The 57,671-nt window shown below is 34.1% G+C and carries 48 protein-coding genes and 1 tRNA gene (2 of these 49 cut by a window edge); 19 read left to right on the top strand and 30 right to left on the bottom strand.

The window, feature by feature from the left end; translation table 11 throughout:
- The 12 genes from gndA to H7350_RS15270 form a co-directional block, all read right to left on the bottom strand.
- On the bottom strand, positions 1-1,011 hold the 5' portion of the coding sequence (gene gndA / locus H7350_RS15325) for an NADP-dependent phosphogluconate dehydrogenase (protein WP_235989369.1). It extends 882 nt beyond the left edge of the window; the window shows 1,011 of its 1,893 coding nt (coding positions 1-1,011); its start codon is at positions 1,009-1,011; the stop codon falls past the left edge of the window.
- 11 nt (positions 1,012-1,022) lie between these two features.
- Positions 1,023-2,045, bottom strand: coding sequence for a polysaccharide lyase family 7 protein (locus tag H7350_RS15320; protein ID WP_204346803.1), 1,023 nt, complete (start codon positions 2,043-2,045; stop codon positions 1,023-1,025).
- Between the two features lie 18 nt (positions 2,046-2,063).
- Positions 2,064-4,370, bottom strand: a complete 2,307-nt coding sequence (locus tag H7350_RS15315; RefSeq protein WP_204346802.1) for a chondroitinase-B domain-containing protein — start codon at positions 4,368-4,370, stop codon at positions 2,064-2,066.
- Between the two features lie 90 nt (positions 4,371-4,460).
- The gene (locus H7350_RS15310) at positions 4,461-6,293 is read right to left on the bottom strand and encodes a T9SS type A sorting domain-containing protein (RefSeq protein WP_204346801.1); all 1,833 of its coding nucleotides are present in this window, start codon (positions 6,291-6,293) and stop codon (positions 4,461-4,463) included.
- Positions 6,294-6,319: 26 nt separating this feature from the next.
- On the bottom strand, positions 6,320-7,252 hold the full coding sequence (locus H7350_RS15305) for a polysaccharide lyase family 7 protein (protein ID WP_204346800.1): 933 nt from the start codon (positions 7,250-7,252) through the stop codon (positions 6,320-6,322).
- A 312-nt stretch (positions 7,253-7,564) separates the two neighbouring features.
- Positions 7,565-7,637, bottom strand: a tRNA-Met gene (locus H7350_RS15300).
- A gap of 306 nt (positions 7,638-7,943) precedes the next feature.
- The gene (locus H7350_RS15295; protein ID WP_204346799.1) at positions 7,944-8,855 is read right to left on the bottom strand and encodes a leucine-rich repeat domain-containing protein; all 912 of its coding nucleotides are present in this window, start codon (positions 8,853-8,855) and stop codon (positions 7,944-7,946) included.
- A gap of 141 nt (positions 8,856-8,996) precedes the next feature.
- Complete coding sequence (locus H7350_RS15290) at positions 8,997-9,179, bottom strand: CPXCG motif-containing cysteine-rich protein (protein ID WP_204346798.1); 183 nt, start codon at positions 9,177-9,179, stop codon at positions 8,997-8,999.
- Positions 9,180-9,197: 18 nt separating this feature from the next.
- On the bottom strand, positions 9,198-10,523 hold the full coding sequence (locus H7350_RS15285) for a TolC family protein (RefSeq protein ID WP_204346797.1): 1,326 nt from the start codon (positions 10,521-10,523) through the stop codon (positions 9,198-9,200).
- A complete protein-coding gene (locus H7350_RS15280) occupies positions 10,504-13,701 on the bottom strand; it encodes an efflux RND transporter permease subunit (protein WP_204346796.1) in 3,198 nt (1,065 codons plus the stop codon). The genes H7350_RS15285 and H7350_RS15280 overlap by 20 nt, the downstream gene beginning before the upstream one ends.
- Positions 13,701-14,837 (bottom strand): efflux RND transporter periplasmic adaptor subunit, encoded by a 1,137-nt coding sequence (locus tag H7350_RS15275; protein ID WP_204346795.1) that lies wholly within the window; start codon positions 14,835-14,837, stop codon positions 13,701-13,703. The genes H7350_RS15280 and H7350_RS15275 overlap by 1 nt, the downstream gene beginning before the upstream one ends.
- A 120-nt stretch (positions 14,838-14,957) precedes the next feature.
- Positions 14,958-16,865, bottom strand: a complete 1,908-nt coding sequence (locus tag H7350_RS15270; RefSeq protein ID WP_204346794.1) for an ABC-F family ATP-binding cassette domain-containing protein — start codon at positions 16,863-16,865, stop codon at positions 14,958-14,960.
- 112 nt (positions 16,866-16,977) lie between these two features.
- On the opposite strand from H7350_RS15270, the gene H7350_RS15265 reads away from it, so the two are divergent.
- Positions 16,978-17,367, top strand: a complete 390-nt coding sequence (locus H7350_RS15265) for a DUF983 domain-containing protein (RefSeq protein WP_204346793.1) — start codon at positions 16,978-16,980, stop codon at positions 17,365-17,367.
- 9 nt (positions 17,368-17,376) lie between these two features.
- On the opposite strand, the gene H7350_RS15260 is transcribed toward H7350_RS15265, so the two are convergent.
- The 9 genes from H7350_RS15260 to H7350_RS15220 all read right to left on the bottom strand — a co-directional run bounded on the left by H7350_RS15260 (position 17,377) and on the right by H7350_RS15220 (position 28,846).
- Positions 17,377-18,432: an NAD(P)/FAD-dependent oxidoreductase gene (locus H7350_RS15260; protein ID WP_204346792.1), complete on the bottom strand. Its 1,056-nt coding sequence runs from the start codon at positions 18,430-18,432 to the stop codon at positions 17,377-17,379.
- Between the two features lie 72 nt (positions 18,433-18,504).
- Positions 18,505-19,404: a type IX secretion system ring subunit PorN/GldN gene (gene porN / locus H7350_RS15255; RefSeq protein ID WP_204346791.1), complete on the bottom strand. Its 900-nt coding sequence runs from the start codon at positions 19,402-19,404 to the stop codon at positions 18,505-18,507.
- Positions 19,405-19,447: 43 nt separating this feature from the next.
- Complete coding sequence (gene porM / locus H7350_RS15250; protein ID WP_204346790.1) at positions 19,448-21,010, bottom strand: type IX secretion system motor protein PorM/GldM; 1,563 nt, start codon at positions 21,008-21,010, stop codon at positions 19,448-19,450.
- 52 nt (positions 21,011-21,062) lie between these two features.
- Positions 21,063-21,698: a type IX secretion system motor protein PorL/GldL gene (gene porL, locus H7350_RS15245; RefSeq protein ID WP_204346789.1), complete on the bottom strand. Its 636-nt coding sequence runs from the start codon at positions 21,696-21,698 to the stop codon at positions 21,063-21,065.
- Positions 21,699-21,778: 80 nt separating this feature from the next.
- Positions 21,779-23,143 (bottom strand): T9SS ring complex lipoprotein PorK/GldK, encoded by a 1,365-nt coding sequence (porK, locus tag H7350_RS15240; protein ID WP_476705369.1) that lies wholly within the window; start codon positions 23,141-23,143, stop codon positions 21,779-21,781.
- A gap of 192 nt (positions 23,144-23,335) precedes the next feature.
- On the bottom strand, positions 23,336-24,502 hold the full coding sequence (locus tag H7350_RS15235) for a formimidoylglutamase (RefSeq protein WP_204346787.1): 1,167 nt from the start codon (positions 24,500-24,502) through the stop codon (positions 23,336-23,338).
- A gap of 6 nt (positions 24,503-24,508) precedes the next feature.
- Positions 24,509-27,013, bottom strand: a complete 2,505-nt coding sequence (gene topA / locus H7350_RS15230) for a type I DNA topoisomerase (protein ID WP_204346786.1) — start codon at positions 27,011-27,013, stop codon at positions 24,509-24,511.
- Between the two features lie 164 nt (positions 27,014-27,177).
- On the bottom strand, positions 27,178-28,392 hold the full coding sequence (locus H7350_RS15225; protein ID WP_204346785.1) for an LVIVD repeat-containing protein: 1,215 nt from the start codon (positions 28,390-28,392) through the stop codon (positions 27,178-27,180).
- Positions 28,393-28,408: 16 nt separating this feature from the next.
- Positions 28,409-28,846, bottom strand: coding sequence for a hypothetical protein (locus H7350_RS15220; protein WP_204346784.1), 438 nt, complete (start codon positions 28,844-28,846; stop codon positions 28,409-28,411).
- A gap of 182 nt (positions 28,847-29,028) precedes the next feature.
- Between H7350_RS15220 and miaB the strand changes: the two genes are divergently transcribed.
- The 9 genes from miaB to H7350_RS15175 all read left to right on the top strand — a co-directional run bounded on the left by miaB (position 29,029) and on the right by H7350_RS15175 (position 36,719).
- Positions 29,029-30,474, top strand: coding sequence for a tRNA (N6-isopentenyl adenosine(37)-C2)-methylthiotransferase MiaB (gene miaB, locus H7350_RS15215; RefSeq protein WP_204346783.1), 1,446 nt, complete (start codon positions 29,029-29,031; stop codon positions 30,472-30,474).
- A gap of 14 nt (positions 30,475-30,488) precedes the next feature.
- The gene (locus tag H7350_RS15210) at positions 30,489-31,754 is read left to right on the top strand and encodes a sigma-54 interaction domain-containing protein (protein ID WP_204346782.1); all 1,266 of its coding nucleotides are present in this window, start codon (positions 30,489-30,491) and stop codon (positions 31,752-31,754) included.
- Positions 31,755-31,763: 9 nt separating this feature from the next.
- The gene (locus H7350_RS15205) at positions 31,764-31,961 is read left to right on the top strand and encodes a hypothetical protein (RefSeq protein WP_204346781.1); all 198 of its coding nucleotides are present in this window, start codon (positions 31,764-31,766) and stop codon (positions 31,959-31,961) included.
- A 4-nt stretch (positions 31,962-31,965) separates the two neighbouring features.
- The gene (locus H7350_RS15200) at positions 31,966-32,472 is read left to right on the top strand and encodes an LptE family protein (protein ID WP_204346780.1); all 507 of its coding nucleotides are present in this window, start codon (positions 31,966-31,968) and stop codon (positions 32,470-32,472) included.
- A complete protein-coding gene (locus H7350_RS15195; protein WP_204346779.1) occupies positions 32,473-33,429 on the top strand; it encodes a hypothetical protein in 957 nt (318 codons plus the stop codon).
- Positions 33,429-33,785, top strand: a complete 357-nt coding sequence (secG, locus tag H7350_RS15190) for a preprotein translocase subunit SecG (protein ID WP_204346778.1) — start codon at positions 33,429-33,431, stop codon at positions 33,783-33,785. Before H7350_RS15195 ends, secG begins: the two co-directional genes overlap by 1 nt.
- 155 nt (positions 33,786-33,940) lie before the next feature.
- On the top strand, positions 33,941-34,216 hold the full coding sequence (gene groES / locus H7350_RS15185) for a co-chaperone GroES (protein ID WP_091423334.1): 276 nt from the start codon (positions 33,941-33,943) through the stop codon (positions 34,214-34,216).
- Positions 34,217-34,313: 97 nt separating this feature from the next.
- Positions 34,314-35,951, top strand: coding sequence for a chaperonin GroEL (gene groL / locus H7350_RS15180; RefSeq protein ID WP_204346777.1), 1,638 nt, complete (start codon positions 34,314-34,316; stop codon positions 35,949-35,951).
- A gap of 123 nt (positions 35,952-36,074) precedes the next feature.
- Positions 36,075-36,719 carry a DUF6090 family protein gene (locus H7350_RS15175; RefSeq protein WP_204346776.1) on the top strand — a complete coding sequence of 215 codons (645 nt, stop codon included), beginning with the start codon at positions 36,075-36,077 and terminating at the stop codon, positions 36,717-36,719.
- Here H7350_RS15175 and H7350_RS15170 read toward each other — a convergent pair.
- The 6 genes from H7350_RS15170 to xrtF all read right to left on the bottom strand — a co-directional run bounded on the left by H7350_RS15170 (position 36,716) and on the right by xrtF (position 41,618).
- Entirely contained in the window at positions 36,716-37,069 is a 354-nt protein-coding gene (locus H7350_RS15170) for a heavy-metal-associated domain-containing protein (RefSeq protein ID WP_204346775.1), read from the bottom strand. The genes H7350_RS15175 and H7350_RS15170 overlap by 4 nt on opposite strands.
- A 57-nt stretch (positions 37,070-37,126) precedes the next feature.
- Positions 37,127-39,367, bottom strand: coding sequence for a TonB-dependent receptor plug domain-containing protein (locus H7350_RS15165; RefSeq protein ID WP_204346774.1), 2,241 nt, complete (start codon positions 39,365-39,367; stop codon positions 37,127-37,129).
- Positions 39,368-40,099: a heavy-metal-associated domain-containing protein gene (locus tag H7350_RS15160; RefSeq protein WP_204346773.1), complete on the bottom strand. Its 732-nt coding sequence runs from the start codon at positions 40,097-40,099 to the stop codon at positions 39,368-39,370. It abuts the gene before it with no gap.
- A 72-nt stretch (positions 40,100-40,171) separates the two neighbouring features.
- On the bottom strand, positions 40,172-40,585 hold the full coding sequence (locus tag H7350_RS15155) for an HYC_CC_PP family protein (protein ID WP_235989367.1): 414 nt from the start codon (positions 40,583-40,585) through the stop codon (positions 40,172-40,174).
- 60 nt (positions 40,586-40,645) lie between these two features.
- A complete protein-coding gene (locus H7350_RS15150) occupies positions 40,646-41,074 on the bottom strand; it encodes an exosortase F system-associated membrane protein (protein ID WP_204346772.1) in 429 nt (142 codons plus the stop codon).
- Positions 41,067-41,618, bottom strand: coding sequence for an exosortase family protein XrtF (gene xrtF, locus H7350_RS15145; RefSeq protein WP_204346771.1), 552 nt, complete (start codon positions 41,616-41,618; stop codon positions 41,067-41,069). The genes H7350_RS15150 and xrtF overlap by 8 nt, the downstream gene beginning before the upstream one ends.
- Before the next feature lie 87 nt (positions 41,619-41,705).
- Here xrtF and H7350_RS15140 point away from each other — a divergent pair, with 87 nt between their 5' ends.
- Complete coding sequence (locus tag H7350_RS15140) at positions 41,706-42,158, top strand: GAF domain-containing protein (RefSeq protein WP_204346870.1); 453 nt, start codon at positions 41,706-41,708, stop codon at positions 42,156-42,158.
- 58 nt (positions 42,159-42,216) lie between these two features.
- Here the strand turns inward: H7350_RS15140 and H7350_RS15135 are convergent, their stop codons facing one another.
- Positions 42,217-43,467 (bottom strand): ABC transporter permease, encoded by a 1,251-nt coding sequence (locus H7350_RS15135; protein ID WP_204346770.1) that lies wholly within the window; start codon positions 43,465-43,467, stop codon positions 42,217-42,219.
- 188 nt (positions 43,468-43,655) lie between these two features.
- On the opposite strand from H7350_RS15135, the gene purH reads away from it, so the two are divergent.
- From purH to rodA, 5 genes are all read left to right on the top strand, one after another.
- Entirely contained in the window at positions 43,656-45,188 is a 1,533-nt protein-coding gene (gene purH, locus H7350_RS15130) for a bifunctional phosphoribosylaminoimidazolecarboxamide formyltransferase/IMP cyclohydrolase (RefSeq protein WP_204346769.1), read from the top strand.
- Between the two features lie 66 nt (positions 45,189-45,254).
- Positions 45,255-46,283 (top strand): rod shape-determining protein, encoded by a 1,029-nt coding sequence (locus tag H7350_RS15125; RefSeq protein ID WP_033960946.1) that lies wholly within the window; start codon positions 45,255-45,257, stop codon positions 46,281-46,283.
- A gap of 21 nt (positions 46,284-46,304) precedes the next feature.
- The gene (mreC, locus tag H7350_RS15120) at positions 46,305-47,132 is read left to right on the top strand and encodes a rod shape-determining protein MreC (RefSeq protein ID WP_204346768.1); all 828 of its coding nucleotides are present in this window, start codon (positions 46,305-46,307) and stop codon (positions 47,130-47,132) included.
- Positions 47,133-47,627: 495 nt separating this feature from the next.
- Positions 47,628-49,589: a penicillin-binding protein 2 gene (gene mrdA, locus H7350_RS15115; protein ID WP_204346767.1), complete on the top strand. Its 1,962-nt coding sequence runs from the start codon at positions 47,628-47,630 to the stop codon at positions 49,587-49,589.
- A 2-nt stretch (positions 49,590-49,591) separates the two neighbouring features.
- Positions 49,592-50,875 carry a rod shape-determining protein RodA gene (gene rodA, locus H7350_RS15110; RefSeq protein ID WP_204346766.1) on the top strand — a complete coding sequence of 428 codons (1,284 nt, stop codon included), beginning with the start codon at positions 49,592-49,594 and terminating at the stop codon, positions 50,873-50,875.
- Positions 50,876-50,929: 54 nt separating this feature from the next.
- On the opposite strand, the gene H7350_RS15105 is transcribed toward rodA, so the two are convergent.
- Positions 50,930-53,560 carry a valine--tRNA ligase gene (locus H7350_RS15105; RefSeq protein WP_204346765.1) on the bottom strand — a complete coding sequence of 877 codons (2,631 nt, stop codon included), beginning with the start codon at positions 53,558-53,560 and terminating at the stop codon, positions 50,930-50,932.
- A gap of 185 nt (positions 53,561-53,745) precedes the next feature.
- Here H7350_RS15105 and H7350_RS15100 point away from each other — a divergent pair, with 185 nt between their 5' ends.
- Complete coding sequence (locus tag H7350_RS15100) at positions 53,746-54,171, top strand: DUF1573 domain-containing protein (protein ID WP_204346764.1); 426 nt, start codon at positions 53,746-53,748, stop codon at positions 54,169-54,171.
- 39 nt (positions 54,172-54,210) lie between these two features.
- On the opposite strand, the gene H7350_RS15095 is transcribed toward H7350_RS15100, so the two are convergent.
- Positions 54,211-55,566, bottom strand: a complete 1,356-nt coding sequence (locus tag H7350_RS15095; RefSeq protein WP_204346763.1) for an aspartyl protease family protein — start codon at positions 55,564-55,566, stop codon at positions 54,211-54,213.
- 109 nt (positions 55,567-55,675) lie between these two features.
- On the opposite strand from H7350_RS15095, the gene H7350_RS15090 reads away from it, so the two are divergent.
- A complete protein-coding gene (locus H7350_RS15090; protein WP_204346762.1) occupies positions 55,676-56,866 on the top strand; it encodes a pyridoxal phosphate-dependent aminotransferase in 1,191 nt (396 codons plus the stop codon).
- Positions 56,866-57,671: the 5' portion of a UDP-N-acetylmuramate dehydrogenase gene (murB, locus tag H7350_RS15085; protein WP_204346761.1), read on the top strand. 208 nt of this gene lie beyond the right edge of the window; only the first 806 of its 1,014 coding nucleotides appear in the window; the start codon lies at positions 56,866-56,868; its stop codon lies off the right edge, out of view. The genes H7350_RS15090 and murB overlap by 1 nt, the downstream gene beginning before the upstream one ends.

Raw genomic sequence — 57,671 nt, 5'->3', positions numbered from 1 at the left:
GCAACACGGTAAGTTATTTTGGTCTTTTGCAGAAATTTTTTCCAGAAAAGGCTTCACATTGTTATACGCTTCTTGATCTCCACTTGGCATAATAGATGGTCCTTTTAGAGCACCTTCTTCACCACCAGAAACACCTGTTCCTATAAAATGAATGCCTTTAGATTTTAAATACTCGAAGCGTTCTTTTGTTTTTTTATAGTTGGAATTTCCACCATCAATTAAAATATCACCAACAGATAAATGAGGTAGCAAATCTTCAATGACGTAATCGATTGTTTTACCTGCATTCACCATGAGCATAATTTTTCTTGGTGTTTCTAAGGCATTTACAAATGCTGAAATATTATCAAAAGCAGCAGCTTCAGATAATTCGGGATGCTCAGCTTTAAAGTTTTTAGCCACATCAACTTCAACACCATCAACATGCCTGTTGAACATAGCAATTTTAAAACTGTTCTTAGCTAAGTTTCGGCACAGGCTTTTTCCCATAACACCTAAGCCAAACAATCCAAATTCTGAAGTATTCATTAATTTGCTTTTTATCCTTTTTACAATGTTTTCTGGTGTTACTTCAATATTAATCTTTAAGGCACCTTCGGGTTCTTCTAAAATATCAAACTGTGATTGTAATAATTCCGAAGGCATAAAATGATCTTTCCTAGCATTTGCCCTTATAAAAATCTCATTAAAAGACCCAGACAAAAACACCCATTTTGTTCTGGATTTAATATCTAAACTTAATATATCACGATACTTTTGTTTTAATGCAGAACATACAATAACGCAACTGTTTTTAGCTAGTTGCTGTGTCGCTAATGTATTTAATGTCTCCAGCCAACCTTGTCTATCCTCATCATTCAAAGGCTGACCACTTGCCATTTTTTTTATATTTTCCTTAGGATGAAAATCGTCACCATCAAAAAAAGGAATCTTTAATTCTTCAGCAAGTAATGTTCCGATGGTACTTTTACCACAACCAGAAACACCCATTATAAATATGACTTTATTCAATGTTCCTTATTTCATTTATTGGGGTCAGTAGATGGACCAACCGTCGCCTCTTTAAACCAAACCTCAGCATAACTTCCATTTTCATACTGCTTTGCAATATCGCCTCCATAGGTTTCAGACTTGGTACTCTTTCCGTTAGCCTGATTATAAGCACCTTGTTTGAAATAATTAATCTCACCAGCATAAGCAATTTCTCGTTCTACACCTGGTGTTCTTCTGGAAGCATACACATCAATAATCTGTTGTGGAATTGCTTCTTGTGTAGAAAAATCTGATTTGATTAAACTTTTAGTAAACGTTTTTGTGTCATGACCTTCACTTGTAAACGTTAAATACATGATTCCTTTATGAACATTTACTTCATAACTAAACGCTTCACCTAAAGCAATGCCATCTTTTGGCTCTTCAGGATTAGTAGTTTCATCTGGTCCTTTAACCGAAAAGTCATAACCCCAAACTGCGGTAGAATAATCCCATCGTCCTGAATTATCACCTTCAGTATTGATTTCGTAATTCCAAAACACAGAGCCTTTTGTATGGCCTGGGAATTTTTTATAGAAGATTTTAAGCGGTTCATTTTCATGACCTTCGTCACTATGAATTTGCCCAATAACTACTGAAAAAGAGGATGAAACATTGGCATGTCCTGTAGTGGACACGTGCTGCACTTTGAGTGTTCCCGTTAGCTTTCCGCCTTCTTCTGGAATCCAATGTGCTTTTTCACCTAACTCAGTTCTTGTATTACTAGAGGTTCTAGAAGTGACTCCAGAATTTGGCGTTTTGTAGACAACCCAATCGGTTTGACCGTCGTTTTCAACATAAAAGAAATCGTCTTTTTGATAGTTGACTAAGCTGTCTACATAAGTCCCATCACCCAAAAGTATTTTCCATTTGTCCATAAACGGAATAACGTCACTTGGATATTTTACAGTTGTTTCAGTTTCAACTTCAGTGTTAGTTTCAGTTTTTTTTGCTTCGTCCTTACAAGACAATATTGTTAAAAGAATAAGGAAAATAAATAGCGATTTCTTCATTTGTTTATAGCCTTAAGATTAATACATCAATGTCATAACTAAATTTTCTTCGGTCTTAATTTCACCTGAATTAATGACTGTATTATTTGATTCTACATTATTTTTTGCGCCCCAAAGAATAGAGACAAATTTTACTTTATTGTTTTTGAAGGTGTTGTTATTGATGTTCACATTTACAATTCCGTTGTGGTTAAATAACCTTTTGTTTTTTTCATTTTCTCCGCAATTTGTAAAGGTGCTGTTGGTTATTAAAAGATTTCCTCCAATGGTAGACTCGTCATAACCACCTCGATAATAATCGATGACATTTTGTTTGACATTATTGAAATTACAATTATCTATGGTAAGATACTCGGTGTTATAATCGCCTCTGTCGTTGGTTTCTTCAGATAATTCAATCCCATTTTCACAGTCGGAAATAGACGTGTTTTTGAATGTGATTTCTTCAGAAAAGGCTTGTTTATAAACCCTTAATGCATAATTAAAATTACTGATTTCAGCATCAAAAACTTCTAAACCAAAATGATTAGACATATTCTTTTTTAAACTCGCAAAGGCATAATTAGTATTATTCCCTTTTAACTTGATGTTTTTAACTGTTAATTTTCCGTAAGGTTGTAATGAAAATGCTGGTGTATTTGCTGCACCTTCATATTTAATTTCTGAATTCCCATTGGATTGAAAAGTGATCGTTTTGTCAATGACTAAGGATTCTGAAATCTTAAAAACACCATCATTTAAAGCTATAATATCACCACTTTCGGCTTCTTTAAGTTTAGCCACTAATTCTGAAGCATTTGAAACAGTATGCGTTTTAGGGTCTTTAGCTTCAACTTCATTTGAATACCAATCTGCACCATATTTTGATTTATCTAAGAGGTCTAAATTGATGTTGTCTCCTTTTAAAATCGCTCCAATTTGATTGGATTTACTTCTTGAGTTTCCTAGTAAGTCTTCCGTGATCGTTTCAAAATCAAAACCGTTATACACTTCAACATCACTATATCCTGAAATAGGCACACGTAGATCTGAGCCTATATCTGTCAGCGTTAATTCCAAAGCTGTTAAACCTTCACGTTTTTCGAATGGCACACCATTGTTATCAATAATATTACTCGCAAAGGTGACACCATCAGCTTTATCATGCTCAATTATTGGGTTTGGATCACCTTCAGAATTATAAATAATGTTATTGACGACTTCAGTTCTTAAAGCTCTTGCTGAGCGAATTTCAGACTCTGGCAATACATCTGCCTGTGATATATTTGTACCAACACCAAATTGCCATGGCGAATCGGAATCTACAAAGGTATTGTAAGCCACAACAACATCAGTCACTTGGTTGTATCTATTTAAAGGCGATTTTGGAATGCCGTTCATAATTGCAATCGGACTTCTAAAATTCTTGCCTTTTATTTTGTAAAACAGGTTATTCGTCACCCAGTGACCAGTATTGATAATTCTAATGCCACCATACTGATCGTTTTCACCATTGCCAATAAAATAGTTGCCATCAACAGCAACATAGTTACCATGTCTTGTAACTACGGAGCCTTCACTTTTGTAAAACACATTGTTTTTAATGATATTGAAATTGGTTTTACTTGAAATGATTTCAACTTCGCCGTTACATTCCTCAAATAAATTATTTGCGATTAATGTGTTACTCGGACTCATAGACGTGAAACTACTTCCTAACTGAATGGTTTCACCTCTTGCACCACCTTTTCGTGGTCTAGGACCAAAGTGATTATTAATTATTTTGTGATAATTTCTTATACTTTGGTTTCCTTTTAAATCCACTCTTACTGTTGGTCCGCCATTGGTCTTACCAGCAATATAACAGTTACTTAATTCGTTATGCTTTCCGTAAAGCTGCACCCAAAGATTGTCTTGATCGCGCTCTAAATTGTTGAAATCTAAAATCACACAATTGGTTACTTTAGAATGGTTAGCGACGTCTTTTTGACTGGTTCTAAACGCAATAACATTATCTTTTGGCGAATGTCCGTTTCTAAAAAACAAACCATTAACTTCTAAGTAATTTCCGCTAATTTCTAAACTTGATTCTCCTTCAATAAACACTTTTCCAGCAGTTTCTGCTTTTAAGGTAATTGACTTGTCTTTAGTGCCTTCACCAGTAAATTTAATTTCTACATCTTTCCAAACGCCATTACTTAAAATAATTTCATCTCCTGCTTTACAATTTGTTATCGCCTGATTTAATTCTTCTGCATCATGAACTACAATAGAATTTTTATTTGACTTTTCTTCACAGCCTAACCAAAGGAGTGTTATAAAACATAGATAAATGATTTTTTTCATAACTAATTATTTGGTATTTAAAACATTAAGATACAAAAACAGAAAACTTTTTTTTCAAAAGTTTCCTGTTTAGCATCAATTTAAACTTACTTACTCTATGATAAGTTTTTTTGTAATACTGTTTCCGTTAGATTGAATCTTTAAAAAATACATCCCATTATTTAAGTCAGACACATCAATACGGTTATTTGTTAATTTATCTTGGGAAAGTACCTTTTTTCCTAATACATCGTACATCACTATCGAAGTTATTTCTAAAGTATTAGCTTCAATTATAACATACTCTTTTGCAGGATTAGGATACATTCTAAAATCAGTAATATCAGTCTCAGCTAAGCCTAAAGTTGCATCAGAAACCACGATTTCACCAGAATAGTTAAATGCTTTATCAACAGCATAAATCTTATAATAATTACCTGCAGAATACGTCTCTGTAAAGTTAGTATCAGTCCCAATATACACGACTGTTCCTGTAAGACCATCGGTACCGTTTGTAGTTGTACTTCCAAATTGATAAATGCCATTTTGATTCGGATCATTATCAGCATTTGGCATTGTAGTATATTTAAAAACAACATAGCCGCCGCCATCAACACCGCCTGCAGGTGCAGTCCATCCAATTGTGGCTGTACCCGAATTATTTGCATAAGTACCACTAGTTGGGTCACTTGGAGCACTATCGTCATAAGCACCTGAATACACTACAAAATCATCTATACGTACTGTATCTGTATATCCATTATCGTCGCCATCAAGACGTGCAACAGCCCAATTTGATGCATTAAACACAGAGCCCGTTGTTATAGTTCTATAGGCTTTAGTATAGGTGTTTGCAGCAAATGGTGTGACATCCGTTGTGTTTCCAGCAACACCACTAGACGTATTATTTAAATAAATACCTGCATCTAAATCATTACCAGGATCTGTTGGTGCTGAGTAAAAGTATTGAACAGTATATTCTGTATCTGTTTGAATTGTAGGATTTGTCGGTGAAGGCGACTGCATACGAACATTATTAGAACCTGGATTAACAGCCCATGCAGCTGAAAACGTACCCGTTCTTGCCAATGATGCATCATCTGTCATTTCTCTTACGGCTGAGTTTCCTGTTGAAGACACCGTCCATTCCGTTTGAGCAGTATCAATTTGACAACTTCCGGCAGAACTCATGGTATCATCAGCTGTTTGCATTTCCATACCACCATCCATCTCAGGAAACTCTCCAATTACTTGACCAACTGCTGGAGGTGTAGTACCACCTGTATATACAATTTGCGTATTTACACGTTCTGCTTTTCTTTGGTTTAATGTACTTGGTGCTGATGATGAACCAGCTCTGTAATTTAGAGATTGGTTTGCTGTGGGGCTCCAATGCCAATTTAATGAACCGTTATCAGAAAACAACAGATTAGGCTGTCCTGGATCTGCAGGAATCAAATTAGAGCAATCCCAATCTACAGCGATTTCTAAAGCGCCTCCTGTATAGTTAAAACCTGAAGATAAAACAAAGCTCATAAAGCCTTCTGCACCAGGAAAATTGTTAGTTGTATTAAATGTATATGTCCCAACAATAGTAGCACCAGCTATAGCATCATCCCATGAACTATCTAAAGCAACGACTTCTGTTGCACTAGAATTTTTCATATAAACTGTCATGGTAGCATCACCTGAAGCTGTGATAATATTTGTTGAACCTAAATCAAAATTTATTTGAGATATGGTTGCTGAAGATGGCAACGAAGCCAATTCAGTAGCTGAATACAACATACTTGCACGAGAATACACTGAACTCGATGAGCTGCTAGAACGTTGAAAAGGACCTCTAGTAGCAGAAGAAGACGTCTCTGTACCTAAGGTAAGTGTTGTTTGCGAATAAGCAAAACTTGAAAAAAGTATTGCTATTAAAAGTAATTTTGTTTTCATAAACGTGCTGTTTTGTTTGTTATATATTAGTGGGTGATACTCAAATTATAATATTTCACATATGAAAATGCATCAGCATTAGTGGAGGTTAAATAATTTCCTGCTTTAAAATAATTTTCAAAAGGCCATTTTTCTAAACTAATATCTTCATATATATAAGGCTCGTCTTCATTTAATTGCACTTCTATTCGGGCATCAGAAGCTGTTATTCTAAAATTAAATGGTTCAAAACCAACGTATCCTAAATTCACTTTTATATCAGCCCAAGTTCCATTATAAACATCATATAAATCATCTCCTGAAGTCGATTCATCAACAAGCGATTTTTTGTGACACCAAACATGTCCATCTTTCCAGTAAATCTTAATTAAAGGTGGCCCGTTATTCGATGAAAAACCATGAGTATTCATATCATCTTCTGAAATAATACCATGAATTTGCATTACTATGACTTTGTGATAGTCATCACTAGACTCGTTATTTTCTGAGACCGCATCAACTTTAAGTCTTCCTGTCATTTCTCCTCCTTCTAAAAGCGTCCAATTTTCTCTTGAATTACTCGGATTTATAAGCTCTCTCAATTCGGTTCTAGAATACGAACTATTGGTTGTAGACACATCAGGAAATGTATAAAACACTAATGAACTATCAGAAATATCATCATACATATATGGCTGAACTGGCTCTAAGGTTTGGTAACCATAATTAATCAATACGTTTGGCTGGTATTCATCAGGACTCCCATTATTATTTTCATCAACAGGGAGTGTCACTTTCCAATTTGAAAAGTCAACTTCTGCATAAACAGGACTCTCTTCCTCTTCTTCCTCCTCCTCAATAACTTCATCAATAATCTGTGGATCACCTTCATTATCAGTATCGCTAGAGCATCCAAAATTTGGAAAAAAAAACAAACTTATGAAGAGTACTGTAAGATTAAATTTTAGTGTGTTTTTCATTATAATCAAAATTGGTTTACCAATCTGGTTTACCAAATATAATCATATTTATTAATTGTGCAAAAAATTGCGTGTAAAGTTTAGAAATCCTCAAATATCAATTACTCAAATTGGTTATTATAAAACTATTGTTAAAATCATGAAAAAATAGTAAGTCTTAACAATTACACACATATGATATCATTGTTGATTGCCTAAGAAAAAGTGACGGAAATATGACATCTACCAAAAGGGCTCAGATGGTCAGTTAGTAAATTTTTTAAACATGAAGCTTTAAAAAAAAAGCCAAACACTTTCGTGTTTGGCTTGTTGTAGCGGGAACTGGACTCGAACCAGTGACCTTCGGGTTATGAGCCCGACGAGCTACCTACTGCTCTATCCCGCGATTTAATCAAAAAATGATTTGAACTTAGCTTTAAACTTTCGGCTCATAATACCGACTCTATCATTTTAGGACTGCAAATATAATAGCTTTTTTAGAGAATACCAATTTAATCTCTAAATATCACATCTATAATTTTGATGTTTTTCTATCATGCTTTAAAGAGGAGAACAATCAGCACATCTATACTATACAGTGACAATGAGTTAACACAAGAATCATTTAATAACAAATTTTTATTGTCTCATAAAAAAATAACTCTCAACACCTAGATATTGAGAGTTATTCTAACTAATTTAAAACTATATGTTAATTATCATCTTCTTCATCAAGAGTCACTATAACACCTTCTGAATTCATATTTACGAAGTCAAACTGAACTAATTCCGGAAGTTGTTCTTTAAGTTGAACCAACTCTCCTTTAAAATCATTGTTACCTAAAAGCAATACTTTTAAATTGACAAGATTAGCCATAGCGTTAGGTAATTTTCCGTAGAAAGCATTATCAGAAATTACTAATTCTTCAAGCTGGGTTAAACTACAAATTGAGTTTGGCAATGTTCCGAAAAAATTATTATCAAAAACACTAAGCTTTTTTAGTTCTTTAGCATTTGCTATAGTTGATGGAAGTTTCCCTGAAAGTTTATTACTACTTAATAACATTTCTTTTAAGTTCACTAATTCACCAACTGATGAAGGTAATTCACCTGTCAACTGATTGTTATATAATTCTAATGAATTAAGATTTGTAAGTTGTCCGATAGATGATGGGATTTCTCCATTAATCGTATTCATAAACAACTTTAATTTTCTCAAGGACTTCAATTCACCTATTTCATTTGGCAATGCTGAGCTCAGCATATTAAAAGAAATATTTAATGTTTCTAATGATTTTAAATTTGATATGGTTGCTGGTATACCTCCACTAATTTTATTTCTAAAAAAATTGATGTGCTTTAGATACACTAAATCACCAATAGCATCTGGAAGTGTGCCTCTTAAATTGTTGAATTCTAAGTTAAGCTCTATCACTTTGTCATCTTTCACAACAACGCCATGCCAGTCTTGAACAGGCTTGTTAAAATCCCATGATGTTCTCCAGAGATCTCCATTTGTTGATGTGTATAAAGCCTTTAGTGCTTCTTTTTCCTTTGTAGAAACGTTACCATAGGACAATAAGGTAACTAAGCAAAGTAATAATGTAATTTTAGCGGTTTTCATAATAGTAGATTGTTTTTGGGACAACAATTTCTGTTACGAAAATAGCGCAACAACAGATGAAATACAATTATTTTCGACGAAATACACTTTTCTTTAACATTAAAATATATAAATACCTGTAAATTAGGCACTTAAACAATTTTACTGTTCGATATCTAAAGCCTCAAAACCCGTAATTTCTTGTTTATCAGTACTTATTCGGAGTTGAATTGGGTTACAACAGACTTCGCAATCTTCAATATACAGCTGATTAGATTGTGAAATATCAATGAGCATCGAAATGGTTTCCCAGCAATAAGGGCATTGAAAAAAGTGCTCTAACATTAGTCGTTGTTATAAAGTTTAAAGTTCAGTATTTAATAAATCACCACTTAATTGAAGGACAGTTAATTCGGCTAGTTTAGCATCATATTTTGCTTGATTACGACTTAACTCAGCATTTAATAGATTGAGTTGGGCTTGTCTAAATTCGATTGAAGTAACTTGTCCTATTTTAAATTTTTCCTGGGTTCGATCAAAGTTATTTTGAGACGTTTTGATATTATCCTCTTGCACCTGATATATAACCAATTTATTCTCATAATCATCCCAGGCATTATTAAAATTTCGTTCTATATCTATACGCAACTGTTCTTTTTGTAGTTTTTGATTTTCTAAACTGATTTTTGCATTTTGAACACTTGTGATTGTGCTTCCTCCATCAAATATATTCCAGGTTAAATTTAAACCTCCCGAAAGTCCGGAATTAGTAGAAACTGCAACAAAGGATGCAGCATTGTTATTATTTTTATTCCAGCCATAAGTCCCAGTTAAACCAATTGTTGGTAAAAACTGAGCTTTATTTGTTTTTATATCATACTGACTAATAGCTATATTCTTTTCTGCTTGTAGTAAGGACACATTATTAGCTATTGTTTTTTCATACAGTTCTTGTTTATTTAACTGAAGTAAAAAACTCACATCTGTATCAACATCAAATATATCACTGAGCTTATTTCCCATTACCACATTTAAATCACGCTTTGTATTTTTTAATTGTTGCTTGATATTAATTAAATTAATACTATCATTATTGATGTCTACTTCGGCATTTAACACATCTAATTTAGTGGTTTGTCCATAATCAAACTGGTAACCAGCTCGGGTTAATCTATCTCTTGATATGGCTATAGTTTGCTCAAGAGCTTCAGAGTTTTCTGATAGTTGTGCTACAGTATAATAAATTGAAAACAACTGAAGCACTGTAGTTTCAATAGTTTCACGAGCTTCAAGTTCAGACAATTGATATTCTTCCTTGAGACGTTTGTAATTATATCTTCGGCCAAGACCATCAAAAAGTGTGTAATTTAAATTTATGGAAGCATTATACCGATTACTTTCAGCGCCATTTAATGTCGTCGATTCTCCATTAGAAAATTCTGCTTCAGTATTGTCTAAATTGTAAGTAGCTCCAGCATTACCTGTAAGCGTTGGCAGAAATCCTGTATTGAGAATTCCTGTATTATTGTCAGCAATTTCAACCGAATTATTAGCTATTTTAATTCCGTAATTATGTTCTAAAGCTAAAGCAACAGCTTGCTCCTTAGTTAGCACGTCTTGTGCTTGTGTGCTTAGGCAACACAATACAAACAGGACTATGATTTTGTTACTAATGCTCATTACCTTCATTTTGTTCTTTAATTGCACGTTCTACTTCTTCTTTCGTGATATCTTTTCCTGTTGCCAACCACTTACTATTCTTTTTAATACTATTACTAAAAGATAGGAACAATGGTAACACCAGTAATGTTAACACAGTAGCATATCCAATACCAAATGAAATTGAAATGGCCATAGGCTTTAAAAACTGAGCCTGTCTGCTTTTTTCTAATAACAATGGTGCTAAACCAGCAATAGTGGTGAGTGAGGTTAGAAAAATAGCTCTAAATCGTGATTTACCGGCTTCAGACAGCGCCAAATCAAAATTCATCCCTTCTCTTAGGTTGGTATTAAATTTTCCTATTAACACCAAACCATCATTCACCATAATACCAATTAAAGCAATGATTCCTAATAAGGATAAAACATTAACTTGAAAATCCAGCAACCAGTGACCCCAAGCTACAGCAGTAAGGCTAAATGGAATAAGCAATATGAGTAATAGTGGTTGAGAATAACTTCTAAATGTAAAAGCAATAGTGATATATATGAGTAATAATATAATTGGACCAGCTACTGCCAGAGAACTGGTTAGTTTACCTGCTTCTCTATTTTGACCTTCATAAGATGCGTTGATTGTTGGATACTTAGATTGCAACTGTGGAATAAACGTTGTTTTAATATCATCAATAATATCTGTAGCACTGGTACTAGGATCTTTTAAATCGGCATACACTTGTATTTCTCGTTTTCCTTCTAAATGGTTAATAGCGACATCGCCTCTTGCAATACTATAGCTTGCTATATCTTTTAAAGTCACGCGCTCTCCTGATGGAGTCACTATTCGCATATCATCTAAATCATTGATAGAACTTCTGTTGTTCTTATCATAACGTACCCAAACTCTAATTTCATCTTGTCCACGCTGAAAACGTTGCGCCTGTGCTCCAAAAAAACCTGAACGGACCTGAGCCATAACTGTTCTCAAATCTAAGCCTAATAAGTAGGCACTTTCTTTAAGCTCAAGCCTAATTTCTTTAATTCCAGCCGGATCATTGTCACCAATATCTTTAAGCAATGGGTTTGACTCCATATAAGTTTTTAATTCTTCCTTAGATGCTTTTAGCTCTTCAATATTATTACTTAATAAGGATACTGAAACAGGATTTCCTCCAAAATTTCCGCCAGAACCATAGATAAGACGCTCTGTACCAAGTACTGGACCGACTAATTCTTCGAGGCGATTAGTTACCAAAAAGGATTGTATCGCATCTGGACGCTCCTCACCAGGTAAAAGGTTAATTCGTAGTCTGGCACTTGAACTACTGGTGATATCGACAATTGTATTTTCAAACAATTGTTTTCCGGTACCTTTTAAGTACTTATCTGTAAGTTCTTTATTCACAATGAAAGATTTCTCTTCAATCATCGAAATTATAGAATCTGTAATTTTTACATTCGTACCTGCTGGCATCACCAACTCAATGTTTGCTGCATCACTTGCTATTCTTGGAAATAATGTAACTCCAATAATTCCGCCACCAAGAGAACCAAACGTAAGTACCAATAACATCACAAAAATTCCTAAAGCAAATAATTTAAATTTCAATACAAAGTTCAAAATTGGCGTGTAGACTTTATCTCTAAGAAAAGCCATAAAATTGTCACCCGTTTTATTAATACCACGCATTACCGCAAAAAATCCTTTTGATTTCTTAGCATATAAATCTTCTTTTTTTATGCGCAATGCCTTAGAATGGGCTAAATGGGCTGGTAAAATTATAAGCGCTTCAAATAAGGAAACGGCTAAGGTTAGAATCACAATTACGGCGACTTCACTAAAAAACTCACCTATTCTGCTGTCTAAAAAGAAAAATAAGGAGAAGGCTAAAATTGTCGTGATGATTGCAGATACGACAGGTGGAATAACCTCAAGAGTACCATCAATTGCAGCTTGTATTGGTTTTTTCCCTTTTTCATAATGCTGATAGATATTTTCTGCTATTACAATTCCGTCATCTACCAGAATACCAATTACGATAATCATTCCGAAAAGTGATAATACATTAATGGTAACATCAAACTGACCAGCAAACATAAACATGCCCAAGAATGATATCGGCAAACCAAAGGCCACCCATAATGCGAGTCTTGTATTTAAGAAGATAGATAGGAATAATAATACCAAAATCATACCCACTACCGCATTTTCAGTTAATAACTGAGTACGTTGTTTTAGTGTAATCGACCTATCATTGACCACATCAATTTTAATATTATCATACTTTTGATTGTAAGTTTCAATAAACTCTACAACTTTATCAGCCGACGTAATTAAATCTTCATTATTGGTACTTGTAATAGATATATTGACTGCCAGTTCCTGATTGAAATAGGTAGAATTTGGTGTTTCAGAGAAGCGGTCTCTAATAATTGCCACATCTTTCAGTCTGATTACTTTTCCGTCGGAAGTAGCTCTTACAATAATATTTGATAACTCACTACCATAATATTCTCTGTTATTTGCTCTAATTAGATATTCTTCGGCTTCTGTTTTTACATTTCCACCTGTAACCAAAATATTTGAACTGCTTACTGCTTCAGCTACTTCATTGAAGGTTAAATTATAGGCTAACAAATCGGTTTCGTTAACTGCTATTTCAATTTCTTCTTCAGGAAACCCTGAAATTTCAATTTGAGAAATCCCATCAATAGCACGTAAATCGGTTTCTACCTGACGTGCTAATTGCTTTAACGTAACTAACGGAATATTTTTACCACTAATTGCAAATGATATCGTTTCTCTTACAGCTTCTTGTTTTGAAACTACCAGAGGCTCCATTCCTGTTGGAAATGAAGGCACTCTATCAACAGCATTTTTCACCTCAAGCAACATAAAGTCTAAACTTTCACCTTTTTCTATTTCTACAGTGATACTTCCACTGTTTTCACGAGATGTAGAGGTGACTCTATCGATTCCTTTTAACCCTTTTAAATTATCTTCAATTTGAAGTACAATCCCTTCTTCAATTTCCTGAGGTGAGGCTCCAGGATATGTGATTGTGACATTTATTATTTTAGACTCCGTTAGTGGAAAAAACGAGGATTTTAATGATAATGCACCAATAATTCCGAAAATAAAAAACGCGATAATTACCACATTGACCGCAACATGATATCTAATAAAATATTCAATTACTTTTCTCATTATTGAATAGAATCATTAGTTGACGAATTAATTTCGGCGACCTTAACCTGCATGCCTGCATAAGCTCCTGGCACAGGTTTTCTCAAAATTATCGATCCATTTGGTACATTTTGTAAAACAACCTTTTCATTTGAAAAATGTGCAGGCTTAACAGAAATAACATCAAGCAAACTATCTCTAACGACATATATTTCTTCACTATCCAATAACAAGTTCCTGTCTATTTCTATGGCGTTTTCAACCTTTTCGGCATTCAGGTTTGCTTCTAAATACATGCCTTCTTTAAGATCTGGGTGTTGTACTTCAACATAAGCCGTTATGGTTTGTGTTGTGGCATCAATACTTCCATTAACTCTGGACACGATTCCGTTATAATTTTTAGTTTTTTCCAGATTGGTTAAACTCACCTTTTCACCTTCCTTTAAGACATCAGCAAATGATTTACTAATGGCTACTTCCATTTCGTAAACTGACGGATTGATAAACTCTCCTAGTTTTTGTCCGCTTCTTACTAATGTTCCTTCAGTAACTAAAGCTTCGGTTAAAATTCCTGTAAAAGGTGCTGAAATTCTATACTTTGAAAGCCGTTGCTCTAAATTTTTTACATTATAATAAGCACTTACTATGCCTCGACCTGTGATAAAATAATTTTCTTTCTCATCTGATATTTCAGGCAATTGCGGTGTGCTTTTATTTAAATCGAAATTGTTTAAATAGTTTTGCCATTTCTGAAACACATTAGGAAAGTCTAATCGTAAATCGGGCATAATTGCCGCAATATTATTGTATAAATCACTTTTTGCAGATTGAACACTTGCATAATACTCCGAAGCATCCAAACGAATTAGGGTTTCACCTTTATTAAATTTTTGACCTGGTTTAAAAAGCTTACTTCCTGTTTTAAAAACGCCTTGTACTTCAGAATACAATTCGACACGTTGTTTTGCATTGAGGTTACCATTTGCTGAAATCACAATAGGCACCAAGCTATTTTGAACTGTATCTACAAGTACGGTTTTAACGACTTTAGGGACAACTGGTTTCGGTTTGTTTTTGTTATCAATTAAATATTTAGCAAAAAAGAATGAGCCAATAATTAAGATAATTCCAAGTATGGAAAGAATAATATTACGCATAAGTATAAAGATGGTTAGGCATTACTTTAGTTTTCTCTTTGAAACTTAAGTTAATGCAGAACAAAAATATTTAAATACTAAATGGTATGGAGTTAAAAAAAACTTAAAACAAAATATAAATTAAGACAACTCCTCTAATTGGTACTGGATGGTTTCCCAATCTTCCATGAGTTGTTTTAATTGTTCTTTTTTGGATTGATATCGATCAAAAAATGTAGTATCAGCAACAGTAGCATCATAATTTGTAGCCAATTCGACATCATCTTGCTTGATATCTTTTTCAAGCTGACTTATTTTTGACTCAATGTTGCTTAATTTATTATTTAAGGATTTTAATTTCTTCTGATCTTCGTAAGACTGCTTATTATTGGCCTTTGGTTCTTCTTTAATAACAGTACGTCGCTCAACTTCTCTAAGATTTTCAACATTTCTTTGCTCTAGGTAATAATCGATATCACCTAAATATTCTTTTATGTTCTGGTCTTTAAATTCGTAAACAATATTTGAAAGCCCTTGAAGAAAATCTCTATCATGAGACACGAGAATGAGTGTCCCTTCAAACTTTTTCAGAGCTTCTTTTAGCACGTTTTTAGATTTAATATCCAAGTGATTTGTCGGCTCATCCATCACTAAAACATTAAGTGGTTTTAGCATGAGCTTTGCTAAAGCTAATCGGTTACGTTCACCTCCTGATAATACACGTACATACTTTTCTACTTCTTCACCTCTAAATAAAAATGACCCAAGAATATCACGAACCTTACTTCTATTGGTTTCGTTTGCAGCATCAATCATTGTATCTAGTACTGTTTTACTTCCATCAAGGTATTCGGCTTGATTTTGTGCAAAATATCCTATTTGAACATTATGACCGAGTTTTAACTGTCCTTTATGTTTGAGTTCACCAACGATTATCTTTGCCAGCGTTGATTTACCTTGTCCGTTCTGTCCTACAAATGCTGTTTTACTATCGCGTTCAATCATCAAACTAACATCAGATAACACTTGATTATCATCATAGCTTTTAGACACATTTTCGGCTTCTATAACCACTTTTCCAGGAATTACTGAAACAGGAAAGTTAAGCGTCATCACACTGTTATCATCTTCATCAACTTCAATGCGATCCATGCGATCTAACTTCTTAATGAGTGATTGAGCCATTGTGGCTTTACTTGCTTTGGCTCTAAACTTTTCAATAAGCTTTTCGGTTTGTTCTATTTGCTTCTGTTGATTTTTTTGTGATGCCAATTGTTGTGCCTTAATCTCGTTTCTCAGAATAAGAAATTTAGAGTACGGTTTAGGATAATCATAAATCCTTCCGAGAGAAATTTCGATAGTACGGTTGGTAACATTATCTAAAAACATTTTATCGTGAGATACAATAACAACTGCTCCCGAATAATTTTTTAAAAAACTTTCTAACCAAATAATAGATTCAATATCCAGATGGTTGGTTGGCTCATCGAGTAGTAAAATATCATTGTTTTGCAAAAGCAGTTTTGCCAATTCTATACGCATTCGCCATCCTCCTGAAAACGTATCTGTAAGTTTATCGAAGTCCTCTCGTTTAAACCCGAGACCCTGTAATATTTTTTCAGTTTCACCTTGATAGTTATAACCACCTATGATTTCATATTGGTGCTGAATATCATTGAGGTCAATCATTAATTGATTATAACTTTCAGTTTCATAATCGGTACGCTCAGCTAATTGCGTATTTACAAACTCCATTTTAGCTTCGAGTTCTTTAATCTCGCTAAAAGCTTCATACGATTCTTCTAGAACTGTTCTTCCGAAGACAAAATCAATATCTTGTTTTAAAAACCCAAAACTTAAATTTTTATCAGCAGCAATTTGACCTGAATCTGGCTCTAATTCTTTAGATAAAATTTTGAGCATCGTTGATTTTCCAGCGCCATTTTTTCCAATTAAGCCAATACGATCACCTGGACTAAGTTTAAAAGTGATATCTTCAAATAGATATTCACCTTGAAATGAGATAGAAAGATTATGTATATTAAGCATAGTTTTTTCAAATATTACAATTGCAATAAACAGTACAATTTTCTACAATCGTATGCGCAAAAAAATTAATTTTGTAATCCGTAAAAGCAACAAAAGTAAACAAATTTAACTCATGTTAAAAGGCACAAAAATTTACAGCATTTTCACAGGCGCTTGTCCTAAATGTCATCAAGAATCAATGTATCAAAACAAAAACCCATATGTTTTGAGTGATGTTTTAAAAATTAATGATAATTGCTCACACTGCGGAACACGTTACCGTTTGGAGCCATCTTTTTTCTATGGATCTATGTACGTGAGTTACGGTGTTGGTATTGCATTTGCTGTTGCTGCTTTTATTATCAGTTATTTATTTATAGGAACTACATTGCTAACATCATTTATCGTTATTGTACTTACAATGCTTCTTTTTGGTCCGATAATCATGAGGTTATCGCGAAATATATGGATTAACTTATTTATGAGTTATGACAAAACATTAGTTAAAAAAGCTAATCAATAAACTATATAATTAGTATGGTTTTGATTCAAATCTTTTAATATCAATTTCAGGATCTAAAGGATTTCCATTTTCGATGTAGTTAAATAATTGTTCTGCCACAAACGGAGAGATCATAACACCTCGCGTTCCTAAGCCGTTTAAAACATGTATGTTTTTATATTCTGAATGCGAACCAACCAATGGTCGTCTATCTCTTGTAGTAGGACGAATTCCGGCAACCTGATCTACAATTTCAAAATCGCAGGTGATGAATTGTTTTAGTTTATTAATAAGGTCTTCTTTAGCAGATTCAGTAACCTCATATGTTTTATCATGGTGTTCATAGGTTGCCCCAACCCAATACAAATCTTTTTCTAAAGGCACTATAAACACAGCTGATTTTAAGATAAAATCAATATTCAAATCTGGAGCTTTTATAGTTAGCATTTCCCCTTTTGTTCCCTGTAAAGGCAAATGTTTAAAAAAAGGATTTTTTGTTAACCCAAATCCCTCAGCAAAAACAACATGCTTAGCTTTGATTTTCTTATAATTAATCGTTTCAGAATTAATTTGTAATGATAAAAACTGAAATTCTTCAGAAATTAATCTATCGCAATTTTGAAGGTAATCCCGATAAGATGTAACAAGTTGAGTTGTATTAACTCTTCCGGAATGCATCACTTCACCAAATCCAAATTGTGCATCAATAAACGCATTTGTATTACTAACAATGTTAGGAGACATAAAGTCGCTTAAAACCGGTTTTTCAGAAGCGATATACCATTCATTTTGCTCTTCTACAGACGTAAATTTCCTATAGACAGGCAATTTACAATCCAACTTCACATCGAGCAATGCCTCAAGCGCTTTATATTTTGGAGCAGCTAATTCTAATTGGGACTTCGCATTCCAAACTTGTGTAAATCGTTTTAATATGACAGGATTATATAATCCTGCTGCTACTTTAGACGACTGTTGTGATTGGTTATCAAATACGACAAAGCTTTTTTGATGAGTTCGTAATTGCTCACAAAAAGCAATACCAGCTAATCCACAACCAACAATAATATAATCAACATCTGTCATATATGTAAAAGTAAAGCAAATAAAAACGCTCACTTGTTTTAGTGAGCGTTTTTTATTAGGATTGGGTTTAACTTAGTAAGCCCACATATCTTGTTCGAAATTACGAATCTTATCTTTGATACGATCAGATTCTAACAATTGCATTAAAGCGTTATCAGCTATATATTCTTTAACTTCTCTGTCTCCATATACATTTTCTTCTTTGTACATGTATCCATTAAAACGTCTAGAATTTAATAAATGATCAAAAGTCAAAGGCATGGCGCTATTTTTATTATTAAACGCTTTTCCTTCGTGTAATGCTTGTCTTGCTTCTGGAAAGAACACCCAGAATAAAGCATTAGGCACTTTATTAGCTTCGTCTTCAGAATCAATAAAGTTAATGTCTGGTGCAGCAGGAGCTATACCAAGTACTCTATACTTTAATTCTCCGTGACGTTTGTCAAAATACCAAAGTCCTTTGATTAGATAAGCACTAATATCGAATGCTTCAATGTTTCTTGTTCTAACATATTCAGGATCTACATAACCATCAGCATTTAACTGGTCGTAACCAATATCTAAAGTATCTGTTTTAGTTGTGATGTCTTTAAGTTCCTTCATTGAACGTTTTTCAGTGAAATAAGAATCATTATAAACATTTTTAATTCGTCCATCTTTAACTGCAGATATCAATGTATGATATAGTGAGCGTCTTTCTTTACCGATATTATTAGTATCTACTGGAAAGTATAATGGAAAATTTACACGTTCGTCTAAAACTACTTTTTCCCAAGTCATTTTAGAAAACAGTATGTCTCTATCATCAACATAACCATATTCTAAAGGCTTGTCATTATCTAATGCCAACTGAGCTTCAGTTTTAACACCAATTTCTTCTGGTGCTTTAGCATTTAAAAGATTTGCCTGAGCGTACATACTAGATGTAAATCCAACTGCGGCAATGATTGATAATAAAAATTTATAATTCATCTTAATTTAATTTTAATTTGGGTTAATCACTATATAAAGTTGATTAGTTTGCTAATTCAATAACCGCTGGTGTAGCAGGCTTAATTGCTGGACCGTTACTTCTTGATTTGATATCAAAAATTTGAACTGTCGCACCACGCTTTGCTTTACGTAAAGCTGCTTTGGCTGCTCCACTTAGTCGGTTACCTGAACATGTTACAGATGGTTGACCTGGCACTTTAAATTTAAAGCTAGTAACTGTTAAAGGTAAATCGAAATCAAAGTCTTCTAATTCAGCAGAAACTTTACCAATTTCAACATTGTTTCTTGGTAACTTTCCATCACTTTGTCCAACAATTTTCCCTGTTGGCTTAGGAATATCTTTAATTCTGAATACCGCTTTATCACTTACTTTAGAACCATCGTCTAATGTTGCAGTAACATTAATTGTTACTTCTCTACCAGATGTAGGAACCATATTATATTTACCCATACCAGAAGCTCTTTTTAGTCCAGCTCCAGAAGCTGAAACCTTATTATCAGGAACACCAGCAAAAGAAATAGTCATTGGGTTAACAACACCACGATATACTACATTCATTTTATCAGCAGAAATTGTAGCTGAATTTGGACGAGGTACTACCACATAGTTTCCTTTAATTGGAATTTCTAATGGCTTACCATCTTCCATGAACGTAAAAGTTCCGTCAATTTCATGCTCACCAACACCACCAACGTTAAAATCTAAACGTGCAGCACCAGTAGAATCTATAGCTTCATTTAAGTCGATAGATTGCCCTCCAATACTTAATCCAGTAGGAGGCACTTTAGCATACTTACCGATTACAACTTTTCCTTGAAATTTCTCTCCAGCAAAAAACGCTGATTTATCAGCAAGAATAATTGCTTTGTATTTATCAAGTGATACCGCATCGGTTAATACATTACCTAAGTAATAGTTAATGATATTAGCCTCGGTTACTTCTACATCATTTTGGAAAGCTGTTAATTTAGTATAAGATGCAATTGCAGGGAATCCCTGGAAATGGTAATCTAACCAATCAATTTTCTTCCCGTCTTTATTTTCAACTTTTTCAGTGCTAAATGTTTTTTCGAAGTTTGCTAAAACTTTTTGAGCTTTAACATCTTTACCAAGGATATCTCTAATTTCAGTTTTATAACCTTCAATTTTAGACATCACTTCTTCACCTTTTTTAGTTAATCTGTCTCCAGTAAACCAAGCTTCATCAAGAATATCTGTTTTATCCATTGCTTCAAAAGGTAATTTTCCTGTTTCAGGGTCAATAGAATATTTCCCTTCTCTAAGAAGATCTGCTTTTAAAGTTTCGATATAGTTATAGAATTTTGCTGATGCTAAACTCACTTGCTTTGCTTTTGCCGCCGGAACCATAAATTCCTCTGGCTTTTCAGTTGATTTCTTTTCGAGATCAGCAAGTAATGCTTCGTTACGCTCGCCTGTTAATTCATTTGAGTCTGCGAACTTAGCTTCCATTAAACCGAAAGCCGATAATACTTCTTTCGACATGTTCATAGCCATCATTGCAATGAAGACTAAGTACATTAAGTTAATCATTTTCTGCCTTGCAGATAATTTTCCTCCTGCCATGTTAATTAGTTTTTAGTAGTTAATTAATATTAATTATAGTTCAAAAAACTAATTAGTTTTTGTTCATTGCAGATAACATTCCACCATAAACACCATTTAATGATGATAAGTTAGATGCTAAAGATTGCATTTGCTCTTTTAACTTTTCTGCATTGGCAACAGATTCTTCATTAATTGCCGCCTGACGGTTAGCACTTTCCATTTGTACTTTATAAAGGCTGTTTAATGATTCCATTTGAGCTGCAGCTAAAGACATTTCTTCGCTGTATTTCTTTTGAGCAGCCATAGCATCAACTGTTGGGCTAATTCCTTTTGCAGCACCTTCAAAGTTTTTGATACTTGATCCTAAGCTAGCCATTAATTCTCCATCAATTTTAGCTTCTTTTAATAAGTTATCTAATTTTTTAGATAATAATCCTTCAGCATCTTTAGGCTCTTCTTTCTTTAATTTCTTAGCAGAAGATGCTCCTCCAGCTAATTCTGGATATACTAATGACCAATCAAGTTCAGATTGTTGTCTTTCAAATGCTGAATATGTAAATACTAAGGCTTCTACAATCATACCAACAGTTAAAATCTCTGAACCAAAAGGCCAGTGTTGAATTTTAAATAAAGCTCCAACAATTACGATTGCTGCTCCTAGTCCGTAGACCATGTTTGTGATTGTGATGTTTCCTTTCTGTGCCATAATTTTAATTTTTAGTTTTTAAGTCAATAGTAAACTTAAGTAGATTAATATTTATTTAGTTGAGTTAATTATTTAATTGTTTAGTTGGTTGCAGCGTTTTTAGTAACTTCTGTTCCCATGTAATCTTGTACAGTTCTGAAACCGATATAGCTTCTCGCTGAATCAGCATATTCATAATCCCTTGAACTCACTTGTAAGAAGTAAGCAACATCTTTCCATGAACCTCCACGAACTACTTTACGCTCGTTATCTGGATCATTTACTGTAGGATTAAATGATGCCATATATTCATATGATGATGCTTCATAAGATCCTTGAACCCATTCTGAAACATTTCCTGCCATGTTGTAAAGATTAAAGTCATTAGGCTCATAAGCATCTGCTTCTACAGTATACAATGCTTGATCTGCAGCATAATCTCCACGTAAAGGTTTAAAGTTTGCCATAAAACAACCTCTGTCATTTTTAGCATATGGTCCACCCCAAGGAAATGTCGCTCCTTGCAAACCACCTCTCGCAGCATATTCCCATTCTGCTTCCGAAGGTAATCTATAAGAATTTACAAAATGTCTTCCTTTTGATTTTCTGTAGCTATTGTGATATAAGGTTCTCCATTGACAAAATGCATTAGCTTGCTTCCAAGACACACCTACAACTGGATAATCGCCATAAGCATCATGCCAGAAATAGTCATTGTGCATTGGTTCGTTATACGAGTAAGAAAAATCTCTAATCCAAGCTGTTGTATCAGGGTAAACTTTAACCTCCTCAGTTACTAGCACATCTTTACGTCTTAAGCTTCTATCCTTAGCCGCTTTTTTGATGTCCATATATGTATATTGGAATTTAAATTTATCAACATCCCAAGTACGCTGACCATTATATGATTCTTCTATTGGTAAATACATGGTATCCATAACTTCAGCGTAGTATTCATCTGGATAATCAGCAGTATCGAAAATTAAATCAACATCCTTGTTTAGTTTTCTACCTTCATAACCAGTTGGTCCAAGACCACTGTAATTATTGTACATGTATTTTTCGTAAACCGACATATTTTCTGGATCTGCATCACTAAATGCAAATTCACCAATACCTCCGTTTCCTGGAGTTTCTCCTATTTCATCAGCAAGAATTGCTAATTTTGTTCTAAGCGTAGAATCTCTTACCCATTCTACAAATTGACGATACTCACTATTGGTGATTTCTGTTTCGTCCATGTAAAAGGCTCTTACTGTGACAGTACGTGTTGGAGCATCTTGTACTCCAGCTAGATCATCATCAGACTTTCCCATAATAAATGCTCCACCAGGAACAAGTACCATACCATAGGGTTTTTCGGGATGCCATTTCTTTCCTTTAACGCCTACAAGTTGTCCTCTGTCACCAGAGTTACATCCAACCATTAGGGCTAAAACAGCTGTTAATAAAGCAAACTTCTTAATATTCATAGAAACTCGAGGTTAAATTATTTAGTTGTAATTATGTATTAAATACCGTCTTGATTTTTTTCAAGGCAGTAAACATATATATATATTTAGTAAAAAACAATTTTTTTTACATCTTTTTTGCACTTAAACCCAAAAAGTTAACATTTCGTCGATTAAAAAAGTGTTAAATGTTTTTAGCCAAATTGGCTAAAAACTGTTCTTTCTGTAAGCTTTATACCATCTTTCTGGTATTTTCCCTTGGCTTGCCTCAATATAATCGTCATGCGTGCATGGTAATAACGTATGCTTTTTTAATTTATTATTAACATTTGGCAAAAAAGGTATTTCAATCCACCATCGCCCGGTTTTAATACTCTTATAGAATATAAGTTCTTCATCTTCAATCAATACATTATACTTTTGATAGTGATCATCGTTGGTAAAATCATCATCGTTAATCCGACAATTAACACCTTCAATAAAATACCATATAATTTGAGAAATCAACATTGGTGTCGCATCCAATTCATGTGTCGATTTAAATTCATAAATCCCAAAAGAGGATACTTTATTACTTATACCTGCATATCTTGAGATTGTACAAATCTCTTTTCCGTTAAAACCATTTGGCGAAAACTTTTGCTTTGCACCTACCTCAGCTGCTCTGACAGATTTTAAATCCATAGTCACAATATGAGCATCTCTCATCACAGGTTCAACTTTATTGATATTATGAGTGACATCTCCTAATCGGTAAGCTTCAAAATAAAGCTTTTCCATCAAATCAATTTCTTCCTGTGAATTAAAATAGGTTTGATATCCAATTGCCGAGTAGTTAAATAAATTATATGGTTGTTCGAGAATGATTTTTCCGAGGAAACTATTGTTTTTCATTTCAACAGATGCATCACCTAAATCAAAATTACTATCTACATTAACGATATTAACCATTGGAGCCATCGTATCATAAGCACGATAATTGGCATAGGTTAAATCTTGACTTCCACCTATGATAATAGGAATGATTTTTTTTTCAATTAAAACTGAAATTATCGTCCGTAAAGCATAATAGGTATCCTCTATAGATGAACCTGCAGGAATATCACCCAAATCGGCAATTGCGGTATGCCAATTTCCTGGAAATAATGAATATAATGCTGTTCTAATGGTATCAAAGCTTAAGGCTTCACCCATATAGTTGACATCATTTCGATTTTCTTTTACACCAATGATTGCTAATTTGACCTTATCTAAATCTGGAATACCAAGTTGAGAAGAATGAATTTTTATTTTTTTACCAAGTGCTTGTTCTGACAATAACTCGTTATGAGCTAAAACGGCATCAGAGACTGGAGACAAAAAATTAAAATTCATTTGGTGTTATTTTTTTGTAGCGGTTTTCTTTTTAGTGGTCTTCTTTTTGGCAGCAGCTTTTTTCTTAGGTGCTTTTGTTTCGATATGGGCCTTTGCTTCTTCTAAAGTCATTTCAGAAACATCAACAGTTTTAGGTAGTTCAACTTTCACTTTACCTTTAATAACATTGTGTCTTCCCCATCTTGCTTTTTCTACACGAATGCCTTCTTCTTCCCAGTGGTGAATAAGTTTATCTTTTTCTTTCTGAATTTTATCTTCAATCAATTCTACAATATCAGAATCAGAAAGATTGTCCCAATCGTATTTTTTATTAACGTTTATAAACATATTGTTCCATTTAATAAATGGTCCAAAACGTCCTTTACCTTTTTGAACTGGCAACTCTTTATATGTATATATAGGAGCATCTGCTTTTTGCTTCTCTTTGATAAGCTCAACAGCCTGGTCCATTTCAACGTCTGTTGGATTAGTCCCTTTTGGAAGAGATATGTATTTCTTACCAAATTTCACATAAGGTCCAAAACGTCCGTTATTCACTTCTATAGTTTCTCCTTCATAAGTTCCCAATTGCTTTGGAAGCTTAAAAAGTTCCATAGCTTCCTCATAGGTAATTGTCGTTAATTGCTGATCTGGAGACAAGCTGGCAAATTGAGGTTTCTCTTCATCATCAACAGTCCCTATTTGCACCATAGGTCCGAATTTACCTAAACGTACACTTACTTGCTTTCCTGTTTTTGGATCGGTTCCTAAAACACGTTCGCCAGATTCACGATCTGCATTTTCCTGAACATCTTCTACTCTTGGATGAAAGCTCTTGTAAAACTCTTTCATCATTTTTGTCCAATCCTCTTTACCTTCAGCGATCTCATCAAAATCGGCTTCTACTTTAGCCGTAAAGTTATAGTCCAGAATATTTCCGAAGTGATTCACTAAAAAATCAGTAACAATCATACCAATATCTGTTGGCACTAATTTCCCTTTGTCACTATTTACTTTTTCAGACAATTGTTTATCGGTAACTTTTCCTTCCTGAAGGAGTAATTGAGAGTACTCACGTACTTCACCTTCGTTAGAACCTTTTTCTACGTAATTTCTATTTTGAATTGTAGAAATAGTTGGCGCATAAGTAGATGGTCTACCAATACCTAATTCTTCTAATTGTTTTACTAAAGAGGCTTCTGTATATCTATATGGAGCACGAGAAAAACGCTCTGTCGCCGTAATGTAACTATTGAGCAAGGTCTCATTAACTTTCATTGCAGGAAGCATTCCTTCTTGCTCTGTATCTTCATCATCGGTACCTTCGAGGTATACTTTTAAAAAACCTTCAAAAGTAATCACTTCACCATTTGCTGAAAAGGTCTCGTTATGTGTTGATGCTTCAATTTTAACATTGGTACGCTCTAACTGAGCATCACTCATTTGCGATGCAATAGCTCGTTTCCAGATTAAATCATATAAGCGTGCTTGATCTCTTTCAACATCAGCAGTATGTAATTTAAAATCTGTTGGTCGTATAGCTTCGTGAGCTTCTTGTGCACCTTTAGATTTCCCTTTATAATTTCTTGGTTTACTAAATTTTGAACCGTAAGCATCTTCAATTTCTGCCTGAGCACCTTTTCGGGCTTCATCAGATAAGTTGACACTATCTGTTCTCATATAAGTAATCAAACCTGCTTCATATAATCGTTGTGCATTACTCATTGTTCTACTTACGGAAAACCCTAATTTTCTAGAAGCTTCCTGTTGTAAAGTAGAAGTTGTAAATGGTGCCGCTGGCGATTTTTTAGCTGGTTTTTTTTCTAAATCTGAAACTTTAAAACTTGCTTTAGCGTTAGTTTCCAAAAACTGATAAGCTTCTTCTTTAGTAGCAAAATTTTTCGGAAGTTTTGCCTTAAAAGTTTGTCCGTCTTCATTAGAAAATTCAGCATCAATTCTATATGAAGCTTGAGGTGTAAAATCTATAATCTCGCGTTCACGCTCAACAATCAACCTCACAGAGACCGATTGCACACGTCCTGCTGATAAACCTCCTTTTACTTTTCTCCATAGTACTGGAGATAATTCGTAACCTACAATACGATCTAAAACACGACGAGCCTGCTGTGCATCAACTAAATCATAATCTATACCTCTTGGGTTTTCAATAGCTTTATTAATTGCAGACTTTGTAATTTCATGAAATACAATTCGTTTGGTTTTAGCTTTATCTAAACCAAGGGTTTCAGCCAAGTGCCATGCAATAGCTTCTCCTTCTCGATCCTCATCACTCGCCAGCCATACAGTTTCTGCTTTTTTTGCAAGTTCCTTAAGTTTTTTAACTACGTCTTTTTTATCTTTTGAAACTTGATATTTTGGTTTAAAATCACCCTCTACATCAACTCCTAATTCTTTTGAAGGCAAGTCGGCAATATGTCCAAAACTAGATTCCACTTTAAAATCTTTTCCTAGAAATTTCTCTATGGTTTTGGCTTTAGCTGGTGACTCTACAATGACTAAATTCTTCGGCATATATGATTTTTTGAGGCTACAAATGTATGTGAAAAAAAAGTTATCTTCCTAATTTTAGTCAATTTCGATTGCATTTTAACTTAAAAAAAGTAGATTTCGTCTAGTGAATTTCAATAAAAAAAGCCTGAAAAATTTCAGGCTTATATTTTAAATGATTTGTTTTTTTAATTCAAAATAAAAGTACTTACCAATACAATAGAACTTTCTGTTTCATATTCATATTGATATAAAGCCGTATCAGAAATCATCAACAATCTATCCTCTAAAGGAATCACATCGGTTACTTGTACATTCGTAAACGTATCTATAATTTGTAAATCTAAAGGATTGGTTTTATCAAATATTTTAAGACCAGAAGTGCCGTCGCACACAAAAAGCTGACTCCCTTTAAAACCTAGTCCGTAAGGATTATCTAAAGTATGCTGAGCTACTAATGTTGGTTGCGTTTTATCACTCACATCAATTACTTCAAGCACACTTAAATCCTGACCACAATCGTTACCACCTCTTAACGTAAGGTAAGCATAATCGCCATCTACAACAACAGGGTCACAGCCTTCCCAGTGCGTAAATTCTGAAATCATTTGCGGCGCTGCAGGATTTTCTAGACTATGAATGAACATACCGTTTGTACCTCCTAAATACAAATAACCATCTGCATAGAACATGGTTTCAATATTCCAGCCAGCATAATCAGTATATACAAGCGTTGGTTCAGAAAGGTTAGCTATACTAAATACTGTCATTTCAAATTCACCAACAGTATAAAGGTAGTTATCTACAATTTGAAAACGCGCTAAAGAACCTCCAACACCATTTGAAGCTTCAGCGCCATCAAAAGTATCGATGGTATTAATATCATTGAATTCACGTTGCTGTTGGTCGAGTGTCCATCCTATGATAACATCAGTTTCAGCATTAAAATTACCAAAATCTACTTCTTGTGCTTCATTAGGAATTTGATAATCATAGACACTAAACACATCTTCAATGCGCTCTATTTCGCTAATTGAATTCACATCTGAAATATCAATCACTACCAAATCTACTGCGCTATCAGCATATAACACATCATTTTTAATAGAAATATCTTCATTGCCAGGTATGTTTATAAAGGCAATGGTTTGTGGTGAAGATGGGTTTGTGTTATCAATAATATGAACACCTTTATATTTTTCATTGATGAATATATAGTTTTGATAGGCGTAAATTTTTCCGACATTCAAAATTGGTTTAGGTGCTTCGACTACCACTGACGATCTGAATTCCATTTTGCTAATGGTTTCTGGAATAGCTACTGTAACTATTTCAAATTGGCTATCATCATTTTTACATGACCAGCAACACACTATAACTAAGAGTAGAATAAGTTTTCTCATGATTTACAAACTAAAGTTAATAGGTATAAGTTAAAGGCTCTGGGAAATCTTCAATATTTAAAATAATCTCATGACTACCATCTATTTGTAGCGTAGACAAATCAAATGATCGCTCTTGAGTAAATACTGCTAAACAGACTTCTTGATTTGTAAATACAAATTTTAAAAAGCGTTGTTCTGGAGAAGATTCGGCAACAGCTCCAGAATCTACTAAAACCATACTCCATGTACTTCCATCGCAACCGCTAGCAGAAATATTAATATTAAGACAATTGTCTTCAATTTCAGCACTAATTAAGTCATAGAAACCGGATTCGGCTGAATCATAAAACCCAGAATCAACAACTACCATTTGTCCGCAAGGTTCCTGAACCTCATCGTCGTCGTCACATTGAGTATTCATAAAAAGCAACATAAAACAAAAAAATGATAAGAGTAGTTTAGGTGTTTTCATGGTGTTCAATTTATATATAGATGCAAAACTATGGAAATGGTTGCGTTAAGTAACAAAAAAATCACTTAAGCTCAAACTAAATTAGGCTATGACACTTTGTCACAATACTCAAAAATATACTATCTTTGCATGCTTATTGACAGCACAATTTAACGAAATTTCAGTTTCTGCTAAAAAGGATTATGGAGAAAACAATTGACGAAAGTAAGCAAGGTCAACACCTTGTATTAGAACAAAAAGAAGGCAATACACGAAAACTTTTTATAGAAAGTTATGGCTGCGCTATGAATTTTAGTGATAGTGAAATTGTGGCTTCTATACTTTCAGAGCAAGGTTTTAATACCACTCAAAGCTTAGAAGATGCCGATTTGGTTTTAGTCAATACATGCTCTATTCGTGACAAGGCAGAACAAACCGTTAGAAAACGTCTTGAAAAATACAATGCCGTAAAACGGATTAACCCAAAAATGAAAGTTGGCGTCCTTGGCTGTATGGCCGAACGCTTAAAAACTAAATTTTTAGAAGAAGAAAAAATTGTAGATCTTGTTGTAGGACCTGATGCTTATAAAGATTTACCAAATCTCTTAGCAGAAGTTGATGAAGGTAGAGACGCCATTAACGTCATCCTCTCAAAAGAAGAAACCTATGGCGATATTGCTCCTGTACGTTTAAACTCTAATGGTGTGACCGCCTTTGTATCTATTACTCGTGGTTGTGACAATATGTGTACATTTTGCGTCGTGCCTTTTACACGTGGGCGCGAGCGTAGTAGAGATCCTCAAAGTATTATTGAAGAAGTCAATGACTTATGGTCTAAAGGTTATAAAGAAATTACACTCTTAGGTCAGAATGTAGATAGCTATTTATGGTATGGTGGCGGACTTAAAAAAGACTTCGTTAAAGCCAGTGATATGCAAAAGGCAACTGCTGTTAATTTTGCCCAATTATTAGAATTGTGTGCTAAAGCACAACCTAAAATGCGTATTCGATTTTCGACTTCTAATCCTCAGGATTTAACGCTTGATGTGATTGAAACGATGGCGAAATACGATAATATTTGCAAGCATATTCATTTGCCAGTACAAAGCGGAAGCAATCGTATTTTAAAAGAAATGAACCGTTTACATACTCGCGAAGAGTATTTTGAATTGATTGATCATATCCGTCGTATACTACCCGAATGTGCCATTAGTCAGGATTTAATCTCTGGTTTTCCTACGGAAACAGAACAAGATCATCAAGACACCTTAAGTTTGATGGACTATGTAAAGTACAATTTCGGATACATGTTCACCTATTCAGAACGACCAGGAACAATGGCCGAACGTAAAATGGAAGATGACGTTCCTGAAGACACAAAAAAGCGCAGACTTGCTGAAATTGTACAACGCCAACGCGAACATAGCGAAATAAGAACTAAAGAATATCTTAATACAACAGTAGAAGTGTTAATCGAACGCCAATCGAAAAAATCTGAAGATCAATGGTCTGGACGTACTTCACAAAATATTGTAGCTGTATTTCCTAAGGAGCATTACAACATTGGTGATTTGGTCAATGTACACGTAAAAGATTGTACCAGTGCAACACTTATTGGTACAGCTCTCGGATATTCTAAGTACAACTAAAAAGAAAGAAATACATGGAATCCATTCAAGCCATAAAACAACGTTTCGGAATTATTGGAAACGACCCAAAACTCAACCGCGCAATTGAAAAAGCGATACAGGTGGCTCCAACCGATATTTCGGTACTGGTCACAGGTGAAAGTGGTGTTGGAAAAGAAAGTATTCCGAAAATTATACACCAATTATCTCATCGCAAACACGGAAAATATATTGCCGTAAACTGTGGTGCCATTCCCGAAGGAACTATTGACAGTGAATTATTTGGTCACGAAAAAGGAGCGTTTACAGGAGCGACTCAAACCCGTTCTGGATACTTTGAAGTTGCTGATGGCGGAACCATTTTCCTCGATGAAGTTGGCGAATTACCCTTAACTACTCAAGTACGTTTATTACGTGTATTAGAAAATGGTGAATTTATTAAAGTGGGTTCTAGTAAGGTTCAAAAAACCAATGTTAGAATTGTAGCTGCCACAAACGTTAATATGTTTGATGCCATAAAAAAAGAGAAATTTCGTGAAGATTTATACTACCGTTTAAGTACTGTAGATATTAATATTCCACCACTTCGTGAACGCAAAGAGGATATACATTTGTTGTTCCGGAAATTTTCCAGTGATTTCGCTTTAAAATATAAAATGCCAACTATAAAGCTTGCTGATGACGCTGTCCCAATCTTACAAAAACACCGTTGGAATGGTAACATTCGTCAGTTGCGAAATGTAGCTGAGCAAATTTCAGTTTTAGAACAAAATCGTACTATTAGTGCTTCGACCTTACAAGGCTATCTGCCTAACGGCAGCAATAACCTTCCTGCTGTTATTAATACATCGAAATCGGAAAGTGATTTTAGCAACGAACGTGAAATTTTATACAAAGTCCTTTTTGATATGAAGAGTGATTTAAATGACCTCAAGAAATTGACTATGGAGTTGATGAAAAGTGGTAACGTTTCTGAAGTCGAAAAAGACAATGAAGGCCTGATTCAGAAAATTTATGGTGAGTCGCAAAAAGATAACTATACCGAAGAATTTGAAGATTTAGAGGTTCTTGCCATACCTGAACAAGCAGACGAAGATTATCACTCGGATATCAAAACTCAGGACAAATATCATTTTGCCGAAGAAATTGAAGAAGAAGAAACCTTATCTTTACATGATAAAGAATTAGAACTGATTAAAAAATCATTAGAACGTCACCAAGGCAAACGTAAATTAGCTGCTGCCGAATTAGGTATTAGTGAACGTACTTTATACAGAAAAATCAAACAATACGATCTTTAACAAAAGTTTATGCGTGCAATAGAAATATTTATGATACGAAAATCGTTTGGAAGAAATAGTTCTGAAGCGATTAGAAAAGAGGCCGAAGATTTCGTCAACGAAAAACATTATCAAGGTTACAGAGTCATCAATATCGATTTTGATATTGCCGATAATGCTGGCTATATCTACGCTTTTATAACTATGAAACGTCCAAACACGTATTAATTAAATGAAATCAACACGATACAGCTTATTTTTAGTTTTCTCCTTCATTATTTTAGGGTGCGGACCTTATTCTTTTACAGGAACTTCTATTGCCGATAATATAAAAACTTTTCAGGTTAATTATTTTCAAAATACTGCCGATTTAATAGAACCTGGTTTTGATAGAGATTTTACTTTAGCCCTTCAGGATCTTATTCAAAATCAAACCAATTTAAATCTTACCAATTCAAATGGCGATTTGGTTTACGAAGGTGAAATCATCGAATACCGCATCTCTCCTACTACTGCACAAGCTAATAGTACAGCTGCGCAAAATAGATTAACAGTTTCGGTTAACGTTCGTTTTTTTGACAAGAACTTACCTGATGAAGAATTTGAAAAGCGGTTTTCATTTTTTTATGACTATGCAGGAAGCGCACTATTACAAGGCGCACAAAAAGATACTGCTCATGAAGAAATTTTTGAGCGCATCACACAAGATATATTTAACGAAACCTTAGCCAAATGGTAAATGAATAGTGCCGATTTTACATATTGTCTTCAAAACCCTCAACACATTACCGAGGAACAAATCAATGCCATACAAGAGTTTACTGTTAAGTATCCCTATTTTCAATCGGCAAGAGCATTATATCTTAAAGGGCTTAAAAATAAAGAAAGCTACAAATACAATCAAGAATTAAAAATAACAGCAGCCTACACAACAGATCGTAGTATACTATTTGACTATATCACTTCGGATGATTTTAATCAAAATGAAATTTCTAAAGCGATAAAGCAAAACTCCGAACATCTTAAAGACATTACTGTTCATGATCTTGATGATATTTCAGTAGATAAAAGTGTTACCATAGATGATGCTTTAAAAGAGCATATCAAAAATACAGAAGGTGTTCTGGATCCAAATCTTTTTGAACAAAAAGTAAAACCTGAAGATGTTGCTCATTTTTTATCCCTTCCGGAAAACACTCCTGAACAGGTGATTCTCGATATTGATGCCAAACACATAGAGGAAACACCAGAGGAGAAACTTCAAATCGGAAAACCTCTTACATTTGATAAAGAAGAAACGCATTCATTTGCCGAATGGTTAAAAATAACAAGTTTCAAACCTATTGAACGTATTGAAGACGAGACTATTTCCGAAGAACAAACAGAAGTATCTCAAGATCAAACACCAACAGAAGTGCATAAGAAGTTTGAACTTATCGATAAGTTTTTAGAAACGAACCCTAAGATTATCCCTTCTAAAAATGCACCTAAAATACATATTGACACCGAAGATAAAGTGGCTCATGACGGATTAATGACAGAAACTTTAGCCCGAATTTATCTCGAGCAAAACAATTATGAAAAAGCAATTCAATCTTATAAAATTTTAAGTTTGAAATATCCAGAAAAAAGTGGTTTCTTTGCAGACCAAATTAAAGCAGTAAAAGAATTACAAGAAAATAATACGCAGAACTAATGAATACGTTTACTATATTTTTAATCTTAATCGTCCTAGTATCTTTTTTACTAGTCGTAGTCGTTATGGTACAAAACCCTAAAGGTGGAGGTTTATCTTCTTCATTTGGTGGCGGAGGCACTCAACAATTAGGTGGTGTTAAAAAAACAACAGACTTTTTAGACAAAAGTACTTGGGCTTTAGCAACCTTATTATTAGCATTAATTTTAGCATCTAATTTTGCTATTCCTGGTGCTGGTGGTGGCGCTTCAGAGTCTAAAGTTATCAATGGTGACGAAACAACAAACAGTACGCAACCTTTACCATCTGCTGACAATTCAGCTGATGATATAGCGACTCCTGGAGATTCACTTTAAACGTAATCACAATACATATTATACAATGCCAACTTTCCAGTTGGCATTTTTTTATGACTGTAACTTTGTCAGTTATATTCTATTGGCACATTTTTAGCATAACGCTTAAGCGTTAATATTTAACATTAATACTAATTAAATAAAATAAACATACAATGAGCTTAAACATTAAACCATTAGCAGACAGAGTTCTTATTGAACCTGTCGAGGCTGAAACTAAAACAGCTTCAGGAATTATTATTCCAGACAACGCCAAAGAAAAACCACAAAAAGGAAAAGTTGTCGCTGTTGGTAAAGGCACAAAAGATGAACCTATGACCGTAAAATCGGGTGATACTGTTCTTTATGGAAAGTATGCTGGTACAGAACTTAAATTAGAAGGTAAAGATTACCTTATTATGCGAGAAAGTGACATATTAGCAATTGTCTAACATCGCTTTTAGCTATTAGTTATTTACGACATAGCTGTTAAAAACTAAATTACAAACTTAAGCTTAGGCTAAAGCCAAAAGCTAAAATTTAAAAGATATGGCAAAAGATATAAAATTTGATATTGAAGCACGTGACGGACTAAAACGTGGCGTAGATGCATTAGCAAATGCAGTAAAAGTTACATTAGGACCAAAAGGTCGTAACGTTATTATCAGTCGCTCATTTGGAGCACCACAAGTCACTAAAGATGGTGTTTCGGTGGCAAAAGAAATTGAACTGGACAATGAGCTTGAAAACATGGGAGCTCAAATGGTTAAAGAAGTCGCATCTAAAACGAATGATTTAGCTGGTGACGGAACTACAACGGCAACCGTTTTAGCGCAAGCTATCGTTAAAGAAGGTTTAAAAAATGTTGCTGCGGGAGCCAACCCAATGGATTTAAAACGCGGTATTGACAAAGCTGTAGAAGCTATTGTTAAAAACCTTGAAAAACAATCTAAAAAAGTAGGAAGCTCTTCAGAAATGATCAAGCAGGTTGCAGCTATTTCTGCAAATAATGACGATACTATTGGTGAGTTAATCGCTAAAGCTTTCGGTAAAGTTGGAAAAGAAGGTGTGATTACTGTTGAAGAAGCTAAAGGTATGGAAACATACGTAGATGTTGTAGAAGGTATGCAATTTGACAGAGGCTACTTATCTCCTTACTTTGTAACTGATTCTGATAAAATGATTGCCGATTTAGAAAATCCGTACATTTTATTATTTGATAAAAAGATTTCAAACTTACAGGAAATTCTTCCAATTTTAGAACCTGTAGCACAATCTGGTCGTCCATTATTAATTGTTGCTGAAGACGTTGAAGGTCAAGCCTTAGCAACTTTAGTTGTAAACAAATTACGTGGCGGATTAAAGATTGCTGCTGTGAAAGCTCCAGGATTTGGTGATCGTCGTAAAGCTATGCTTGAAGATATCGCAATCTTAACTGGTGGAACTGTGATTTCTGAAGAACGTGGTTTCTCTCTTGAAAATGCCGATTTAAGTATGTTAGGTACTGCTGAATCTGTAATGATTGACAAAGACAACACGACTATTGTAAATGGTTCTGGAAAGTCTTCTGACATCAAAGCAAGAGTTAACCAAATTAAAGCACAAATTGAAACTACAACAAGTGATTATGACAAGGAAAAACTTCAAGAACGTCTGGCTAAATTAGCTGGAGGTGTTGCTGTTTTATATGTAGGTGCAGCTTCTGAAGTAGAGATGAAGGAGAAAAAAGACAGAGTTGATGATGCTTTACATGCGACAAGAGCAGCTGTTGAAGAAGGTATTGTTGCTGGTGGTGGTGTTGCATTAGTTAGAGCTAAATCTGTACTTGAAAAGATTACTACTGACAACTTAGATGAAACTACAGGTATTCAAATTGTAGCAAGAGCAATTGAAGCACCTTTACGCACTATTGTTGAAAATGCTGGCGGTGAAGGTTCTGTTGTCATTAATAAAGTTTTAGAGGGTAAAAAAGATTTTGGTTTTGATGCTAAATCTGAGACTTACGTTGATATGCTTAAAGCTGGTATTATTGACCCTAAGAAAGTAACTCGTATAGCATTAGAAAATGCTGCATCTGTTTCTGGAATGATTTTAACCACAGAGTGTGCTTTAATCGATATTAAAGAAGATGCTCCTGCTGGTGGTGGAATGCCTCCAATGGGTGGTGGAATGCCAGGTATGATGTAATATAATACCGTTGCGAGTAAATCAATTACGCAAACGTAAACCAATTTTTCAAAAAAAGCCTTTGATTTTATCAAAGGCTTTTTTATTAAATTAATTTTCATAGCTTTAAAAAAACTAACCATTATGAAAAAAGGATTTCGCTACGCTACAGGAGAAATACTCATTGTTATTGTTGGTATTTCTATTGCTTTTAGTATGAATAAATGTGCTGATAATCGTAAAGATGAAGCTACAAAAAATCAATACTTAACGAATATTAGAAATGATATTGCAATCGATAAGGAAAATCTTACAGCTAATTTAGCTGAAATTGGCTCAAAAATACAGACTCTTAACGAGGTGCTTCCGTTGATAAATACCGATAATCCTGAAAAACTAAAATCCTTAAGACATATATTCAGCCTGTTTAGTTTGGTCGAATTTTACCCTAAAGACATCACCTATCAAACCATGATTAATTCTGGGGATTTTAAACTTATAGATAATTTTGAATTAAAAGCCGCAATTGAAACTCATTATGCTGCTTATAAAAAAATCTTAAAAGATTATGAGCGACAAGAAATCATACACAGAGATTATCTGGGAGCTTATTTAATGGATTATGCCGATTACGATGCTATGAGACAAGGCGCATTTGGTTTTAAAAATGAACAAAAGTTTAAAAATATACTCCAGAGTATGAGCGGTTCGCTTGTATTCAAAAAAAATGCCACTGAACGTGGCATTAAAAACTGTGATAGTTTATTATCTATTTTAAAATCAGATTAATTTTTGTGATCTCCAACAACATTTTCATCTCTGTATCTACAACACGGATGAACGGAGTTATAGGCCTCATCTGTAGCCTTGATTTCTTTAGTATCATGACCAACAGACGCCACTTTAGCACTAATCTTTTTTAAATCGGTTTTGCGTTCATCAAAAATCAATTTCAGTTCGTGCGTTTCTACATTCCAAACGGCAGATTTTACGCCTTTGGTTCTAATGGCAGCCTTTTCTATACGGTCTTTACACATTAAACACACACCATCGACTTCTATAGAAGCTTTAGCATTTTTGTTTTGAGCAAATGCTGCTGTTGTTAATACTACAGAAAATAATAAAAGTACTTTTTTCATAATCTATTGTCTTTATAAAGTTTTATTGAATCCATATAAGCTATGGAATCTAAGTTATTATTTAATTTTATATCGTAATCCTGCGTAATACATACTCCCAAAAATTGGGCCATACACAAATGTCGTATCAAAATTTGAACCAAACGGATCATCGGCTCCTAAAATAGGATTACTTTGCCTGACATTTGTTATATTTTCACCACCTAAATATACTTCAAATTTTGGAGAAAATACTTTAGTCACCTGTGCATTCAGAGTTCCCACAGTAGGTGACTCATCAGGTAGTCTGAGCGCTATAGGATTAGCACTTGTTGAAGCAAATCGCTGCTCACTTAACCAATTATACGTCACATCAAATTTCCAAGGATTCGCTTTTCCTTCTTTTACATGTGTTTCGTACGAAGCATTAGCAAAAAAACGATGTTTTGGTATTAATGGTTTTGTTTGCCTACCAGAGGTGTAATCGGTTTGCACATCATAATATTTATAAGCTGTCCTAAAATCGAAATTCTCAAACACATTATAATTTAATTCTACTTGAAAACTATTAGCAAAACTATCACCTTCTAAATTATAGAAATTCACTTCCTGTGGATTTTCCCAATCGACAACAACCTGGTTTTGAAAATCGGTTCTATAAAAATCAAATGTAATATCTGCTTTTCTTCCGAAGAGATTAAACCCTTGAAGGTAAGACACACCATAATTCCATGCAATTTCAGGATCTAACCCATAGATATTTCCGTTAGAATTTAAAATATTAATCGACCGCGAGGTAGCGAACATATTTTGATTTTCAGCAAAAATATTAGCACTGCGCTTACCTCTACCAATTGAGGCACGGAAAGCCGATTTTTCCCATGGTGTATAACGCGCATGCAAACGAGGCGTGATAAATTCACCTAATAAATTATGCGTATCAAATCGCAATCCTGCCGTGACTGTTAATTTGTCTAAGTCGTCATAAGCATACTCAAAAAAAGCGCCAGCAGAGCGTTCACTACGTTCAAATGTCGTGTTAAGAGCATTCTCATCATAATGGTCATAAGTAAAGCCTAAGCCTGTTTTAATTTTATGCCTGGAATCACTGATTATGCTATTATAAATCACATTGGAGTAAACACTGTTATGGTTTATATCATACGTATTTAATCCAAAATAAGAATTTTGGTTATGATTACTAAATGCAAATTGAACACCTAAACTTTGCCAAGGCACTTCAGGATTTACATACCCAAATTTTGTAGACAACTCAAAGCGTTCGGTATCAATCTCACTTCCCCAAGCATTAGTAGTTAATCGATCGGTATCTGGATTAAAATCTAATTGCCCAGACTGCTTACTGTCGTTAAGGTAGCGCACATTAATAAAACTCACCAAACCTTTTTCTGGATTGGTATATTGCCAGCGATTCATCACATTAATTTGATTATATAATGGCATATCTAAAAAACCATCATGATTTACATCATGTTCTTTTTGATGCGTATTACCATGAAGATAAATCCCTGTGCTCCATTTATCACTCACTTTGGTGTTGAAATGTGTATTCAACTCAAGTCGTTCACTACTTGCACCATAGAGATTCAGGAAAAACTTATCATCAGTTGTAGGCTTTTGTAATTCGGCATTAATTTGTCCGGCAATACTTTCAAAGCCATTTACGACACTTCCTGCTCCTTTAGTGATTTGGATACTTTCTACCCAAGTTCCAGGAATAAAACTCAACCCATACGCTTGAGATGCACCTCTGATTGATGGAATATTTTCAGTAGTAATTAAAATGTACTTACTGGTTAATCCCAACATTTTTATTTGTCGCGTTCCTGTAACTGCATCAGAGAAATTAACGTCAATAGACGGATTGGTTTCAAAACTTTCAGACAGGTTACAACACGCTGCTTTGAGTAATTCGGCACTACTCACCGTCGTAATATTTTGCGAACTTAAATAAGACCTTGAAGTTGCCTGTTTACGTGCCGTTAAGGTAATTTCGTCTAAATCACTTGTAGCTTCAAGTAAATGTTTGATGAATTTAGGTTCGGTAATCGTAAGTGTATCGGTTTTAAAACCAACAAAACTAATCACAAGTTTTGTATAGCTGGGCTGATAGGGAATACTAAACTTTCCGTCGATATCAGTAACCGTTCCAACTGATGTATCCAGCCAAAACACATTGGCTCCAGCGAGTGGATAAATTTTATCATCTGATGTTGCTTCAGTGACGATGCCTTCTATCTTGTCTTGAGAAAAGGCAAGTACAGGAAGCATTATTAATATATATATAATGTATTTCATTTAACTGTAGGTTTTTATGAGCATAATGACTGCCATGATAAGCATAACGGTATTTTCGATAAAGGTCGCCTTTGTCATAGGAAGCTTTAAAGCAGTGCCTAAACAAGCACATTGAGTCACCTTTTTATCTAACAATGCTTTTGTAACACCAATCGTTGTAATGCCTAAAATAATTAAGGTGACCACTAAAGCGATAGGAATTTCAATACGCATTAAAAATAGTAAGCCTAAGGCAAGTTCTATGAAAGGATATATCCAACCATATATAGGAATTTGTTTTGCTAAAGGGTCATACATTTTAAAACTTTCGGGGAAACCTTTTAAGTCTAGAAGCTTAAAAAAGCTAAAAACGATATAGAACAACCCCATAAAGTCAAGCATAAAAGCTTCTGGATTCCAAGGGTTTTTATTCATTAAAAACGAAGCAATAAGGATATAACCAAATATTAAAAACAACGGAAACAACTGTTTTAGTTCACTTTTATTATCTGTATCGTTATTAGAAACTGAAGCAAAAACATTGCTTTCTTTTTGTTCTGTAATGGTGTATTTTTCTGGTAAAGCCTCTTGCAAAATAGCTTCTGAAATAGGCTTAGACATTGTTAACCTTGCTTCAGATTGTTGTAAATCAACCGCAACAGTTTCAATACCATCAATGGCTGTCAAGGCTTTTTCTACTGAAGCCTTACACCCATTACAAGTCATACCTGTAATTGTATATCTATGTGTCATTATGTTTTTTTTGATATAATACGTTTAAGACTGAAGGGTTTCAGTCTGTTAAGTCTGGAAAACAGTATTGTATCAAATGAGAAACACCTGATCGCGCGTTTGTATGTCGGCGACCAACTTTGGAGGAGAATAATGTAAATGTTGTACCGTTTGCTTAGGCAACACCTCAAATAATGCATGATAAGATTGTGCATATGCTATAAGAAATAATTGATGATGGTCATCTAAATCATCAAACGACTTTAGCGTTAATTGATTTTGACCTTCGATAACATCAAGAACATCTTTACAACATGACATTTTTGTAAGCTTTTCTTGTTCGATTTCAAAAGCTTCCATTTGGCATTTTTCAACTTCACCTATCACTGCAACATCAATTAAAACATCTCCACAAAAGTGCTTTTCAACAGTAAAAGATACGGTTGACAACAATAATAACAATGCCATTATTGTAGATGCTGCTTTATGTAAAAATTGTTTTAACATGAGGCAAATTTACAAAAAAAAGAACTACTAACACTCAGTTTACAAATTGCTTAACACTTTTTATTGTTTTAATTTATAGTAATAAAAAGCAGGAATAAGCAGTATTAATAGTATCGGCTGAATTAAAAAACGCCTGAAATTAAAAAACAGATAGTAATCTTCCTGACGTGGATGAATAACAAAATACAGAAAGAATGATAACAAAATTATATAGGCAATGGTGTATATGATAACCGAAAATTTCACAATAGATTTATCTTTAAAAAACAGATAAATAATACCTAGTGAAATCAAGGTATTTAACACATATCTCAATGTTGTATAAAGTGTCAGTTTTAATATTTCACGACGCGGAAAATCCATGTGCAAATAATCACTTTTAAAAAACAGCAAGTAAGGATCATAAAACAATTCGTTTTCAAAAACGCGGATGAGAACAAGCAGCCCAAATAAAACCAGAATTAATATATAAGTGATTGGATTACGCATGCTTTTTTTGTTGTTTAGAAAATCGATTCACCCAAAACATCCATAGTAAAAATACAATCCCGTAAATAATCATCGGAAAAATAACAGTGTGCAATATATCTCGTCGCCACGGATAGTTATACAAACCGATAGATAGAATTGCAATACGAAGTAAATTCACTGAATAGATAAGTACACTTCCTGAAAGCATGTATATGAATGTAGATTTAAACCGAGCAGAAAACGCAGCAATAAAAGATACAAACAAAATAATTATACTTATTGAGTTACATCCTTCTACCACTCTAGCCACAAACTTATTTTTAACAATTAATTTCATCGACGGCTCATCGGGATGTGATACAATCACTGTGTCATAACCAAAAGCGTTTAATACCAATTCACTTTGATTAGCGACCAGATGAGTTATATAATCTGGATAGTATTTAGACCCATCAGACAAGTCTAAATAGTATTTGTAAGCTAGTGTTAAAACAAAATAAACCGATAGAAAGGTCAGAATAAACTTTACGACAGATTTATATTTTATAAGAAGGGCTTTCAATACAATTGATTTTATGTAGTTAAAATTATATAAAATGAATCTAGAAATGGCACTTTTTAAATACTTTTACCAAAATTTATGAAACCCATGACATTTGAAGCCCTAAAACCTCAGGTTACATCTATAATCACAAGCTCTAATAGTGTTGATGAACGCTTGTTAGCTATTTGCCAACTCCTTGAACAACATATAGATTACTATAATTGGGTAGGTTTTTATTTTAAAAACGGTGACAAAAACGAATTAAAATTAGGACCATACGTTGGAGAACCTACAGATCATACGATTATTCCTTTTGGGAAAGGAATTTGCGGACAAGTTGCTGTTTCAAACAAAAATTTTGTAGTTCCTGATGTTTCAGCTCAAGACAATTATATTGCTTGTAGTATCACTGTAAAAGCTGAAATTGTGATTCCTATTTTTTTAAATGATGAAAACATAGGCCAAATTGATATCGACTCAAATACACCAAATCCTTTTTCTGAAGAAGATGAACGCTTTTTAGAGTTTGTTTGTGAACAAGTTTCAGAAATTCTCTAAATCTACCACGTAGAAAAGATTACATCAACGTACTTGAAATAAAATACGGAGACTGGATTTACATCCCTGTTCTAATGGCCTCAACAGGATCAAGCTTGGATGCTGAAATCGCTGGTATAACACCAGATATCAGTCCGATAAAAGTTGACAGGGAAAATCCTAAGAAAATATTATAAAAGGACAAGATAAATTCAAAATCACCAGCCATTTCCGTAGCAATAATAGAAACTATCCACACTAAAATTATTCCTATAATACCACCTAAAAGCGATAAAATAACTGCTTCGAATAAAAACTGAAACAAGATAAATCTGTTTTTTGCGCCTAAAGATTTCTGAATTCCAATTAAGTTAGTACGTTCTCTAACGCTGACAAACATAATATTAGCAATACCAAAACCACCAACTAAAAGTGAAAATCCACTGATAATCCATCCAATGAGATTTAAAGTTGAAATAATACCATCTATAAATTGCGTAAATCCTGATATTTTATTTACAAAAAAGTTATCTGGATCATCAGCTTTCAATCCGCGATAAGCTCTAAATTTTTGCTTTAAAACGGCTTCAAAAGCACCAACATCAACATCTTTTTCTGGTTTTAAAATAATTGCTCCTGGCAGTCCTTCGGCTCCACCATTTTTAAAACGTCTCACAAAGTTTGCAGGTACATAAGCGTTTTCATCTGGAGACTCGCCTAATCCTGTTCCTACTTTTTTAAGCACACCAATAACTGTTAATTTTCTACCGTAAACACGAATAGTCTTTCCTATTGGGTTAAGGTTATCAAATAAGTTTGTTGCTGTTGCACTTCCTAAAACAATTACTGGAGCACCAGAATTAGATTCAGATTCGGTATAAAATCGTCCTTGTTCGACTTTCAAATTTTCAATATCGTAGATGCCATTCGACACAGGCGTAACATTAACTCCTGAAACCGTGTTGCCTTCGTATTTTAAATTTTCAGAGCCTCCAAAAATAACATAGGCTATCGCACTAATATCTGGCACATTTCGCTGTATAAACTCAAAATCATCATATTCGGTTTGCGGAAAATTATCACGCTGCCACCTAGGCACTTCTGTGGGCCCAAAAGAGTACTTAGTTAAATACATGGTATTTTTATCAATACCACTCAATTGGTCTTTGATGCTTTTATCTAAAGAATCTACTGCAGCTAAGACCGCAATGATTGAAAAAATACCTATTGTAATTCCTAAAAGAGACAGAAAAGTACGCAGTTTATTATTTCGTAATGCATTGATTGCAAACGAAAAACTTTCTTTAAACAGCCTTAGATAAACAAGCATAAATTGGGTTTGGTTGACTAGATTTTCTCTAGAATTATAAAGATAGGACGTTTTCAACAATTTATTGTTACAAAAAACTTAAATAAACTCGGTTTTCGACTTATAATAACTCATGATATTATGTATTTTTGGGCTTTAAATTTCAGCAAATCTGATTGCCGATTAAAACACAACACAACAACACTAAAATGAGCAACAACAAAACCATTACATCTGCATTAATTTCAGTATTTAGTAAAGACGGACTAGAACCTATAGTCAAGCAACTCAACGCACAAAACGTTACTATTTATTCTACAGGAGGAACAGAAAAATTTATCAAAGATTTAGGCATTGATGTCATCCCAGTTGAAGATGTCACATCCTACCCTTCTATTCTTGGAGGACGCGTTAAAACATTACATCCTAAAGTATTTGGCGGAATTTTAAACCGTCAAAATAATGATAGCGATGTAGCAGAATTGGTTGATTTTGATATTCCACAAATTGATTTGGTTATTGTAGATTTATACCCTTTTGAAAAAACAGTTGCTTCAGGAGCTTCAAACCAGGATATCATTGAAAAAATCGATATTGGAGGTATTTCTCTAATTCGTGCAGCGGCAAAAAACTATGCAGATGTCGTTTGCGTATCTTCGGTTGATGATTATTCTGAATTTTTAGAATTACTGACATCAAAAAGCGGAGCAACTTCCGAAGCCGATAGAAAACATTTTGCAGCTAAAGCATTTAATGTATCATCACATTACGATTCGGCTATTTTCAATTACTTTAATGCCAATCATGACATTGCATCCTTAAAAATTAGTGAAACCAATGGAAAAGTGCTACGCTATGGTGAGAACCCTCATCAACGTGGTTTTTTCTTCGGAAATTTCGATGACATATTTACGAAACTTCACGGAAAAGAATTAAGCTATAATAACCTTTTAGATGTTGATGCAGCTGTAAACCTTATCAATGAATTTAAAGGTGAAGCACCAACATTTGCGATACTAAAACACAATAACGCCTGTGGTTTTGCACAACGTGACAGTATTCATCAGGCTTATGTAGATGCTCTAGCTGGCGATCCTGTATCTGCCTTTGGAGGGATTTTAATTGCAAACACTGAAATTGACAAGGCTACAGCCGAAAAAATTCACACCCTATTTTGTGAAGTGGTTATTGCTCCTTCTTTTTCAGAAGAAGCTCTAGACATTCTCAAAGGAAAGAAAAATAGAATCTTATTGATTTTACATGATATCGACTTCCGTGAAACGACTGTTAGAACCTGTCTGAATGGCATTTTAGTTCAAGATAGAGATAATAAAACCGATAGTGTAGCTGATTTAACTCATGCTACTAACAATAAACCTACTCAAAACGAGTTAGAAGATTTAATATTTGCCTCAAAAATTTGCAAGCATACAAAATCGAATACCATTGTTTTAGTAAAAAACAAACAGTTGTGTGCTAGTGGAACCGGACAAACAAGTCGTGTAGATGCACTTAATCAAGCAATACATAAAGCACAATCTTTTAATTTTGACCTAAAAGGTGCTGTCATGGCTAGTGATGCATTTTTTCCGTTTCCAGATTGCGTAGAAATTGCAGACAAAGCAGGAATCACAGCAGTGATACAACCTGGAGGTTCAATTAAAGATCAATTGACGATTGATTATTGTAATGAAAATAATTTAGCAATGGTAATGACCGGAACACGTCATTTTAAACATTAATTTTACTACATTTACAACACGTCAAACATTTTAGATAATAACACCCTCATAATATTAGAATAACGAATGGGATTTTTTGATTTCTTAACCGAAGAAATAGCCATAGATTTAGGAACAGCAAACACACTAATTATTCACAACGACAAAGTTGTTGTTGATAGTCCATCGATAGTTGCAAGAGATAGAATTTCTGGTAAAATTATTGCCGTTGGTAAAGAAGCCAACATGATGCAAGGTAAAACGCATGAAAACATTAAAACAATTAGGCCATTAAAAGATGGTGTAATTGCCGATTTTGATGCCTCTGAGCAAATGATCAGCATGTTTATTAAAAACATACCTGCACTTAAAAAGAAGCTATTTACTCCTGCCTTACGAATGGTGGTTTGTATTCCTTCAGGAATTACTGAAGTAGAAATGCGAGCGGTAAAAGAATCTTGTGAACGTGTTAACGGAAAAGAAGTCTACCTTATACATGAGCCAATGGCTGCTGCAATTGGTATTGGTATCGATATTATGCAACCTAAAGGAAATATGATTGTTGATATTGGTGGTGGTACAACAGAAATAGCCGTTATAGCACTTGGTGGTATTGTATGTGATAAGTCTGTAAAAGTTGCTGGTGATGTATTTACAAATGACATCATTTATTACATGCGTACGCAACATAATTTATATGTAGGTGACCGCACTGCTGAAAAGATAAAAATTCAAATTGGTGCTGCTACTGAAGACTTAGACCTTCCACCGGAAGAAATGAGTGTTCAAGGCCGTGATTTATTGACTGGAAAGCCTAAGCAAGTTCAGATTTCATATCGTGAAATAGCTAAAGCTCTTGATAAATCTATTTTAAGAATTGAAGATTCAGTCATGGAAACCTTATCTCAAACACCACCTGAATTAGCTGCAGATATTTACAATACTGGTATCTATTTAGCAGGTGGAGGATCAATGTTAAGAGGTCTGGATAAGCGTCTGTCTCAAAAAACAGATTTACCGGTTTATATTGCTGAAGATCCTTTAAGAGCTGTTGTAAGAGGTACAGGAATTACACTTAAAAACTTACCAAAATTTAAAAGTGTATTGATTAAATAACCGAATTCAGAATAGCTTAACATGCAACAAATTATCAACTTTGTCCTTAGAAACAAGACCTCCCTTTTGTTTCTGCTGTTGTTTGTTATTTCATTAGCATTAACTATTCAATCGCATTCTTACCACAAAAGTAAATTCATAAATTCCGCTAATTTTATCACTGGAGGCGTTTATGAAGGTGCCAGCGGCATCTCAGACTATTTCGGTTTAAAAACGCAAAATGAAATTCTAGTTGAAGAGAATAACAGACTTCGCTCACAATTGTTAAATAGCAGTGATTCTACCTCATCAAGTTATGCTTCTGTAGATAGTGTGTCGTATAATGGTCGATATAAAATTCAATCTGCAAAAATTATTAACAATAATTACGCTTCATCTAAAAATTACCTTACAATAAACAAAGGAGAAAAAGTTGGCATCAAAGAAGATATGGGAGTAATCACTTCAAAGGGCATTGTAGGTATCATAGATAATACGTCTAATGGTTATGCGCGCATTCTTTCTATATTGAATACTAAAAGCCGAATAAACGCACAATTAAAATCTTCTAATCATATTGGATCTTTAATTTGGAACGGTAAATCGTCGCAAAAAGTACAGCTAAACGATATTTCAAAATTCGCACCTGTTAAAGAAGGTGACACTATTGTAACAGGTGGACAATCTTCTATTTTCCCACAAGGCATTCCAATTGGTGTAATTGATGAATTTGTATTAGATGTAAGTGGTGACACCTATACCGTTGAAATTAATTTATTTAACGATATGACTAACCTTTCACATGTATATGTGATTGAAAATTTAGATGCAGAAGAAATTAAACGTCTCGAAAACCCAATCGATGAATAGCCTCACACTTCATAGCATCTTTAGGTTTTTTCTACTAATCTTAGTACAAGTACTGATCTGTAATCACATCAATTTTGCAGGCTCTGTAAATCCGTATCCATACGTTTTATTTATACTATTGTTCCCTGTAAATAACAACAGAACACTTTTTATTTTTTTAAGTTTTATGCTAGGGCTATTTGTAGATATATTTTCAGATTCTGGAGGTGTTCATGCAGCCGCATGCGTTACCATAGCATTTGTAAGACCAACAGTATTAAAATTTGCCTTCGGAATGATGTATGAACATCAAAGTATAAAGTTTAGTAATACTGAATTTGGCAACAGGGTTATCTATTTTTCAATACTTATTTTCATTCATCATTTTATTATGTTTACGATGGAAATTTTTAACATTTCGAACATAATTTTAATCCTTCAGAAAACGTTATTTTCAAGTATTTTTACTATTATACTCTGTGTATTAATATCGATACTTTTTAGTAACAAACAACAATGAGAAAACTTCTACTTTTATTTACGGTCATTACAGTAGGATTCTTATTTATTGCACGACTGTTTTATCTACAAGTCTACAATAAAGAGGCATATAGCCTTTTTGAAGATAGCGCTATAAGACCTGTTTATGACTATCCAAAACGCGGTTATGTGTATGACCGCAACGGTAAATTACTGGTCGCTAACCAGCCGTCTTACGATGTCATGGTAATTCCGAGGGAAGTAGAACCTCTTGATGATGAACAGTTGAATGAGTTTTGTAAACTTCTAAAAATCTCTAGTGAAGATTACTATAAGAAATTTGAAAGAGCTAAAAATTATTCTCCTAGAATTCCTTCTGTATTTGTTCCACAGCTATCTAAGAAAGATTATGCTGTACTTCAAGAAAAAATGAGAAAGTTTGACGGATTTTATATTCAAAAACGATCATTACGAGATTATCAAACTTCAATAGGCGCTAATGTTCTGGGAGATTTAGGAGAAGTTAATCAACGTATTATAAAAAGACAACCTTATTACAAAATGGGTGATCTCATAGGAAAACAAGGTATTGAACTATCCTATGAAGATGTATTACGTGGTGTAAAAGGCATTAAGTTTATCCAAAAAGATAGATTTAATAAAAATATCGGTCCCTATAAAAATGGGCGATTTGATACTTTGCCTCAACCAGGAAAAGATATCAAAATTACAATTGATTCTGAATTACAACAATATGGTGAGTTATTAATGACCAATAAAAGAGGCGGAATCGTTGCAATTGACCCAACAAACGGAGAAATTCTGGCATTAGTCTCTGCTCCTAGTTACAACCCAAATTTATTAGTAGGAAGAGAGCGTTCTAAAAACTTTACCAAACTATACAGAGACAGTATAGCAAAACCATTATTTGACAGAGGCCTACAGGCACAATATCCTCCAGGTTCTCCATTTAAAGTCATCAATGCGCTTATAGGCTTGCAAGAAGGTGTAATTACACCTGAAGAAAAAGTCACTTGTAGAATGGGTTATTACTATGGAAGCCGAAGACTTACCGGATGCCATCATCACAAAAGCCCTGTCGACATGAATGCTGGTATTGCTCAATCCTGTAATGCCTACTTTGTGACAGCATACCGGAAAATAATTGATAAATATCCTGATGCTGGAAACGGCATGAATACCTGGGCAAATCATGCTAAAAGTTTTGGATTAGGTAATTATCTGGGTTACGATTTACCTGTAGGGCAAAAAGGTAGAATTCCTGATGGTGATTATTATGATAGAGCTTATGGTGATAACCGATGGGGTTCAACTTATATCGTATCTAATGCCATAGGTCAAGGTGAAGTTGAAGCAACTCCTATTCAATTAGCTAATATGGCAGCTGCAATAGGAAATAGAGGTTATTATTACACACCTCATATTATCAAAGAAATTGAAGGTGATACCATTCCGAGTAAATACACCACCAGACGCGAAACAACAATAGACAAACGTCATTTTGAACCTGTAATACAGGGCATGTTTGATGTGTATAATAAAGGAACAGCAGCAACACTTCGAATACCAGGTATTGATATCTGCGGAAAAACCGGAACTGCTGAAAATTTCGTTAAAATTGATAGTGTAAAAACGCAATTAACAGATCATTCTATTTTTGTAGCATTTGCACCTAAAGACAACCCGAAAATTGCCATTGCTGTTTTTGTAGAAAACGGGTATTGGGGAAGCCGTTTTGCTGGCCGTATGGCGAGCTTGATGATAGAAAAATACATTAAAGGTGAGATTACTAGAACCGATATGGAACACTGGATTTTAACACATAGTCTAGAAAACGAATATGCTAAACCGTATTCAGGTGAACCCTTTAAAATTAATGGTGAAACTACCTTACAGGTTATAGATAAAGTAAAGCCTCCAAATGATAATGAATCTAACAATTCTATTAATAGCAATGCTAACACACCCAAATTATAATAATGCATAGTAGAGAGCAGCACAGAGGGTTTCGTTTTGATTGGATAACTATTGTTTTATTCTTACTACTTGTGGGCTTTGGATGGCTTAATATCATGTCTGCCTCTCATGAAGGTGACATCGTGAGCTACTTTGACATGAGTCAACTGTATGGAAAGCATGCTATATTTATCGGACTAACCTTTGTCCTAATCATTTTAATTTTATCTGTTGAGGCTAAGTTTTATGAACGCTTTGCCAGTATAATTTACATCGTCTCCATGCTTGCGCTTGTAGGTCTATTTATTTTTGGGAAAGATGTTAATGGAGCACGTTCCTGGTACGGAATTGGAAGCATGACCATACAACCCAGTGAGTTTGCAAAATTTGCTACTGCCTTGGCACTTGCCAAATACATGAGTGATTTGCAAACAGATATGGATACCGTCAAAGACCAGTTAAAAGCAGTTGGTATTATTGTATTACCTGCCATTTTGATACTACTTCAAAATGATGCCGGAAGTACCATTGTATATGCATCGTTTTTCTTTGTGTTTTATCGCGAGGGACTTCAGCAAGTCTATTTAATTATTGCAATTTCGGCAATTGTTTTAGCGGTATTAGCTCTTAAATTTGGAATTCTCATTACAGCTATTGCTGCAGCTATCGTAGTGTCTGGTATTTATTTTTTCCGAAGAAAAAAACGCGCTTCAATCCTTCAGTCTATTTTAATATTATTGGTTTGCATATCATTTTCGGCAGGTGTTCGTATGTTTTATGATCATGTGCTAAAACCACATCAGCAAAATAGAATTAGTTTATGGCTACGCTTAGAAAAAGACCCTATAAAGCTTGAGAAAATGAAGAAAGAAGAAGCCTATAACCTCATCCAGTCTGAACAAGCTATTAGCTCAGGTGGATGGACAGGCAAAGGTTTTATGCAAGGGACGAGAACAACAGGAAAATTTGTACCAGAACAAGAGACAGATTATATTTTTAGTACTGTTGGTGAAGAATGGGGATTTTTAGGAAGCAGCTTGGTTGTACTTCTGTTTATGGGATTAATTATTAGGGTTCTCTTTTTGGCCGAATCGCAAAAATCACAGTTCAGTCGGGTGTATGGCTATGGTGTTGCCTCTATTTTATTTATCCACTTTACTATAAACACAGGTATGGTGATGGGACTCATTCCGACAGTAGGTATACCGTTGCCTTTTTTTAGCTATGGTGGCTCCGGACTTTGGGGCTTTACAATACTGCTATTTATTTTTATAAAGTTAGATAGTAATAAAATCAATGAATGGTAATAAAAAAAGACCACTTAAATATGGTCTTTCTTAAAAATAAATGTTGCTATTTGTTTATTTCAAACTGGCTAAACTAGACTTTAACGTCTCAATTTTAGCTAAGGCGTCTGCTTCTTTTTTCTTTTCAGAAGCTACAACTTGCTCTGGAGCTCCAGCTACAAAACGTTCGTTAGACAATTTCTTTTGAACCGATTTCAGAAAACCTTCTGTATAAGTCAACTCGTCGGTAAGCTTCTTTATTTCAGCATCTACATCAATACTTCCTTCCATAGGAATAAAATACTCGTTAGATTTAACCCTAAAAGTCAAAGCTCCTTCTACAGGTTCATTGACATAATTAAAACTCTCTAAATTACCTAGTTTAGAAATTACCTCATCAAAAGTTGACGCTACATGTTCATTGTTTACTACTGAAAAACCAATAGCATCTTTGAAAGCAATATTCTTTTGTTTTCTGATATTTCTAACACCTGAAATTACTTCAGAGGCAAAATCAAATTCTGCGATCAATTCTGTTTTAACCGGTTTAGCTTCTGGCCATTTAGCAATAATTAATGCCTCTTCGGGTGAACGGTCGCTTATTCTTTGCCAGATATCTTCGGTAATAAACGGCATAAACGGGTGTACAATTTTTAAATTTTCTTCAAAAATAGACATCACCTTTTTATAGGTTTTAGAATCTATTGGTTGTTGATATGCTGGCTTGACCATTTCTAACATCCAACCACAAAAATCATCATAAATTAATTTATAAATCACCATCAAAGCATCACTTAAACGATACTTACTAAAATGATCTTCTATCTCTACTAATGCTGCTTGAAATTTAGACTCATACCAGTCTAAAGCTATTTTGCTAGAATTAGGTTGTTCTATATCTTCAACCTCCCAAAGGGTCGTTAAATAAAAAGCGCTCCATATTTTATTTGCTAAACCTCTTCCTTGTTGACACAGTGCTTCATCAAACATCAAATCATTTCCAGCAGCCGAACTTAATAAGAGTCCAACGCGAACCCCATCTGCGCCATAATCTTCTATCAATTTTAGAGCGTCAGGAGAGTTACCCAAAGATTTAGACATTTTTCGTCGTTGCTTATCTCTTACTAAACCTGTGAGATAAACATTTTCAAAAGGTCTCTGGTCTTTATACTCGTAACCTGCAATAATCATTCTCGCTACCCAGAAAAATAAAATATCTGGTCCTGTTACCAAATCATTTGTTGGGTAGTAATATTTAATATCTTCATTTTCAGGATTACGAATACCGTCAAAAACACTCATTGGCCATAACCACGAGCTAAACCAAGTGTCTAAAGCATCAGTATCTTTAGTTAAATCTTCAGCAGTTAAACCTGAATTACCTGTTTTTTCTTTTGCTAAATCAAGTGCTTCATTAATGGTTTCTGCAACAACAAAATCTTCTTTTCCATCACCATAAAAATATGCTGGAATTTGTTGTCCCCATAACAATTGACGTGAGATATTCCAGTCACGAATATTCTCCATCCAATGTCTGTAGGTATTTTCAAATTTCTTAGGAAAGAGCTTTACATCTCCAGTATTTAAAACGGCATCAATAGCAGGTTGAGCTAATTCTTCCATTTTCAAAAACCACTGATCACTTAAACGTGGTTCTATGACAGCTTTAGTACGTTCTGACGTTCCTACTTTATTGATATGGTTCTCCGTTTTTACCAATAGGCCTGCAGCTTCTAATTCTTTAGCTATGGCTTTTCTAACAGCAAAACGATCTTGTCCTTCGTAATGCATTCCGTAGCTATTAAGGGAAGCATCAGCATTAAAAATATCTACAATTTCTAAATTGTGTTTATCACCTAAAACTTTATCATTTTCATCATGAGCTGGTGTAACTTTTAGACAACCAGTACCGAATTCGATATCGACATAGTCATCTTCAATTATAGGGATTACTCTGCCACAAATAGGAACAATAGCCTTTTTACCTTTTAAATGTTTAAAACGGTCATCTGTTGGATTAATACAAATTGCTGTATCGCCAAAAATAGTTTCTGGTCGCGTTGTCGCAATAGTTAATTTTTCATCACTACCTTCAACCTGATACTCTAAGTAGTACAGCAGTCCTTGTTTTTCAACATGAATAACTTCTTCATCAGACAATGTGGTCTTAGCCTCAGGATCCCAGTTAACCATACGATAACCTCTATAAATAAGACCTTTGTTGTACAAATCAACAAAAACCTTAATTACGGCTTCACTCATATCATCATCCATTGTAAATTTAGTACGATCCCAATCACAGGAACATCCTAATTTTTTCAACTGTTCTAAAATGACGCCTCCGTATTCTTCTGTCCATTCCCAGGCATGCTTCAAAAACTCTTCACGAGTTAAATCGTTTTTATCAATACCTTGCGCTTTCAATTTTGCTACAACTTTCGCCTCTGTAGCAATAGATGCATGGTCTGTTCCTGGAACCCAACAGGCGTTTTTTCCTTGTAATCTGGCACGACGAATTAATACATCTTGAATGGTATTATTAAGCATATGCCCCATATGTAACACTCCTGTCACATTTGGTGGTGGAATTACTATGGTATAAGGTTCTCTTTCATCTGGTGTTGAATGGAAGTAATTATGCGTCATCCAGTAGTCGTACCATTTATTTTCTATGGTTTGAGCTGAATATTTTGATGGGATGTCCATGCTTTGGTATTGTTTTTGCTTTATGACTGACAAAAGTACTTATATTTCTTTTTTTGCGAAATGATTAAAAGAAATAATGACGACTAATTTATAATTAATGTTAATTATATGGTCATACAGCTAATTTATTTTGCAGAATCGTAAAAAGTAAGTAGTTTTGATAGTATCAATTTAAAATTAAAATGATGAAAAATTTAGTAGTAATTTTATGTGTAGCATTCTTAAGTATTGGAGCTTATGCCCAGGAAAAAGTAGCGAAAATTGAATTTAAAACAGATGTTATTGATTACGGAACCATTGAAAAAGGTGCAGATGGTGTTAGAGTATTTGAATTTACAAATACAGGAAACGCTCCTCTTATCATATCTAACGTTAAGTCTACTTGCGGATGTACAGTTCCAAAAAAACCTAAAGGGCCTATTCTACCTGGTGAAACTGGAGAAATTGAAGTAAAGTATGACACTAATAGAGTTAATCCTATTAGAAAAACCATTACTGTAACATCAAATGCAGATACACCAACTGTAGCACTTAAAATTAAAGGTTTAGTAATTGACCCAAGTAAAACAAGTGTTTTAGAAAAGAAAGATAAAAGCGTTATGGAGCAATAATAACTCTAGCGTAATTGACTTATACAAAGAACTCTCTATTTAATTAGGGAGTTCTTTTTGTTTAAACACATCTTCAAGCCTAAACTCAAAGGGTAAGACTTCTCCGTCTCTTTCAATTTTCATCCGAATGAGTTTGCCTATGTCGTTTTTAAAATATTCCATAATTCGCTGCAGTTTGAGTTCATGGGATTTCTTTCCGTTGATAGATATAATTTCATCACCAATTTTTAATCCGGCTTTTTCTGCAGGAGAACCTTTGCGCAACTCTACTATAGAATATGCAGGTTTTAAGGTATACTTATAGTAAGTACTCAATTCAATTTTTGTTTCATTGTCATTGGTATTTCCATAACCAACTCGGCCTCTATCCTCTTTTTCTTTAACAACTCGCGATCCGGTTTGTTCTAAAACTATTCCACTTCTATTGTAATAAAAAGGTGTTCTAAAATTACTATTCTTCTTTAGGGTTATTTTAGCATTCTTATAATCTACAATAAGATTAAATCGTTTTAAAATTTCTCCAGAAACGCTGCCATTTCTGCCTTTAATTCGTCTTGCTGTACTAATCGATGATGAGTCTGGAAAAGCTACATTAACATCTTCCAACTCAAAACTTTTTAATTTAAACAGTTTCACTTTAGAGCGTTTTCCGTAGACATTTCCACTCAAACCTTTACCAATAAAATCATCAAAATACATATTATTTAAAGGCTCTAAACCAAGTGACTCATCTTCAAAAAGCCAGAGAGCATCACTACTACCAGTATCAATTAACAGTTTAATTGGCAACAACAATGAGTCTACTTTTACCGCAGTTTCTATGTAAGGTTTATTGTTATAAAGTGTAAGGTTAAATACTTCACATTTTTTACATTTCTTATAAACGTATTTTTCGGGTTTATAGAGTCTGATAAATTTGTTTATATAATTAATTTCAATCACGAAATTTTTAAAAAGGTCATAACCAATGATACCGTGAACATTGATGCCAAGTCGATTAGTGAAATTTATAGAATTGTCAAAAACCACAAAAATATCCTGATTGATATTGATGGCATTTCCTATTTTGAAAAAATTATTTCTGGATCTCAATGCTTCAATCGGCTCTCCACCTTCGCCTAAACCTCTCAGGAAAATGGTCTCTACATTTTTTATTTGAAGCGAATCAGTATTGGTTATATTAAATAAAATAGGCTTACTAACTCCTGAATCTAGAATAAATGATAACTCTACGCCGTTGATTTCAATAGGAACAACAATGAGATTATTAATAAGTTGAAATCTGATTTTATCGTTATTATGTCTTGGCAAGTTGAAGTCTCCTTGTCCATATAACGGAAAGAAACAAACTACAGTTAGCAGGATAACAATGAGTATTTTTTTGGATAAAACCATAAGCATTAGTAACAAGTTACGAATCTTTGCTCTATGTTAAGTTTTTAACACTAACTTTTAAATAAAATTTAAGATAATTTTCAGAACTTTACACTCTAAACTTTCAAACATGCCAACAATTTCTAAGAAAGGAGCTTCTATGCCAGAATCTCCAATACGTAAACTGGTTCCTTATGCTGAAAAGGCTTACAAACAAGGAAAAACGGTTTACCATTTAAATATAGGTCAGCCCGACATCAAAACACCTCAAATAGCCTTAGAAGCTGTTAAGATTCACTCTTTAGATATTTTAGCATATACACGTTCAGAAGGTTCTGAAGGTTACAGAGAAAAAATTGCAAATTATTATGCTAAAAATGATATTCATGTAAAACACGATGATATTATAGTAACTACTGGTGGTAGCGAAGCCTTATTGTTTGCCTTCGGAACTATTATGGATACTGACGATGAAGTTATCATTCCTGAACCTTTTTATGCCAATTATAACGGATTCTCTACGGCTTCTGGCGTTAAGGTTGTTCCTGTAATCTCTAAAATTGAAGATAATTTTGCTTTACCTCCAATTGAAGAATTTGAAAAATTAATTACTCCAAAAACTAAAGCTATTCTCATATGTAACCCAGGAAATCCTACTGGTTACCTCTATTCTAAAGAAGAAATTAAGCAACTTGCTGCCATTGTAAAAAAACATGATTTATTCTTAATCGCAGACGAAGTATACCGTGAATTTGCCTATGATGGTGCAACACACTATTCCATTCTTCAAGAAGAAGGTTTAGAGGACTACGCTATTATAATTGACTCGGTATCAAAACGCTACAGCATGTGTGGCGCAAGAATTGGATGTTTAGTATCTAAAAATAAAACCATTATACAAACAGCTTTAAAGTTTGCTCAAGCGCGGTTGAGTCCACCTACCTTAGCCCAAATTGCAAGTGAAGCTGCCTTAGAAACACCGCAAAGTTATTTTGATGATGTAATTGAAGAATATGTTGAGCGTAGAAATGTCCTTATTGAAGAACTTAATAAAATAGAAGGCGTGCAAGTAGCTAATCCTAATGGTGCGTTTTACTGTATTGCACAACTTCCTATTAAAAACTCAGACGCATTTGCTCAATGGTTACTAGAATCGTTTGATATTGATGGTGAAACAGTAATGGTTGCACCTGCCGCAGGTTTTTATAGTTCTCCGGGAGTAGGTTTGAACCAAATTCGAATTGCCTATGTCTTAAATACCGACAGTTTAAAAAAGGCAGTTAATATTTTAAAGGAAGCTTTAAAAGTATATAAAGACTAGTGCAAATTCAAAACGACATATCCTTAAAAACTTACAATACTTTTGGTATTGATGTTAGTGCTAAGCATTTTGTATCAGTAAGCTCTGTAGAAGACTTGAAAGCAATTTTTTCTTCAGAAGAATTTCCGCAAAAACTCATACTAGGCGGCGGAAGCAATATGCTATTAACTAAGAACATAGACGCTTTAGTTATACATTTAAACTTAAAAGGTAAGCAAATACTGAATAAAACAGATACCGAAGTTTATGTTGAAAGCCAAGCTGGAGAAAACTGGCATGAGTTTGTGCTTTGGACCTTAGACAAGGATTTTGGAGGATTAGAAAACTTATCACTAATTCCTGGAAATGTTGGTACTAGCCCCATACAAAATATTGGTGCTTATGGTGTCGAATTAAAAGACACTTTTCATTCATGCAAGGCTTTAAATCTCAAAACCTTAGAATTAAAAACCTTTACAAATTCTGAATGTAAGTTTGGCTACCGAAATTCTATTTTTAAACAAGAAGCTAAAGGACACTATATTATTACAAGCGTAGTCTTTAGACTCAGTGTTAAAAATCATGATTTACACACCAATTATGGTGCTATTTCTTCTGAATTGGAACACATGAAGGTCCAGCAACCTACCATTCAGGATGTGTCTAAAGCGGTAATATCCATTCGCCAGAGCAAACTTCCTGATCCAAAAGAGATTGGTAATTCTGGAAGCTTTTTTAAAAACCCCATTATATCCAAAGCTTCATTTCTGAAATTACAAGAAAACTTCCCTGAAATACCATCGTATAAAGTTTCTGACACTGAAGT

This window comes from Psychroserpens algicola, from assembly GCF_014526325.1.
GTDB lineage: Bacteria > Bacteroidota > Bacteroidia > Flavobacteriales > Flavobacteriaceae > Psychroserpens > Psychroserpens algicola.
Note: the sequence above shows the minus strand (reverse complement) of the source record. Positions and strands in the feature narration are given on the sequence as shown.

Bases quoted from the DNA above. Each gene is read 5' to 3' on its own strand.
- H7350_RS15320 (WP_204346803.1), bottom strand. From the start codon at position 2,045: ATGAAGAAATCGCTATTTATTTTCCTTATTCTTTTAACAATATTGTCT.
- H7350_RS15315 (WP_204346802.1), bottom strand. From the start codon at position 4,370: ATGAAAAAAATCATTTATCTATGTTTTATAACACTCCTTTGGTTAGGC.
- H7350_RS15310 (WP_204346801.1), bottom strand. From the start codon at position 6,293: ATGAAAACAAAATTACTTTTAATAGCAATACTTTTTTCAAGTTTTGCT.
- H7350_RS15305 (WP_204346800.1), bottom strand. From the start codon at position 7,252: ATGAAAAACACACTAAAATTTAATCTTACAGTACTCTTCATAAGTTTG.
- H7350_RS15295 (WP_204346799.1), bottom strand. From the start codon at position 8,855: ATGAAAACCGCTAAAATTACATTATTACTTTGCTTAGTTACCTTATTG.
- H7350_RS15290 (WP_204346798.1), bottom strand. From the start codon at position 9,179: ATGTTAGAGCACTTTTTTCAATGCCCTTATTGCTGGGAAACCATTTCG.
- H7350_RS15285 (WP_204346797.1), bottom strand. From the start codon at position 10,523: ATGAAGGTAATGAGCATTAGTAACAAAATCATAGTCCTGTTTGTATTG.
- H7350_RS15280 (WP_204346796.1), bottom strand. From the start codon at position 13,701: ATGAGAAAAGTAATTGAATATTTTATTAGATATCATGTTGCGGTCAAT.
- H7350_RS15275 (WP_204346795.1), bottom strand. From the start codon at position 14,837: ATGCGTAATATTATTCTTTCCATACTTGGAATTATCTTAATTATTGGC.
- H7350_RS15270 (WP_204346794.1), bottom strand. From the start codon at position 16,865: ATGCTTAATATACATAATCTTTCTATCTCATTTCAAGGTGAATATCTA.
- H7350_RS15265 (WP_204346793.1), top strand. From the start codon at position 16,978: ATGTTAAAAGGCACAAAAATTTACAGCATTTTCACAGGCGCTTGTCCT.
- H7350_RS15260 (WP_204346792.1), bottom strand. From the start codon at position 18,432: ATGACAGATGTTGATTATATTATTGTTGGTTGTGGATTAGCTGGTATT.
- porN (WP_204346791.1), bottom strand. From the start codon at position 19,404: ATGAATTATAAATTTTTATTATCAATCATTGCCGCAGTTGGATTTACA.
- porM (WP_204346790.1), bottom strand. From the start codon at position 21,010: ATGGCAGGAGGAAAATTATCTGCAAGGCAGAAAATGATTAACTTAATG.
- porL (WP_204346789.1), bottom strand. From the start codon at position 21,698: ATGGCACAGAAAGGAAACATCACAATCACAAACATGGTCTACGGACTA.
- H7350_RS15235 (WP_204346787.1), bottom strand. From the start codon at position 24,502: ATGAATTTTAATTTTTTGTCTCCAGTCTCTGATGCCGTTTTAGCTCAT.
- topA (WP_204346786.1), bottom strand. From the start codon at position 27,013: ATGCCGAAGAATTTAGTCATTGTAGAGTCACCAGCTAAAGCCAAAACC.
- H7350_RS15225 (WP_204346785.1), bottom strand. From the start codon at position 28,392: ATGAGAAAACTTATTCTACTCTTAGTTATAGTGTGTTGCTGGTCATGT.
- H7350_RS15220 (WP_204346784.1), bottom strand. From the start codon at position 28,846: ATGAAAACACCTAAACTACTCTTATCATTTTTTTGTTTTATGTTGCTT.
- miaB (WP_204346783.1), top strand. From the start codon at position 29,029: ATGGAGAAAACAATTGACGAAAGTAAGCAAGGTCAACACCTTGTATTA.
- H7350_RS15210 (WP_204346782.1), top strand. From the start codon at position 30,489: ATGGAATCCATTCAAGCCATAAAACAACGTTTCGGAATTATTGGAAAC.
- H7350_RS15205 (WP_204346781.1), top strand. From the start codon at position 31,764: ATGCGTGCAATAGAAATATTTATGATACGAAAATCGTTTGGAAGAAAT.
- H7350_RS15200 (WP_204346780.1), top strand. From the start codon at position 31,966: ATGAAATCAACACGATACAGCTTATTTTTAGTTTTCTCCTTCATTATT.
- H7350_RS15195 (WP_204346779.1), top strand. From the start codon at position 32,473: ATGAATAGTGCCGATTTTACATATTGTCTTCAAAACCCTCAACACATT.
- secG (WP_204346778.1), top strand. From the start codon at position 33,429: ATGAATACGTTTACTATATTTTTAATCTTAATCGTCCTAGTATCTTTT.
- groES (WP_091423334.1), top strand. From the start codon at position 33,941: ATGAGCTTAAACATTAAACCATTAGCAGACAGAGTTCTTATTGAACCT.
- groL (WP_204346777.1), top strand. From the start codon at position 34,314: ATGGCAAAAGATATAAAATTTGATATTGAAGCACGTGACGGACTAAAA.
- H7350_RS15175 (WP_204346776.1), top strand. From the start codon at position 36,075: ATGAAAAAAGGATTTCGCTACGCTACAGGAGAAATACTCATTGTTATT.
- H7350_RS15170 (WP_204346775.1), bottom strand. From the start codon at position 37,069: ATGAAAAAAGTACTTTTATTATTTTCTGTAGTATTAACAACAGCAGCA.
- H7350_RS15165 (WP_204346774.1), bottom strand. From the start codon at position 39,367: ATGAAATACATTATATATATATTAATAATGCTTCCTGTACTTGCCTTT.
- H7350_RS15160 (WP_204346773.1), bottom strand. From the start codon at position 40,099: ATGACACATAGATATACAATTACAGGTATGACTTGTAATGGGTGTAAG.
- H7350_RS15155 (WP_235989367.1), bottom strand. From the start codon at position 40,585: ATGTTAAAACAATTTTTACATAAAGCAGCATCTACAATAATGGCATTG.
- H7350_RS15150 (WP_204346772.1), bottom strand. From the start codon at position 41,074: ATGCGTAATCCAATCACTTATATATTAATTCTGGTTTTATTTGGGCTG.
- H7350_RS15140 (WP_204346870.1), top strand. From the start codon at position 41,706: ATGACATTTGAAGCCCTAAAACCTCAGGTTACATCTATAATCACAAGC.
- H7350_RS15135 (WP_204346770.1), bottom strand. From the start codon at position 43,467: ATGCTTGTTTATCTAAGGCTGTTTAAAGAAAGTTTTTCGTTTGCAATC.
- purH (WP_204346769.1), top strand. From the start codon at position 43,656: ATGAGCAACAACAAAACCATTACATCTGCATTAATTTCAGTATTTAGT.
- H7350_RS15125 (WP_033960946.1), top strand. From the start codon at position 45,255: ATGGGATTTTTTGATTTCTTAACCGAAGAAATAGCCATAGATTTAGGA.
- mreC (WP_204346768.1), top strand. From the start codon at position 46,305: ATGCAACAAATTATCAACTTTGTCCTTAGAAACAAGACCTCCCTTTTG.
- mrdA (WP_204346767.1), top strand. From the start codon at position 47,628: ATGAGAAAACTTCTACTTTTATTTACGGTCATTACAGTAGGATTCTTA.
- rodA (WP_204346766.1), top strand. From the start codon at position 49,592: ATGCATAGTAGAGAGCAGCACAGAGGGTTTCGTTTTGATTGGATAACT.
- H7350_RS15105 (WP_204346765.1), bottom strand. From the start codon at position 53,560: ATGGACATCCCATCAAAATATTCAGCTCAAACCATAGAAAATAAATGG.
- H7350_RS15100 (WP_204346764.1), top strand. From the start codon at position 53,746: ATGAAAAATTTAGTAGTAATTTTATGTGTAGCATTCTTAAGTATTGGA.
- H7350_RS15095 (WP_204346763.1), bottom strand. From the start codon at position 55,566: ATGGTTTTATCCAAAAAAATACTCATTGTTATCCTGCTAACTGTAGTT.
- H7350_RS15090 (WP_204346762.1), top strand. From the start codon at position 55,676: ATGCCAACAATTTCTAAGAAAGGAGCTTCTATGCCAGAATCTCCAATA.